At 40.3% G+C, this 56,419-nt stretch carries 61 protein-coding genes, 1 tRNA gene and 3 pseudogenes (2 of these 65 only partly in view); 41 read left to right on the top strand and 24 right to left on the bottom strand.

The annotated features are described in order from the left end of the window. The 3 genes from nifD to I8751_RS07635 form a co-directional block, all read left to right on the top strand. Positions 1–1,366, top strand: partial view of a nitrogenase molybdenum-iron protein alpha chain gene (nifD, locus tag I8751_RS07645; RefSeq protein WP_214438568.1) — the 3' portion only. It extends 44 nt beyond the left edge of the window; the window shows 1,366 of its 1,410 coding nt (coding positions 45–1,410); the start codon falls outside the window, past its left edge; it ends in the stop codon at positions 1,364–1,366. 322 nt (positions 1,367–1,688) lie between these two features. After that, a complete protein-coding gene (locus I8751_RS07640; RefSeq protein ID WP_214438567.1) occupies positions 1,689–1,928 on the top strand; it encodes a DUF2281 domain-containing protein in 240 nt (79 codons plus the stop codon). Beyond that, the gene (locus tag I8751_RS07635; RefSeq protein ID WP_214438566.1) at positions 1,925–2,347 is read left to right on the top strand and encodes a type II toxin-antitoxin system VapC family toxin; all 423 of its coding nucleotides are present in this window, start codon (positions 1,925–1,927) and stop codon (positions 2,345–2,347) included. Before I8751_RS07640 ends, I8751_RS07635 begins: the two co-directional genes overlap by 4 nt. Before the next feature lie 302 nt (positions 2,348–2,649). Here the strand turns inward: I8751_RS07635 and I8751_RS07630 are convergent, their stop codons facing one another. Beyond that, positions 2,650–3,234, bottom strand: a complete 585-nt coding sequence (locus I8751_RS07630) for a protein-S-isoprenylcysteine O-methyltransferase (RefSeq protein ID WP_225894016.1) — start codon at positions 3,232–3,234, stop codon at positions 2,650–2,652. A gap of 182 nt (positions 3,235–3,416) precedes the next feature. On the opposite strand from I8751_RS07630, the gene I8751_RS07625 reads away from it, so the two are divergent. Next, on the top strand, positions 3,417–3,668 hold the full coding sequence (locus tag I8751_RS07625) for a DUF433 domain-containing protein (protein WP_194041277.1): 252 nt from the start codon (positions 3,417–3,419) through the stop codon (positions 3,666–3,668). Then, entirely contained in the window at positions 3,665–3,997 is a 333-nt protein-coding gene (locus I8751_RS07620) for a DUF5615 family PIN-like protein (RefSeq protein ID WP_214438565.1), read from the top strand. Before I8751_RS07625 ends, I8751_RS07620 begins: the two co-directional genes overlap by 4 nt. A gap of 440 nt (positions 3,998–4,437) precedes the next feature. Here the strand turns inward: I8751_RS07620 and I8751_RS07615 are convergent, their stop codons facing one another. Next, positions 4,438–4,686 (bottom strand): type II toxin-antitoxin system HigB family toxin, encoded by a 249-nt coding sequence (locus I8751_RS07615; protein WP_214438564.1) that lies wholly within the window; start codon positions 4,684–4,686, stop codon positions 4,438–4,440. A 504-nt stretch (positions 4,687–5,190) separates the two neighbouring features. Here I8751_RS07615 and I8751_RS07610 point away from each other — a divergent pair. Next, entirely contained in the window at positions 5,191–6,462 is a 1,272-nt protein-coding gene (locus tag I8751_RS07610) for an EndoU domain-containing protein (RefSeq protein ID WP_214438563.1), read from the top strand. A 312-nt stretch (positions 6,463–6,774) separates the two neighbouring features. Here the strand turns inward: I8751_RS07610 and I8751_RS07605 are convergent, their stop codons facing one another. Together I8751_RS07605 and I8751_RS07600 are read right to left on the bottom strand one after the other, a co-directional pair. Next, the gene (locus I8751_RS07605; RefSeq protein ID WP_214438562.1) at positions 6,775–7,221 is read right to left on the bottom strand and encodes a hypothetical protein; all 447 of its coding nucleotides are present in this window, start codon (positions 7,219–7,221) and stop codon (positions 6,775–6,777) included. Between the two features lie 318 nt (positions 7,222–7,539). Next, positions 7,540–8,118 carry a hypothetical protein gene (locus tag I8751_RS07600; protein WP_214438561.1) on the bottom strand — a complete coding sequence of 193 codons (579 nt, stop codon included), beginning with the start codon at positions 8,116–8,118 and terminating at the stop codon, positions 7,540–7,542. Between the two features lie 556 nt (positions 8,119–8,674). Between I8751_RS07600 and I8751_RS07595 the strand changes: the two genes are divergently transcribed. Further along, positions 8,675–9,109: a hypothetical protein gene (locus I8751_RS07595; protein WP_214438560.1), complete on the top strand. Its 435-nt coding sequence runs from the start codon at positions 8,675–8,677 to the stop codon at positions 9,107–9,109. A 168-nt stretch (positions 9,110–9,277) separates the two neighbouring features. Here the strand turns inward: I8751_RS07595 and I8751_RS30355 are convergent. After that, positions 9,278–9,355, bottom strand: a pseudogene (locus I8751_RS30355) (dienelactone hydrolase family protein); the annotation flags it as partial. 349 nt (positions 9,356–9,704) lie between these two features. Here I8751_RS30355 and I8751_RS07585 point away from each other — a divergent pair. From I8751_RS07585 to I8751_RS07575, 3 genes are all read left to right on the top strand, one after another. Next, on the top strand, positions 9,705–10,274 hold the full coding sequence (locus I8751_RS07585; protein ID WP_214438559.1) for a Uma2 family endonuclease: 570 nt from the start codon (positions 9,705–9,707) through the stop codon (positions 10,272–10,274). 419 nt (positions 10,275–10,693) lie between these two features. Beyond that, entirely contained in the window at positions 10,694–11,233 is a 540-nt protein-coding gene (locus I8751_RS07580) for a DUF2267 domain-containing protein (RefSeq protein ID WP_214438558.1), read from the top strand. A gap of 162 nt (positions 11,234–11,395) precedes the next feature. Then, positions 11,396–11,965 (top strand): Uma2 family endonuclease, encoded by a 570-nt coding sequence (locus tag I8751_RS07575; RefSeq protein ID WP_214438586.1) that lies wholly within the window; start codon positions 11,396–11,398, stop codon positions 11,963–11,965. A 52-nt stretch (positions 11,966–12,017) separates the two neighbouring features. On the opposite strand, the gene I8751_RS07570 is transcribed toward I8751_RS07575, so the two are convergent. The 3 genes from I8751_RS07570 to I8751_RS07560 all read right to left on the bottom strand — a co-directional run bounded on the left by I8751_RS07570 (position 12,018) and on the right by I8751_RS07560 (position 14,288). Next, complete coding sequence (locus I8751_RS07570; RefSeq protein WP_214438557.1) at positions 12,018–12,434, bottom strand: retroviral-like aspartic protease family protein; 417 nt, start codon at positions 12,432–12,434, stop codon at positions 12,018–12,020. 7 nt (positions 12,435–12,441) lie between these two features. After that, complete coding sequence (locus I8751_RS07565; RefSeq protein ID WP_214438556.1) at positions 12,442–12,642, bottom strand: hypothetical protein; 201 nt, start codon at positions 12,640–12,642, stop codon at positions 12,442–12,444. Positions 12,643–12,869: 227 nt separating this feature from the next. Then, positions 12,870–14,288 (bottom strand): site-specific integrase, encoded by a 1,419-nt coding sequence (locus I8751_RS07560; protein WP_214438555.1) that lies wholly within the window; start codon positions 14,286–14,288, stop codon positions 12,870–12,872. Between the two features lie 109 nt (positions 14,289–14,397). On the opposite strand from I8751_RS07560, the pseudogene I8751_RS30350 reads away from it, so the two are divergent. The 13 genes and pseudogenes from I8751_RS30350 to I8751_RS07500 form a co-directional block, all read left to right on the top strand. Beyond that, positions 14,398–14,556, top strand: a pseudogene (locus I8751_RS30350) (nitrogenase molybdenum-iron protein alpha chain); the annotation flags it as partial. A gap of 212 nt (positions 14,557–14,768) precedes the next feature. Continuing rightward, the gene (gene nifK, locus I8751_RS07555) at positions 14,769–16,304 is read left to right on the top strand and encodes a nitrogenase molybdenum-iron protein subunit beta (RefSeq protein WP_214438554.1); all 1,536 of its coding nucleotides are present in this window, start codon (positions 14,769–14,771) and stop codon (positions 16,302–16,304) included. A 141-nt stretch (positions 16,305–16,445) separates the two neighbouring features. Next, positions 16,446–16,793: a Mo-dependent nitrogenase C-terminal domain-containing protein gene (locus tag I8751_RS07550; RefSeq protein ID WP_214438553.1), complete on the top strand. Its 348-nt coding sequence runs from the start codon at positions 16,446–16,448 to the stop codon at positions 16,791–16,793. Between the two features lie 245 nt (positions 16,794–17,038). Then, the gene (nifE, locus tag I8751_RS07545; RefSeq protein WP_214438552.1) at positions 17,039–18,475 is read left to right on the top strand and encodes a nitrogenase iron-molybdenum cofactor biosynthesis protein NifE; all 1,437 of its coding nucleotides are present in this window, start codon (positions 17,039–17,041) and stop codon (positions 18,473–18,475) included. Further along, a complete protein-coding gene (gene nifN / locus I8751_RS07540; protein WP_214438551.1) occupies positions 18,475–19,809 on the top strand; it encodes a nitrogenase iron-molybdenum cofactor biosynthesis protein NifN in 1,335 nt (444 codons plus the stop codon). Before nifE ends, nifN begins: the two co-directional genes overlap by 1 nt. A gap of 90 nt (positions 19,810–19,899) precedes the next feature. Then, positions 19,900–20,313 carry a nitrogen fixation protein NifX gene (gene nifX, locus I8751_RS07535; protein ID WP_214438550.1) on the top strand — a complete coding sequence of 138 codons (414 nt, stop codon included), beginning with the start codon at positions 19,900–19,902 and terminating at the stop codon, positions 20,311–20,313. Then, positions 20,310–20,786 carry a NifX-associated nitrogen fixation protein gene (locus tag I8751_RS07530; protein WP_214438549.1) on the top strand — a complete coding sequence of 159 codons (477 nt, stop codon included), beginning with the start codon at positions 20,310–20,312 and terminating at the stop codon, positions 20,784–20,786. Before nifX ends, I8751_RS07530 begins: the two co-directional genes overlap by 4 nt. 104 nt (positions 20,787–20,890) lie before the next feature. Further along, positions 20,891–21,109, top strand: a complete 219-nt coding sequence (locus tag I8751_RS07525) for a CCE_0567 family metalloprotein (protein WP_214438548.1) — start codon at positions 20,891–20,893, stop codon at positions 21,107–21,109. Then, positions 21,106–21,423: a nitrogenase-stabilizing/protective protein NifW gene (gene nifW / locus I8751_RS07520; RefSeq protein ID WP_214438547.1), complete on the top strand. Its 318-nt coding sequence runs from the start codon at positions 21,106–21,108 to the stop codon at positions 21,421–21,423. The genes I8751_RS07525 and nifW overlap by 4 nt, the downstream gene beginning before the upstream one ends. A gap of 10 nt (positions 21,424–21,433) precedes the next feature. Continuing rightward, positions 21,434–22,234 (top strand): HesA/MoeB/ThiF family protein, encoded by an 801-nt coding sequence (locus tag I8751_RS07515; RefSeq protein WP_214438546.1) that lies wholly within the window; start codon positions 21,434–21,436, stop codon positions 22,232–22,234. Positions 22,235–22,367: 133 nt separating this feature from the next. Further along, on the top strand, positions 22,368–22,739 hold the full coding sequence (locus I8751_RS07510) for a HesB/IscA family protein (RefSeq protein WP_214438544.1): 372 nt from the start codon (positions 22,368–22,370) through the stop codon (positions 22,737–22,739). A 196-nt stretch (positions 22,740–22,935) separates the two neighbouring features. Then, positions 22,936–23,235 (top strand): 2Fe-2S iron-sulfur cluster-binding protein, encoded by a 300-nt coding sequence (locus I8751_RS07505; protein ID WP_214438543.1) that lies wholly within the window; start codon positions 22,936–22,938, stop codon positions 23,233–23,235. A gap of 37 nt (positions 23,236–23,272) precedes the next feature. Continuing rightward, positions 23,273–23,596 (top strand): FeoA family protein, encoded by a 324-nt coding sequence (locus tag I8751_RS07500; protein WP_318780301.1) that lies wholly within the window; start codon positions 23,273–23,275, stop codon positions 23,594–23,596. Positions 23,597–23,834: 238 nt separating this feature from the next. On the opposite strand, the gene I8751_RS07495 is transcribed toward I8751_RS07500, so the two are convergent. After that, positions 23,835–24,044: a TOBE domain-containing protein gene (locus I8751_RS07495; protein ID WP_214438542.1), complete on the bottom strand. Its 210-nt coding sequence runs from the start codon at positions 24,042–24,044 to the stop codon at positions 23,835–23,837. A 753-nt stretch (positions 24,045–24,797) separates the two neighbouring features. Here I8751_RS07495 and I8751_RS07490 point away from each other — a divergent pair. Genes I8751_RS07490 through I8751_RS07480 form a run of 3 tightly spaced genes read left to right on the top strand, consistent with a single transcriptional unit; the run spans position 24,798 to position 26,949 of the window. Continuing rightward, complete coding sequence (locus I8751_RS07490) at positions 24,798–25,307, top strand: ankyrin repeat domain-containing protein (RefSeq protein ID WP_214438541.1); 510 nt, start codon at positions 24,798–24,800, stop codon at positions 25,305–25,307. Beyond that, entirely contained in the window at positions 25,270–26,556 is a 1,287-nt protein-coding gene (locus tag I8751_RS07485) for a SagB family peptide dehydrogenase (RefSeq protein ID WP_214438540.1), read from the top strand. Before I8751_RS07490 ends, I8751_RS07485 begins: the two co-directional genes overlap by 38 nt. 18 nt (positions 26,557–26,574) lie before the next feature. Continuing rightward, on the top strand, positions 26,575–26,949 hold the full coding sequence (locus tag I8751_RS07480; RefSeq protein ID WP_214438539.1) for a hypothetical protein: 375 nt from the start codon (positions 26,575–26,577) through the stop codon (positions 26,947–26,949). Between the two features lie 27 nt (positions 26,950–26,976). On the opposite strand, the gene I8751_RS07475 is transcribed toward I8751_RS07480, so the two are convergent. Then, complete coding sequence (locus tag I8751_RS07475) at positions 26,977–27,450, bottom strand: hydrogenase maturation protease (protein ID WP_214438538.1); 474 nt, start codon at positions 27,448–27,450, stop codon at positions 26,977–26,979. 236 nt (positions 27,451–27,686) lie between these two features. Here I8751_RS07475 and I8751_RS07470 point away from each other — a divergent pair, with 236 nt between their 5' ends. The 3 genes from I8751_RS07470 (at position 27,687) to I8751_RS07460 (ending at position 30,634) form a co-directional block, all read left to right on the top strand. Next, on the top strand, positions 27,687–27,938 hold the full coding sequence (locus I8751_RS07470) for a hypothetical protein (RefSeq protein ID WP_225894015.1): 252 nt from the start codon (positions 27,687–27,689) through the stop codon (positions 27,936–27,938). Between the two features lie 304 nt (positions 27,939–28,242). Next, positions 28,243–29,271: a metallophosphoesterase gene (locus I8751_RS07465; RefSeq protein WP_214438537.1), complete on the top strand. Its 1,029-nt coding sequence runs from the start codon at positions 28,243–28,245 to the stop codon at positions 29,269–29,271. A gap of 418 nt (positions 29,272–29,689) precedes the next feature. Beyond that, positions 29,690–30,634 carry a hypothetical protein gene (locus I8751_RS07460; protein WP_214438536.1) on the top strand — a complete coding sequence of 315 codons (945 nt, stop codon included), beginning with the start codon at positions 29,690–29,692 and terminating at the stop codon, positions 30,632–30,634. Between the two features lie 308 nt (positions 30,635–30,942). Here I8751_RS07460 and I8751_RS07455 read toward each other — a convergent pair. The 4 genes and pseudogenes from I8751_RS07455 to nadA all read right to left on the bottom strand — a co-directional run. Then, a pseudogene (locus I8751_RS07455) lies at positions 30,943–31,155 on the bottom strand (IS4 family transposase); the annotation flags it as partial. A gap of 243 nt (positions 31,156–31,398) precedes the next feature. Continuing rightward, entirely contained in the window at positions 31,399–31,734 is a 336-nt protein-coding gene (locus I8751_RS07450) for a XisI protein (RefSeq protein ID WP_214438535.1), read from the bottom strand. Then, a complete protein-coding gene (locus tag I8751_RS07445) occupies positions 31,722–32,138 on the bottom strand; it encodes a XisH family protein (protein WP_214438534.1) in 417 nt (138 codons plus the stop codon). Before I8751_RS07445 ends, I8751_RS07450 begins: the two co-directional genes overlap by 13 nt. 105 nt (positions 32,139–32,243) lie before the next feature. Next, the gene (gene nadA / locus I8751_RS07440; RefSeq protein WP_214438533.1) at positions 32,244–33,218 is read right to left on the bottom strand and encodes a quinolinate synthase NadA; all 975 of its coding nucleotides are present in this window, start codon (positions 33,216–33,218) and stop codon (positions 32,244–32,246) included. Positions 33,219–33,367: 149 nt separating this feature from the next. On the opposite strand from nadA, the gene I8751_RS07435 reads away from it, so the two are divergent. Next, complete coding sequence (locus tag I8751_RS07435) at positions 33,368–34,297, top strand: TIGR04168 family protein (RefSeq protein WP_214438532.1); 930 nt, start codon at positions 33,368–33,370, stop codon at positions 34,295–34,297. 78 nt (positions 34,298–34,375) lie between these two features. Then, positions 34,376–34,460, top strand: a tRNA-Ser gene (locus I8751_RS07430). 126 nt (positions 34,461–34,586) lie between these two features. On the opposite strand, the gene I8751_RS07425 is transcribed toward I8751_RS07430, so the two are convergent. Together I8751_RS07425 and I8751_RS07420 are read right to left on the bottom strand one after the other, a co-directional pair. Further along, positions 34,587–36,029, bottom strand: coding sequence for a tetratricopeptide repeat protein (locus I8751_RS07425; RefSeq protein ID WP_214438531.1), 1,443 nt, complete (start codon positions 36,027–36,029; stop codon positions 34,587–34,589). Between the two features lie 388 nt (positions 36,030–36,417). Beyond that, on the bottom strand, positions 36,418–36,627 hold the full coding sequence (locus I8751_RS07420) for a ribbon-helix-helix domain-containing protein (protein WP_214438530.1): 210 nt from the start codon (positions 36,625–36,627) through the stop codon (positions 36,418–36,420). 117 nt (positions 36,628–36,744) lie between these two features. Between I8751_RS07420 and I8751_RS07415 the strand changes: the two genes are divergently transcribed. From I8751_RS07415 to I8751_RS07405, 3 genes are all read left to right on the top strand, one after another. Beyond that, entirely contained in the window at positions 36,745–37,125 is a 381-nt protein-coding gene (locus tag I8751_RS07415; protein ID WP_214438529.1) for a hypothetical protein, read from the top strand. A 112-nt stretch (positions 37,126–37,237) separates the two neighbouring features. Next, entirely contained in the window at positions 37,238–37,504 is a 267-nt protein-coding gene (locus I8751_RS07410; protein WP_214438528.1) for a FitA-like ribbon-helix-helix domain-containing protein, read from the top strand. Further along, positions 37,501–37,962 (top strand): type II toxin-antitoxin system VapC family toxin, encoded by a 462-nt coding sequence (locus I8751_RS07405; protein ID WP_214438527.1) that lies wholly within the window; start codon positions 37,501–37,503, stop codon positions 37,960–37,962. Before I8751_RS07410 ends, I8751_RS07405 begins: the two co-directional genes overlap by 4 nt. 64 nt (positions 37,963–38,026) lie before the next feature. Here the strand turns inward: I8751_RS07405 and I8751_RS07400 are convergent, their stop codons facing one another. Further along, a complete protein-coding gene (locus I8751_RS07400; protein WP_162394360.1) occupies positions 38,027–38,239 on the bottom strand; it encodes a helix-turn-helix domain-containing protein in 213 nt (70 codons plus the stop codon). Positions 38,240–38,404: 165 nt separating this feature from the next. On the opposite strand from I8751_RS07400, the gene I8751_RS07395 reads away from it, so the two are divergent. After that, on the top strand, positions 38,405–38,893 hold the full coding sequence (locus tag I8751_RS07395) for a hypothetical protein (protein WP_214438583.1): 489 nt from the start codon (positions 38,405–38,407) through the stop codon (positions 38,891–38,893). A 3-nt stretch (positions 38,894–38,896) separates the two neighbouring features. On the opposite strand, the gene I8751_RS07390 is transcribed toward I8751_RS07395, so the two are convergent. Next, a complete protein-coding gene (locus tag I8751_RS07390) occupies positions 38,897–39,799 on the bottom strand; it encodes a S1 RNA-binding domain-containing protein (protein WP_214438526.1) in 903 nt (300 codons plus the stop codon). A gap of 173 nt (positions 39,800–39,972) precedes the next feature. Next, positions 39,973–40,728, bottom strand: coding sequence for a dienelactone hydrolase family protein (locus I8751_RS07385; RefSeq protein WP_214438525.1), 756 nt, complete (start codon positions 40,726–40,728; stop codon positions 39,973–39,975). Between the two features lie 322 nt (positions 40,729–41,050). Here I8751_RS07385 and I8751_RS07380 point away from each other — a divergent pair, with 322 nt between their 5' ends. The 3 genes from I8751_RS07380 to I8751_RS07370 all read left to right on the top strand — a co-directional run bounded on the left by I8751_RS07380 (position 41,051) and on the right by I8751_RS07370 (position 44,019). Next, entirely contained in the window at positions 41,051–42,037 is a 987-nt protein-coding gene (locus tag I8751_RS07380) for a GntR family transcriptional regulator (protein WP_214438524.1), read from the top strand. 121 nt (positions 42,038–42,158) lie between these two features. After that, on the top strand, positions 42,159–43,265 hold the full coding sequence (locus tag I8751_RS07375) for a glycosyltransferase family 4 protein (RefSeq protein ID WP_214438523.1): 1,107 nt from the start codon (positions 42,159–42,161) through the stop codon (positions 43,263–43,265). An 82-nt stretch (positions 43,266–43,347) separates the two neighbouring features. After that, positions 43,348–44,019, top strand: a complete 672-nt coding sequence (locus tag I8751_RS07370) for a nitroreductase family protein (protein ID WP_214438522.1) — start codon at positions 43,348–43,350, stop codon at positions 44,017–44,019. On the opposite strand, the gene I8751_RS07365 is transcribed toward I8751_RS07370, so the two are convergent. The 4 genes from I8751_RS07365 to tig form a co-directional block, all read right to left on the bottom strand. Next, positions 44,016–44,936 carry an alpha/beta fold hydrolase gene (locus tag I8751_RS07365; RefSeq protein WP_214438521.1) on the bottom strand — a complete coding sequence of 307 codons (921 nt, stop codon included), beginning with the start codon at positions 44,934–44,936 and terminating at the stop codon, positions 44,016–44,018. The two genes, I8751_RS07370 and I8751_RS07365, sit on opposite strands and share 4 nt — an antisense overlap. A gap of 83 nt (positions 44,937–45,019) precedes the next feature. Further along, entirely contained in the window at positions 45,020–46,360 is a 1,341-nt protein-coding gene (clpX, locus tag I8751_RS07360) for an ATP-dependent protease ATP-binding subunit ClpX (protein ID WP_214438520.1), read from the bottom strand. A gap of 9 nt (positions 46,361–46,369) precedes the next feature. Further along, complete coding sequence (clpP, locus tag I8751_RS07355; protein WP_214438519.1) at positions 46,370–47,068, bottom strand: ATP-dependent Clp endopeptidase proteolytic subunit ClpP; 699 nt, start codon at positions 47,066–47,068, stop codon at positions 46,370–46,372. A gap of 285 nt (positions 47,069–47,353) precedes the next feature. Beyond that, complete coding sequence (gene tig, locus I8751_RS07350) at positions 47,354–48,793, bottom strand: trigger factor (protein WP_214438518.1); 1,440 nt, start codon at positions 48,791–48,793, stop codon at positions 47,354–47,356. Between the two features lie 840 nt (positions 48,794–49,633). On the opposite strand from tig, the gene I8751_RS07345 reads away from it, so the two are divergent. From I8751_RS07345 to I8751_RS07335, 3 genes are all read left to right on the top strand, one after another. Then, on the top strand, positions 49,634–50,677 hold the full coding sequence (locus tag I8751_RS07345) for an aspartate-semialdehyde dehydrogenase (RefSeq protein WP_214438517.1): 1,044 nt from the start codon (positions 49,634–49,636) through the stop codon (positions 50,675–50,677). A 165-nt stretch (positions 50,678–50,842) separates the two neighbouring features. Further along, a complete protein-coding gene (gene dapA, locus I8751_RS07340) occupies positions 50,843–51,727 on the top strand; it encodes a 4-hydroxy-tetrahydrodipicolinate synthase (protein WP_214438516.1) in 885 nt (294 codons plus the stop codon). Positions 51,728–52,006: 279 nt separating this feature from the next. Next, positions 52,007–53,779, top strand: coding sequence for a ribonuclease J (locus I8751_RS07335; protein ID WP_214438515.1), 1,773 nt, complete (start codon positions 52,007–52,009; stop codon positions 53,777–53,779). 300 nt (positions 53,780–54,079) lie between these two features. On the opposite strand, the gene I8751_RS07330 is transcribed toward I8751_RS07335, so the two are convergent. Further along, a protein-coding gene (locus I8751_RS07330) for a glycoside hydrolase family 15 protein (RefSeq protein WP_214438514.1) crosses the window boundary here: on the bottom strand, positions 54,080–56,419 show its 3' portion. Its footprint extends 873 nt past the window's final position; only the last 2,340 of its 3,213 coding nucleotides appear in the window; its start codon lies off the right edge, out of view; it ends in the stop codon at positions 54,080–54,082.

Raw genomic sequence — 56,419 nt, 5'->3', positions numbered from 1 at the left:
ACTAATTAAAGAAGTTCTAGACGCTTACCCCGATAAAGCTAAGAAAAAACGGGAAAAGCACTTAAGTGTATACGAAGAAGGTAAGAGTGATTGCGGCGTTAAGTCCAACATCAAATCTCTTCCTGGTGTCATGACTGCTCGTGGTTGTGCTTACGCAGGTTCCAAGGGTGTGGTTTGGGGCCCTATTAAGGACATGATCCACATCAGCCACGGGCCTGTAGGTTGCGGTTACTGGTCTTGGTCTGGTCGTCGTAACTACTACATTGGTACCACAGGTGTTGATACCTTTGGTACAATGCACTTCACCTCTGATTTCCAAGAAAGAGATATCGTTTTTGGTGGTGACAAGAAACTTGTCAAGCTCATCCAAGAACTAGATGTACTTTTCCCCCTCAACCGTGGTGTTTCCATTCAATCTGAATGCCCCATCGGTCTAATTGGGGATGACATCGAAGCTGTTGCTCGTAAGACATCCAAAGAAATTGGCAAGCCAGTTGTTCCTGTACGTTGCGAAGGCTTCCGGGGTGTTTCTCAATCTTTGGGACACCACATTGCTAACGACATGGTTCGTGACTGGGTATTCACCAGAGCAGACCAAGCCAAGAAAGACGGTACACTTCAGTTTGAAGGTACTCCTTATGATGTAGCCATCATTGGTGACTACAACATCGGTGGAGATGCTTGGGCTAGCCGCATCCTGTTAGAAGAAATCGGCTTGCGCGTAGTCGCTCAGTGGTCAGGTGATGGCACCATCAACGAAATGTTGATGACCCCCAATGTGAAGATGAACCTCATACACTGCTATCGGTCGATGAACTACATCAGCCGTCACATGGAAGAAGCTTACGGTATACCCTGGTTGGAATACAACTTCTTCGGCCCCACCAAGATTGCTGAATCTTTACGGGAAATCGCTTCCAAGTTTGACGAAACAATCCAAGCAAACGCTGAGAAAGTAATCGCCAAGTATCAGCCCACAATGGATGCGGTAGTTGCTAAGTACCGCCCCCGCTTGGAAGGTAAGACTGTTGCCATCATGGTTGGTGGTCTACGTCCTCGCCACGTTGTCCCAGCTTTCCAAGACTTGGGAATGAAGATGATTGGTACAGGTTATGAGTTCGCTCATAACGATGACTACAAACGTACCACTCACTACATCGAAAACGGCACCATCGTTTATGACGACGTTACCGCTTACGAATTCGAGGAATTTATCAAAGCGCTGAAGCCTGACCTAGTAGCTTCTGGTGTGAAAGAGAAGTATGTCTTCCAAAAGATGGGTCTTCCTTTCCGTCAAATGCACTCTTGGGATTACTCCGAACCTAGCGATCGCTCTTACAAGTCAATTAAATCAAGCTTTTTTTAGCCGCAAGATAAAAAAGAGTCTATTTCTAGCCTAAATGCCAGTTGCAGGATTATTTAAGAATAATCTGTTTTGATGCTTCAAATAATATAACTCTTATTCTGTCTGGTTTTGAGATTTTACCTGCATTTTGCTTTAAGAAAAACTGTAAAATAAAAAACTTTTTGAACTGACATTTAATTAGACTAAATATAGCATTGAGCAGTAGCAGATAAAATTTGCATCTAACCCAGATATTTTGTCCGTTTGCTCCATAAAGTGCTAGCCTGCTAAACTGAAGTAATTGGATGCAGAAAATACAAATAAATAACGTCTGGAGGTTCTCTTGAGTATTATACAAACTGCTACTGAAAAAATGCGATCGCTCCCGCCAGAGAAGCAACAAGAGGTCTTAGATTTTATTGAGTTTCTGCAAAGTCAGCTAGCACAAAAAAATACAAACATTGAACAAATTGAGCCTATTTCATTTCTGGCAGCAGCTCAGCAATTTGCTGGTTGTGTTGATGGTGGCCCTGGTGATTTGGCAACGAACAAACAATATTTTGAAGGTTTAGGAACTGAGTGAAGCAGCGAGTCATCATCGATACGGGGCCATTAGTAGCTTTTATTAATCGCAGAGAGCATCTTCATACCTGGGTAATTAATACCTTAGCTACAATTGAACAGCCTTTACTTACTTGTGAGGCTGTGATTGTAGAGACTTGTTTTTTATTGCGAAATATCTACAGTGGTCAGGATACGGTAATGTCTTTACTGGACGAGGGAAAGATATTAATTCCGATGTACTTGAGTGAAGAAGCGGCAATAATTAAAGAATTGCTAAGACAATATCAGTCAGTTCCAATGTCATTAGCAGATGCGTGTTTGGTGAGAATGACACAATTGTATCCTGAAAGTGAGTTGCTAACATTTGATAGCGATTTTAGAATTTATCGGAAGAATCGCAATCAATTAATTTCTGTGATTATGCCAGAGGATTTGTAAGAATAGGGTTAAGAGTGATCGCTCCTCAACATCATAATAATGCAAGGTTTTTTAGCGGCAAAATAAAAAAGAGCCTATTTCTAGCCTAAATGCAAGTTGCAGGGTTATTTAGGAACAATCTGTTTTGATGCTTTAGATAGTATAACTCTTATCCATTCTGGTTTTTAGATTTTGCTTACATTTTGCTTTAAGAAAAACTGTAAAAAAAAAGACTATTTTAAATGACGATTTTTTAGATTAAATGGTGCGATCGCTTTTGCTGGATAAGAAGGTAAGCTCAACATTTCAACCAGTAATACAATTTAGAACAGGTAGGGAATCAATCGCTTTGTGCGTTGCCTGTAAGCTTCATACTCATCACCGAAGCTGTTAAGCAGCATTTGTTCTTCTTGGCTAACTCGTGTTGCATACGCAATAATAAAACTAATTAATCCAGATAGACCTGCAATCCAGTTTGAAAGCAATAGTACTTGTGCAACGGACGTTAGCAGGACAGAGGCATACATTGGATGACGAATGTTTTGATAAACACCATTGGTTGTCAATGTGTGTCCTTCTCGAATTTGCAGCGTTGATGACCAGTTTTGCCCTAAATCGTGATGGCTACGCCAAAATAACCAAAGTGAGAGCGCAAAAATAGCAATACCTAATCCATTTGCCCAGATTGGTAGATGATAGTTTGCAAAATTTAACCAAGGAGATAGAACATAAATGAAAGGGAGAAATATTATCCCAGTCCATACTAAAATGCGTAATATTTTTTCTTGCAAACTTTTTCGCTCGTCAATAATTATGTTCTGTCTTTGTATTTGTTGATAAGGAATTCTAATGAGCAACCATAATATTATCCCAAGAATGAAAACGATGTTTGAAATCGATAGATTCATCTTGTTTGTCTCCTATGTAAATTCAAAAGTGTCAGTGATCGCAGTTCGCTTAAAATAATAGACGAGTCATGTCTCTACCGCAGTTTAAGAAAATTGTAGTAGACTGTTGTTGCGATCGCCTCGTTGCAGCACGATGTAAAGCTGTTCTAGACTTAGAAAGATGCTATGCAGTTATAATCACCATGAGCTATCACGATATTATTACAATTGAGCCGGACAAGCGAGGTGGTAAGCCTTGTATTAGACGGATGCGAATCACCGTGTACGATGTTCTAGGCTGGTTGGCAGCTGGTATGTCTCATGGAGAGATATTAGACGATTTCCCTGAATTAACAGAAGAAGATATTAGGGCAAGTCTAGAGTTTGCTGCTGATCGTGAACATCGTTTAGTTGCCTCTCTACCAAACGTTACGCGGACGGCAGGTGGTCTTTGAAGCTGCTTTTTGATCAAAATTTGAGTCGAAAGCTGGTAACTCAATTAGCAAACGTTTTCCCTGATTCCAGTCATGTTCAGTTTCATGGACTGGAAGTGAAGACTGATACTGAAATATGGGAATTTGCTAAAACCAATGATTTTTGCATCGTAACTCAAGATGTAGACTTTGCCGAAAGAAGCCGTTTGTACGGTTCTCCACCTAAAGTTGTATGGCTACGCTGCGGAAATGCACCAACAAAACAAGTTGAATCTCTACTTCGTTCTGGGATAGAGGTAATTCAAGAGCTACTCAATAATCCAAGTCTGCATTGTCTAGAATTGTACTAAGGCTTTCCTTTTGAGGGATTGTGTGTGAGATTTCTTAAGAAGTAGGCCGTTGGCGCAATAACTGTGGTATCTCGAATCGTAAAAAGCACTCGATGGTTCTGATCATAAGTTGCATCTAGGTTGGTATTTCCTTAATTCTACCAACTAGCGTCAGAGAACTGTTACAACTGAAATTGTAAATTAGAGTGGGGGATGGCAACTCCCTCAAACCTAATTAAAAATGATTTAATTGCTTTTATGAGCGATCGCCTTTAAAGATTGTCTGTAAGATGCACAAAAAGTAAACTGTTGTAGCGATCGCTAGTTAAATAACATTTAGGTTACTTGCAACACTCAATCAGACAACACAATTGCAAAGCCTTCTTGGGTGAAGTGTTTATCGTGTGTCAGTACCTCTATGAGCTCCAGTTGGCGCATGGTGTGCATAGAAATTCAATCTGTCAAGCTGCCCGGATGTAAACTTTCTGGCGGTTGTAGTGAATTGCGGCAATGAGTCGAACTTTGTTACCACCAATGTTAAACACTGTCAATTTACCGACTTGATCTGCTGATGGAAACATTTCACGGAGTTCCATAAATGAGGTATACTCATTTGCCTTGACCAATTGATACCATTGAGCTAAGGCGTTGTTTGTATCTGGATGAAGTTTAGCAAATTCATTCAGCCGTTTACGAGTAATAACATGCATCTCAAAACCCCTGATGTTTTAATAATTCTGTCATCCATATAACTAACCTGCGATCGCTAATCTTATATTTTAATCATCGCCTTAACTCGACAACAAGCCACTGCATATTTAAAAATTGTGTGGAAGATGCATAAGAATTATATGGTTGGTGCGATCATCTTGAAAGATTGTATGTGAGATTCATAAGAAGTAAACTGTTGTAGCGATCGCCTAACTTCTCTTTCAATTTTTTTAGTCCCACTTCTTGATATGATCGTTGGTTTGAATAACTATTGTATTTAAAAAAATACATAATATTAAGGAATTTTCTATCAATAAATTCAAAGTTAATACTCAGGCGATCGCCACACTACACAGTAATACGTTGTGATGCGAGCGCCTGCAATATAACGGAAATTGTCGCATTATTTTTTTATCCTTAAAAAGCTTAAAAAGAAGTTAATCGTTAAATAACCTATCGATTTTAGATTTAATAGGTTAGTTAAATATCTAATTCTGATTAGTATGCCTAAATTTACCTTACCTTTGAAGATAGCAGGAGGAGCCGTTTTTCTGCTTTCCTTTTTTGCTTTTCGAGCAATTAGCGCCACAATTTCTGAAGGATTTGAGTCTGGTCAAAAAGGTGCTTATGCTGCGGCTGATATTAATTTGAGTACAGGTACTTGGAATTTAAATGATGCTTTAATTGGTAACTTATCAAGCGATGTCAAAAACGGGTCACAATCTGTCCGCATTCGCAATAGCGGCAAAGTGACAATGAAATTTGATCGGACTACAGGTGCTGGGACTGTTACTATCAAACACGCCAAGTATGGTAATGATGCTAGTACAACTTGGGGATTGTGGTGTTCGACTAATAGCGGTAGTTCATGGACACCTGTAGGTTCAATCGTAACTACAAGCTCACAATCACTGCAAACCGCAACTTTTACCCCTAATATCTCTGGCTTGGTTCGCTGTGAAGTCCGCAAAACTGATGGAACTTCCAACAGAACTAACATTGATGATTTTGTAATTACAGATTATGGTTCTTCCAGTTCTCCTTCTCTACCCGCTGGTTCTGTGCCATTCTTTGACAATATCAACAATCCTGTATCTGGATTAGCATACGGTAGCCCAGCGGATGTTACTCCCACTGTACCAACTTTGAATAATTTTGATAGGGCGGTAACTGATCTCTGCGGACAACCTGGTACAGCTGTCAGTCCGTCTAACTTTCAGGCGATGATGAATAGCAATTCTACTGTTTTGGCAAATATCAAACAATATGTAGGAGGATATCTAATTCCGGGGCGCACTTCCAATGCAGACTTCTTGGTTGACTTGACTAACGTCTGGTTTAACGTTGATGGTTTTGACCATATTTTCTGCGGAGAACCAGTCGCCGGAGGTTCGATAGGTGGGTTGCATTTTGTTGGTCGTTATGTAGAACTTCAAGAAAAAGGTTTGGCTGGACGGCTAAATAATAATATATCTATGGAGGAAGTAGTTCCCAACACCATTTACACGATGGGTGTGGTGATGAAAGTAGGCAACAGTACTTCTCAATCTCCTATTAAAGGTTATGGTTATACTCTAAGTGCTGAAGAAATTCTAGCGATCGCAACTTTAGCCTACAAAAATAATCCTAACACTAGTTCCACTAACACTGCTTGTCATTGGAGTGTAACTGATGACGGTAGAACTTTTAAAGCAGTGTTTGTCAGAAGAAGTGGCGGTGTCCGCACTTTTTACCCTGATGCTACTCCTGGTAGCAATCCCAACTGTGTGCAATAAAGTTCTACATTTTATTTACGCTGCGCGGGTCAGTGGTCAGTGGTCAGTGGTCAGTTGTCAGTTGTCAGTGGTCAGTGGTCAGTGGTCAGTGGTCAGTGGTCAGTTGTTATTACCTACACTCTTAGGTCACTGACAGCTATGCACTGACTTGTACTGAGTTTAGCCTGAGCGCAGCCGAAGTGTCGAACTGCTGCTCCTCTGCTCACCTTGTGAGTGGTCTTAAAAACATCCTTATGGCTGACTACTAACCACTGACTACTGACAAAACTCTATCCCGCAATTGGGGTAGAGTTTTTATGGTTAATCTATTTTCTAGTTACCAAAAGCATCTTTGATGTTATCTACAGCGCGTTCAACAACATTCTTTGTATTGTCTACTGCTTCTTGAGTTCGAGCTGCATCTTCTTCTGCTCTTTTCTCAATTCGAGCCGCATCTCTTTTTGCTTTGCGCTCTACAAAGCTACCATTATCTGTTGCTCGATCAACTTTACTAGCATTTTTGTTTGCAGTTTGCTCAACTTTATCTGCGGTGTCTCGGATAAAGTTCTTGGCTCGTCCAGCATCATTACTGACTTTGTCTTGAACTTTATCGCCCATGTCTGCTGATGCAATTAAGTTGACAGCAGGACTAGCCATTGCTGTGGTGTTAGAGAAAAATGCACCTTGCCAAACAAACGCGATCGCTGACACACACAACACAGTTGTAGCTATCCAACGTCCTACAGTTGAAAGCCGTTTCGTAAAATAATTCAGTTTCATAGGATACAAACTTTTGGAATTTAGTATACTATTTCTACTTCATTTGAATCATCGGCCAAATCGTTCCCTAGACAGAGGTTCTGTTATCATTAGTTGCTAGAAGGATTAACTCTTTCGTTCAATAGTTAAATGAATAAACATCGTGTATATGGTAAGTGCATTGTTGCAACAGTGCAACTCCCTACATAAATCATGAGTGTTCTTAAAACTATCGTAGATTCCATATTCATCAAGCAAACTTAGCAACGCCGATTGTTTCTATCCCAATACGCCTAGGATAGATAAATTTTCTTTGTTTTCTCCCCCTGCTTCTTCTATTCAGTCTGGAAAAGCCAAACCAGTCATTGGGTCACGAATATACAGTCCCAAAGTGAGGCTACGCAACACTTCATCCCAAATAGGTGTTAGTTGTTCTGCTTGATCTGCCCAATAATCAAAGGTAATCAAACACTGAACATTTGACCCTAAACCGATGCAAATTCGTGAAAAAGCTTCCCGTGGTTCTTCTTGAGTGTCGATAAATTTAATCTCTGTCCACACAATCTTGGCGGTTTGACGCTTTAGGGTAATTATTTCTCCCTTAGCAATGACGTTGCGGCTGTCATCTTCTATGACTTTCTTCAAGGTAGATTTTAGCGGAAATAAGCTCCAGTCGCGTGGTGGCAGACGATTGAAAGATACTTCTAGAGCGCAATCATCGTTGGGCGGTTTTTTGTCCATGAACTTGAACGATTTCTCTTGTAGCTCAAAAACCCAATTTTGGGGAACATTTAAGCGAACAGCTCCCCGATCTGCGACAAAAATCTTGTAACCTGATGGAGATTCCCAGCGATGGTCAGGTTTTAGTTCAAGCGTTTCTTTAATCCACTGGAGATTGCTTTTTTTACGCTTTGCCATAGTATTTTTGCAAATCTGCTGAAGAAAGCGATCGCTAACTTTAGTTAATGATATCAAATTGCTAGTGTGGCGCGTAGGCGTAGCTAGTCGCTAATATCCAAGCCCCAAAGCTTAAATAATATGGTAGTTCCTGTAAGCTTGTAGTACCTCAACCTCAGGTTATTGCAACGCCAAAATATAAATAAAGTCGAATTTAGTTAGCAAAAAGGCATATTGCTTTCTTCAAACGCCATTTCACTTACTCATTTTGGTGTTTTCCGCAAGTAAAATGAACTTTTACTTTCTCAAAATGCCTTTTGATTTATTCATTTTGGTATTTTCCGCAAGCAAAATAAGCTTTTACTTATTCATTTTGGTGTTTTCCGCAAGCAAAATAAGCTTTTACTTTCTCAAAATGCCTTTTGACTTTCTTATTTCAGTAATTAGCGCATTCATGACAAATATCGCGCTTGTAACAAAAGCGATTGCAGATTTGCCGAAATTCTCCCAGGCTAATCTATAGGTCAGTTATTTAAGGTAAAGAATATTAACCCTACTGTATTACAAGGTGGATGTCATGGCTCGTAGAAAAAGAACCTCCCTAGTATTAGAAAGAGCAGTGCGTCGTGCGGCTAGCATCAACTCAATTGATCCGAAGTTAGATTTAGGCAATGGACTCACCTTACCTGCTTTCTCAACTCTGATTGAGACTATGCGGACTAGAGAAAATGCCTACAACAGTGCCCTTTCCAGCTTGGATAAATTGTACCGTGAGATGCTGCAAACAGAGAGCGAGTTAGGAGATATGACAGAACACATGTTAATGGCAGTTGCTACTCGATATGGCAAAAGCAGTGTAGAGTACGGTATGGCGGGAGGAGTTCCTAAGAACCAGCGCCGCAAGGGACTGCGAGGCGAGTCCGAGTCACCAACTCCCAGTTCTGAGCAATTGTCATTTGTTGCCAATGTGGACAGTAACGGGAATGGAAAGAAACCAGTGGCGACAAGCTAGGACAAGTAAGGTGTGTTGCTTATACCAATTCACAAAAATCTTGATACATATAGATTTCTCGTAAGGAACATTGTTCCCTACCAACGTATCTGTATCATTTTTAAAGTTAAATAGTATGACTACGTAACGCAACACACCCCACACATCATGGGTATTATTAAAACAAATTTATAAGTTATTTTGAAACAGTTCTAAAACATGTTGCCAAGCGTCAGGAGCCGCTTCTGGGTTATAACTTTCTGTCTGGAGGTTTTTCCGTTTGGTTGGCCTCACAGAAAGCTCTTTCTCCTGAACAAACTCGTGTGTTCGAGACATGTAACACTACCTGGAATATGGGCATCAGTGCCATTTTTGGATTGTTAGGCAGTAAAGCAACTGGCTTGTTTCAATCAGAGCAAGAAAAGGACGAAAAATAAAGCAAAAAAAAGAAACTTATGACAACGCCATTTCTGAAAGTATCTTATTCGATATGAAGTAGCTGGTAGGGTGCGTTATCATGCAGCACAACGCACCACATCAATCATCGCAGCATGATATCACTTCACAATGAAATCTGTGACAAAATAGTTTTGTTATCCTACATCGGCTACGACCTATGGTTTCTACCATCAAGCGCCGCTACAGTTTGGATGAATATCGCGCCATTGAAGAAAAAGCGGAAGGACGCAGTGAATATCGAGATGGAGAAATTGTACCCATGGCCGGAGGAACGCTCAAACACAGCCGCATCGGTCGAAACATTTTGACCTATCTTACTTCTGTACTGCGTGATACTCACTTCGAGCCAATTAATAGCGATTTACGGTTGTGGATTCCTGAACATCGACGCGGAGTATATCCAGACGTAATGGTTTTTGACGGTGAACCACAACTAAATGGTGAACGTTTAGATGAAGTCTTGAATCCTATTTTGATTATTGAAGTTTTATCTGCTTCCACCGCAGATTACGATCAACAAAGTAAATTTCGTATGTATCGATCAATTGAGAGCTTTAGCGAATACTTGTTAGTCGAGCAGGATGAACCCTTTGTGGAACGCTATAGTAAGAAAGACAAAGGTTGGTTGCTCAGTGATTTTAGTGGTTTGAAGCTATCTATTTCTTTGGATTCAGTTAGTATTGAATTGCCAATCGCGGAAATTTATCGCGGCGTTGTTTTTGAGTAAATCAGCCTCGATTAAATGTGTTGTACTTTGTGACGATGTATGATTTGCCTTTTCTAAAAACTTAATCGCAGTTTTACGGAATTCTATTGCCATATTTAACCCACTTTCAAAATCTCTCTTTAGTTCTCGAAAGAATAATTCTCATTACTTCTTAACAATTTACAAATAAGCAAATATGCTCATCACGCTATGAAGCCAGTAGGGCGATCGCATCCTTAATGTAGTAGCGCCGCGAGCGCGATCGCTACAGAGTTAACTTGCGGGTATTGATGCAAGGTATCAGAGTTGATTCACTCCATTTCTAACTTTTGAATAGATGGGATATCGAACTTCTGGAAGATTCCAAGCGTTTTTGATTTGTGCGACCTTACTACATAGGTAAGCATAAAGACTCAATATTAAAAAGTACAAGGAAAACAATGCCCGATCAAGCATTCAGAAAAAACATTCCAGAAGTTGACCCAACGGAGATTGAAGATACTCGAACTGCGATCGCTGACGAACATCGCTCGTTTCTTGAAAAGGTGATGGTCAGAAGCGGATTTGCAGATTTGTATGACGCAAGAGACTTTACCGAAGTTGTGTTTCGTGTTATGCGCGACTTAATGACCACAGAAGCTAGCGATCGCGTCGAAGCAGAATTGCATACAGAGGCTGTGCCTACCGATGAAAAAGCGCTTCAGATGGAAGTAGCTGAACTCTGGAAAGACACCAATCCAATTGTGGGATTTTTAAGCCGAGTTCGTCCACCCTGGCAAGGCCCAGGTATCTTTAAGATTGATTCTGATCGCTTCTTATTCCGAGTTGCTAATGAAAGCGGAAAGCCAGGAACAGTAGACCGAGAACAGGCGGTTAAAGCAGTGTTTTCTGCCACTAAAGACGAACTTTCTGAAGAACGGATTCAGGAAATTGCTAGCTGGCTACCTGATTATATACGCGAGCTTTGGGAGCAAGCTTAATTAGAAGTATAAAAAAGTCAAGTCTGTTTGCGGATAATATTCACAAACAGGCTTTTTACTATTAATTTAAAGGAGAGTGATCGCATTGCAGAATCGTTTCACAAGTGAATCTGTGACAAAATAGTTTTGTTGTCTTATAGCCAATGCGATCGCCTACGACCTATGATTTCTACCATCTCGCGCCGCTACAGCTTGGATGAATATCGTGCGATCGAAGAAAAAGCCGAAGGACGCAGCGAATATCGAGACGGAGAAATCGTACCCATGCCTGGAGGAACGCTCAAACACAGCCGCATTAGTGGCAATATTTTTGCCTTTCTCAAATTTTTGCTGCGCGATACTCAATTCGAGCCAATTAACAGCGATTTACGGTTGTGGATTCCTGAACATCGACGCGGAGTGTATCCAGACGTAATGATTTTTGACGGTGAACCGCAACTGAATGGCAAACGTTTAGATGAAGTCTTGAATCCCACCCTGATTGTTGAAGTGCTATCTCCTTCCACCGCAGATTACGATCAACAAAGTAAATTTCGCATGTATCGATCAATTGCAAGTTTTAGCGAATATTTATTAGTCGAGCAGGATGAACCCTTTGTAGAACGCTACAGTAAAAAAGCAGAAGGTTGGTTGCTTAGTGATTTTAGCGGCTTAGAGCAATCTATTTATTTAGAGTCAATTGGGGTCGAATTAGCGATCGCGGAAATTTATCGCGGCGTTGTTTTTGAGTAAAATAGCTTTAGCTTTTTGTGGCAACGCACGCCAAATTAGGAATGCGATCGCATTACGACTGTAGACACACATCAAATACCAGTTGTGAACGATAGAAACACACATTAAACTCCAAAAATAAGTTCATACGTCTTAGCAATAAAGGTACATCATCAGATAAATTCCACGCAAAAACTAAGCGAACAGGCTCAAACGATCCAATCTGAGCAGATACAAGCAAACCTCTTGCTTCAACGGGAGCCAAATTACCAGCCAACATTACAGAAATCGTCTGTTCTTCCCAAACTGCGCCTAGTTGAATACCAATACTATATGGCAGAACGCTGACGCTTGCTCCAGTATCTAACAAGTCTGAAACGTCTACTGATGAGTTACGATAGGTTAATATTAATGGTAGCTTTGGTACTGCATCGGCAACACCAAAAGTATTGTATCCCTCTGCAAAAGGAAATCTTTGAGGATTAACCATCGTACATTTACTCGTCCGACTCTAGCAGTTGAGCAAGTTGATATGCAGCTGCGTGAGAATTAAGTGGCGACCAAATAGGATAGGTTGCACCTTGCTCTAATGATGGCTCTTCATCCCTAGATAACTCTGAAACTAGAAACTGCATAACTTTTAGCTTCTCTGCACGAGTTAAATTTCGCAGGGTAGGAAATAGCTCTACGGCGTTCATAATTATCATGCTGGAGATTAATCAACATTTCTATCTTTCCACAAATTTTTAGTTGTTGACCAAGTTTATGTGCAACTACGCAGAACCAAAAATTTACGGCAATACACCATACATTAAAAATGCGATCGCACTATTTCCTTAGCAGTTTCTCTCATAAATCAAACTAAATTAATGCTAAAATGTATTGTCGCAAAGCGCAGCCTACCACATCAATTTTATCAACAAATTTAACTTTGCTTATAAACTAATTCCATTTTCAATTTATCAATCTCCATTTTCAACCTTTCATTTTCCATCCTTAACTTTATGTTCTCTTCCTTAATAACCTCAACCTCATTCCTCTTATTCACAGCCTGATTCATAGCCAACTTCCGCATATCTAGCGAAAACCAACGCTGATAAGTTTGTGTGTGAACCTGCACACTATGCCCTAAATTATCTGCTGCTGCTTTAATTGGTATGCCTAAAATATGCGCTCTAATTGCCCAAGCATGACGTAAATCGTAGGGCTTAAAATCTAAACCGATTTTACGAAACCACCAACTAACTCGTTGTGTTAACGCTGTGATTTCGGCATGATTGGTGTTATCTTTTTTTGCGATCGCAGTTGTCAACATCTCTAAATATTGAGGATTTCTCAAATCAAAATCCTCAATCCATTGCCGATGTAATGGTAATGCTTGTCTCTCCCCAGTCTTACAATCTTTATGGACTTTCCATGTCAAATCTGTGTTCTCTTCACTTAACCACCAATTAATATCAGGATTAATAAAAAGTTCCCGTGGTCTTAAACCAAAAACTGATAACATTCCATACGTCCATCGCCAAAGTTGCCAGCTATTTTGAACATTTTGATTAACTTGATTGCCTCTGCTATTTCGATAATTTTCAAACTTGATAATTCCTGCGGCTATTTCAGCATCTGTCGGTATATTTCGGGTATTATTTTCAGGGGATTTGGAATATTTAGACAAATCTATTGCAATTTTAAATGTCATGCAAAATGCAGATATAGCTCTAGCTGCATTATATTTAGCCCATTCTTTATCAATTTTTTCAATTGAACTAATCAAGTTTTCCGCAGTTGCTAAATCTTTGGAGTTAGTAAATCGCTTGGTTCGGGAAAAGTAATAAAAGAAAGTATGTTCGCTTTTGGTTGTACGTTTATGAGTTTTAAAATATTCCTCTTCAAATTGTTCGAGTAATTCTCCTATTGTTTTAAAGTCTTTTTTAATTGCCTCATTACCTAAATATTTATCATTCCATTCAAAGGTATGCCGTGCGATTAACTTCCCTAATTCGTAAGCTTCTTCTTCAGCCGTTTTTAACCCGTCTAAGTTTGCAGGAATATTCAAACTGAGATTATATTGCTTTCTCCCTGTGCCATTGGTGTCCTTGTCTGTTGGTTTAATTGGTAAGGTAGCGCGTAATTGCAGACTTCCATTTGATTCTCTAATTGTCACTTTTGTCTTTGCAGACTTCAAACGCAGATTAACTTTCTCTAATTCTTGTAGTACTTTCGTTCTCATGTGTTCTCTTTGCTGCTGTGCTTGTTGGCTTGAGCCAAAAAAACTGCCATCGGTAGATGAAACTGGCTCTAAGTCTGCAAAAGCTTGCTGATACTTGTCTTTGCCCTGGTTAATCATGACTATGTTTTAGCCTATATTTAGCCTAAAAATAAATGTGTTCTCAGTGAACAATGCTTATGACAGACATTGCTTACAGCAAACATTAGGCTATTGAAAGTCATTTAACCATAAAAAGGATTACTCCGGCCCTTATCACGGTTATGATGGCTTCGCTATTTTCGCTCGTGATATGGATTTGGCACTCAACAGCCCAACCTGGGGCTTAATTGGCGCTCCTTGGAGCAAGAAGGCTGAAGCTAAAGCTACAGCTAAAGCTACCGCCTAGATGGGAAAGGGATAAGTAGGGATAGCCTGGGGTTTTAGCCCCAGGGGGGAGTCGGGAATTCAAAGTTCAAAATTCAAAAGTTAAAAGTTTATTTTGATTTTTGCATTCTGAATTTTGAGTTACATTCTCACTCCCACCTTGCTTGTACAGACGCAATTAACCGCACAATTCCTCGATTAGTAACGACTTCAGTAAGCTTGGAGATCCACCAAATGCCTCAGAATCCAGAAAAAATTCAAGACCACGTAGAGTTATTTCACCAACCGGAATATCAACAGCTATTTGAAAACAAAAAGCAGTTTGAAAACGGTCACACCCCTGAAGAAGTTGCGCGAGTTGCAGAATGGACAAAGGGTTGGGAATATCGTGAAAAGAACTTCGCTCGTGAAGCTTTAACCGTTAACCCTGCTAAAGGTTGCCAACCTTTAGGAGCAATCTTTGCTGCTGTTGGTTTTGAAGGTACACTACCCTTCGTACAAGGTTCTCAAGGTTGCGTAGCTTACTTCCGCACCCACTTAACCCGCCACTACAAAGAACCATTCTCTGGTGTATCTTCTTCAATGACCGAAGATGCAGCGGTATTCGGCGGTATGCAAAACATGATCGACGGCTTGTCGAACTCTTACCAACTTTACAAGCCTAAGATGATTGCTGTTTGCACCACCTGTATGGCAGAAGTAATTGGTGATGACTTACAGGCTTTCATCAACAACGCTAAACAAGCTGGTGCAGTTCCTCAAGAATTCCCAGTACCTTACGCCCACACACCTAGCTTTGTCGGTTCCCACATCACTGGCTACGACAACATGATGAAGGGAATTCTTTCTAACCTGACCGCAGGTAAGAAGAAAGAAACCAGCAACGGCAAGATCAACTTTATCCCAGGTTTTGACACCTACGTGGGCAACAACCGCGAAATCAAGCGGATTGCTTCTCTGTTCGGCTTTGATTACACCATTTTGGCTGACAACAGCGATTACCTGGATTCACCAAACACAGGTGAATTTGATATGTATCCAGGTGGAACAAAGCTAGAAGATGCAGCAGATTCAATCAATGCGAAAGCTACGATCGCTCTGCAAGCACACTCTACACCCAAAACCCGCGAGTACATCGAAAAAGAATGGAAGCAACCAACTTCAGTTTCCCGTCCTTGGGGCATTAAAGGTACTGATGAGTTCTTGATGAAACTCAGCGAACTGAGTGGTATTCCCATTCCTCAAGAATTGGAAATTGAACGCGGTCGTGCAGTTGATGCCATGACTGACTCCCACTCATGGATTCACGGCAAGCGCTTCGCTATCTACGGCGAACCAGATTTAGTATACAGCGTAGTTGGCTTTATGCTAGAAATGGGTGCTGAACCTGTGCATATCTTGGTTCACAACAGCAACGAAGTATTTGAAGCAGAAATCAAAGAATTGCTTGCTTCTAGCCCCTTCGGTCAACATGCAACTGTTTGGCCTGGTAAAGACTTGTGGCACATGCGTTCACTGTTGTTCACCGAACCAGTAGACTTCTTAGTTGGTAACACATACGGTAAGTATCTGTGGCGCGACACCAAGATTCCCCTCGTGAGAATCGGTTATCCCATCATGGATCGTCACCACTTACACCGCTACAGCACCATTGGTTATCAAGGTGTGATCAACCTCCTCAACTGGACTGTAAATACCCTGTTTGAAGAAATCGATCGCAACACCAATATTCCTTCTAAGACCGATATTTCTTACGACTTAATTCGTTAGAAATTGCGGAAAAATCTAGCTTACTAGGGACTAGGTAACAGGGACTGGGGACTAGGGATTGGGAAAGATTTTCCTCAATACCCACTCCCCAGTACCCATTATCCACTCCCGAATTTAGCATTTTCCTGAGATATCTGTAATATGGAAACCATCAATCACACTCATTCTCATTCCCATACTCATCCTCATCCTAATTACCATCCACCTAACTATAAAAAGCCAGGTTGGTTTCACAAACTGATGAATCCTGCACGTAATTTTGTGGATGGAATTCCGGTTAAAAATTATCGCCTTGCTCACATAATTTGCCAAGTAATTCCTTGCTGTTGCCCTTTTGAGCGCAGCCTTAAGTTATTTGGGCGAACTTTGAATATTCCACCTCTGTGTAAACTTAATCCCTTATACAACGAGTTTGTCGGAATGCGTTTTCGTGCCTTATCTTATCTTGCTGATGAATGTGGAGAGGATGTCACGAAATATATTTGTTAGTTATTTGTCAGTTGTCAGTTGTCAGTAGTTAGTTATTTGTCAGTTGTTAAAACTAATAACTAACTACTGACAAAAAATAATTCACACAATTCTCCAGCATTTCTTAATTACGAATTACGAATTACCCTTCGGGCTCAGCAGTTACTCCACTTGGGGAGACCCCATCGCGTAGCGTTTCCCCTTGGGAGAAGACCGTACTGCTTCACGAATTCGTATAACACCTGCCATCCAGTAAGAGAAGAGAGATGAAAATTACCCAAGGCAAAATCAACGAGCTGCTCAATGAGCCAGGATGCGAACATAATCAGCAGAAACAGGGAGAAAAGAAAAACAAGTCTTGTACCCAACAAGCACAACCAGGAGCTGCTCAAGGAGGCTGTGCTTTTGATGGTGCAATGATTGCCCTAGTGCCGATCGCAGATGCTGCTCATCTAGTCCACGGCCCGATCGCCTGTGCTGGTAACTCTTGGGGTAGTCGTGGTAGTCTCTCTTCTGGCCCTATGCTTTACAAGACGGGTTTCACCACTGACTTAACCGAAAATGATGTGATTTTCGGTGGTGAAAAGAAACTCTATAAAGCGATTTTGGAAGTTCAAGAACGTTACAATCCAGCAGCGGTGTTTGTTTACGCTACTTGTGTTACCGCTTTAATTGGCGATGATATCGATGCTGTTTGTAAGGCTGCGGCACAAAAAATCGGTACTCCTGTAATTCCTGTGATTGCTCCAGGATTCATTGGCAGTAAAAATTTGGGCAACCGCTTTGGTGGTGAATCTTTGTTGGAATATGTTGTCGGCACAGCAGAACCAGAACATACAACGCCCTATGATATTAACTTAATCGGTGAATACAACATCGCCGGGGAGATGTGGGGAGTAACACCACTGTTAGAAAAATTAGGCATTCGTGTTCTATCTAAAATTACGGGCGATGCTCGCTACAACGAAATTCGCTACGCCCACCGTGCCAAGCTCAATGTAATGATTTGCTCGCGAGCGCTGCTCAACATGGCCAGAAAAATGGAGGAGCGCTACAACATTCCTTACATTGAAGAGTCTTTTTACGGCATTGATGATATGAACCGCTGTTTGCGGAACATTGCCGCTAAATTGGGTGATCCTGATTTGCAAGAGCGCACAGAAAAGCTGATCGCCGAAGAAACTGCGGCTCTAGATTTGGCTCTAGCTCCTTATCGTGCCCGACTCAAAGGTAAACGAGTCGTTCTGTATACTGGCGGTGTTAAGAGTTGGTCGATTATCTCAGCAGCTAAGGACTTAGGCATAGAAGTTGTTGCTACCAGCACCAGAAAAAGCACCGAGGAAGATAAAGCCAAGATTAAGAATTTAATCGGCAACGATGGCATCATGCTGGAAAAAGGCAACGCCCAAGAACTGTTGCAACTGGTTAAAGACACTCGCGCCGATATGCTGATTGCTGGTGGTCGTAACCAATACACTGCCTTGAAAGCGCGGATTCCTTTCTTAGATATCAACCAAGAACGCCACCATCCTTATGCAGGTTATGTAGGAATGATTGAGATGGCAAGGGAATTATACGAAGCCCTTTACAGCCCCATCTGGGAACAAATACGTAAACCTGCCCCTTGGGATGAAGACGAAGGAACACTAGGAGCGAGGGATACAGAGCATTCTCTGTTTGCGTCGATGGAGGAGATTATCTAATGGCGATCGTTACCGTTCCTAACAAAGCAGTTACAGTTAATCCCCTCAAGCAAAGCCAAGCCTTGGGTGCATCTTTAGCCTTTTTGGGATTGAAAGGGATGATACCCTTATTCCACGGTTCCCAAGGTTGTACTGCCTTCGCCAAAGTTGTGCTTGTACGGCATTTTCGGGAAGCCATTCCCCTTGCTACTACAGCCATGACGGAAGTCACTACGATCTTGGGTGGCGAAGAGAATGTGGAGCAGGCAATTCTCACCCTAGTAGAAAAGGTCAACCCAGAAATTATTGGTTTATGTAGCACAGGGCTGACAGAAACCAGAGGCGATGACATCGAGCGTTTTCTTAAAGATATCCGCGATCGCCACCCAGAACTAAATCATCTGCCGGTTGTTTTTGCACCCACACCAGATTTTAAAGGTGCATTGCAAGATGGTTTTGCTGCTGCTGTGGAAAGCATAGTTAAGGAAATTCCTAAACAAGGTGGAATTAGAACCGAGCAAGTGACGATTTTGGCGGGTTCTGCTTTTACACCAGGGGATGTCCAAGAAATCAAAGAGATGGTTACGGCTTTTGGTTTAGTACCCATCTTTGTACCTGATTTGGGCGCTTCATTGGATGGTCATTTAGAAGATGGCTACAGCGCTGTCACAGCCAGTGGTACTACCTTAAAACAGTTACGAGAAGTAGGTAGTTCTGCCTTTACGATCGCCTTGGGCGAAAGTATGCGGGGTGCAGCCAAAATCCTCGAAGAACGGTTTGGCATTCCCTACGAGGTGTTTGGTGAACTCACAGGATTAGAAGCTGTAGACGAGTTTCTCCAAGCATTGGCGATTTTGAGCAGCAACAGCGTACCCGAAAAATACCGCCGCCAGCGCCGCCAGTTACAAGATGCCATGTTGGACACTCATTTTTACTTCGGTGCTAAACGAGTTTCTTTGGCGCTAGAACCTGACTTATTGTGGTCAACAGTGTGTTTTCTGCAATCGATGGGAACCCAAGTTCACGCAGCGGTGACAACGACGCGATCGCCGCTACTAGAACAACTCCCTGTCAAAAATGTCACCATCGGTGACTTAGAAGACTTCGAGCAACTAGCAGTAGGGTCTGATTTATTGATTGGCAACTCTAACGTAGGTGCGATCGCCAAACGTCTGTCGATTCCTCTTTATCGTTTGGGCATTCCCATTTATGACCGCTTGGGTAATGGTCAGTTCACCAAAGTTGGCTACCGAGGCACAATGGAGCTTTTGTTTGGCATCGGCAATCTATTTTTAGAAGCCGAAGAAGAGAGAGTTAAGCATTTATGGGGATTAGGTAATACAGAAAGTCAGTAGTCAGTAGTTAGTAGTCAGTAGCGATTAAAAAAGCAACTGACAACTGACAACTGACAACTGACAAAGAACAACTGACAAAGGACAAATTAGATGAAAATTGCCTTCACCACAAGTGACCACGTTCATATTAATGCTCACTTCGGATGGGCAAGAGAAATTGACGTTTATGAGATCTCAGATAAGGGATATGAGTTCTTAGAAACTCTAAAGTTTGAGGGTGATCTTAAAGAAGATGGAAATGAGGATAAAATCACACCCAAACTTGATGCTTTGGTTGATTGCACAATTGTTTATGTGACAGCAATTGGTGGTAGCGCCGCAGCGCGTTTAATCAAAAAAGGTGTTACCCCAGTCAAGGCGAAATCAGAAGAGGAAGAAATTAATGAAGTGCTAACTAAGTTAGTACAAACTCTCAAGGGTAATCCTCCTCCTTGGTTGCGTAAGGCTTTACAACCAAAAACTTCAAATTTTGCAGACGACATTGAAAATGAAGCAGCCGTATGAGCGAAAATAATAGTGTTAACGGAACAGCCACAGCCGAAGTCTTGAGTTCCCCTTTTTTGAAGATATTGATACAACAAATTCGAGGTCAAGATACTTACGGAACTTATCGCAAGTGGTCAGATGAATTAATTCTGAAGCCCTTTGTTGTCACCAAACAAAAGAAGCGTGAAATTTCTCTTGAGGGTGAAGTTGATCCGATAACTCAAGCACGAATTATGGCATTTTTCCGCGCTGTAGCCGCAGGTATTGAACAGGAAACAGGACTGATATCCCAAGTCGTAATTGATTTGAGTCACGAAGGGTTTGGCTGGGCATTGGTCTTTTCTGGTCGTCTTTTGTTAGCTGTCAAAACCTTGCGGGATGCCCATCGTTTTGGTTTTGATTCCCTAGAAAAATTGGCAGAAGAAGGAGAAAATTTCGTCCAAAAAGGCATTGATTTGGCGAAGCGTTTCCCTGAAGTAGGCAATCTTTAAATACTGCCTTAAAAGTTAATTGTTCTTAGTGTCTTTGTGCCTTGATGGTTGATTACCACAAAGACACTAAGACACCAAGATAATTTAATAACTAGGAGTAATCAATGGTGCAGGCAGGAGAAACAAAAATTGAGGAACTGAAAACTAAAATCAGAAAGCTCAATAGTAAAGCAGGGCAAATGAAGATGGATCTGCATGATTTAGCAGAAGGTTTGCCCACAGATTACAAACAACTTATGGATGTGGCGGCTGCAACTTATGAAATCTATAGACAGTTAGATGAACTTAAGCAACAGCTAAAACAATTGGAGAATGCTAAATGAGTGGAACTATTGATGAATTCAAAAAGCTCGTAGATGCAGAAGAATTTTTGCAGTTTTTTAATCTGCCCTACGACCAAACATTTGTGAATGTAAATCGTCTACATATTTTGAAGAAATTCTCTCAATATATGGGAGAAGTTGATGAGAAGTTTCCTGACTTAAGTTCTGAAGAAAAGCTAACTCAATATTCTTTGGCTTTACAAAAAGCTTATGAGTTATTTATCGAATCATCACCCCATGAACAAAAGCTGTTCAAAGTGTTTAACGATAAGCCGAAGAATGTAGTCACGCTAGCAGAAATCACTTCTGATTAGGAGGTACAAAGTGATAAACCTAACGCCTACCGAGTTAGAAAGATATAGTCGCCAAATGATGCTTCCGAATTTTGGCGAAACAGCTCAGAAGCGCCTGAAGTCAGCAACGGTTTTGGTTACGGGTGTGGGCGGATTGGGCGGTACGGCGGCGCTTTACTTAGCAGTAGCGGGCGTTGGGCGGCTAATCCTAGTCCGGGGTGGTGACTTGCGCTTGGATGATATGAATCGTCAGATTCTGATGACGGATGATTGGGTAGGCAAACCAAGAGTTTTCAAAGCTAAAGAAACTCTAGAGGCAATCAATCCTGATATTCAAATAGAAGCAATTCACGATTACGTCACCCCAGAAAATGTTGATTCTTTAGTACAATCCGCTGATATGACGCTGGATTGCGCCCACAATTTTACAGAGCGCAATTTGCTGAATGAAGCTTGTGTCCGCTGGCGCAAACCAATGGTGGAAGCCGCAATGGACGGGATGGAGGCTTACTTAACAACGATTATTCCTGGTGTGACTCCTTGTTTATCTTGTCTGTTTCCAGAGAAGCCTGATTGGGATCGGCGTGGCTTTTCAGTTCTAGGCGCTGTTTCTGGAACACTAGCTTGTCTCACAGCATTAGAAGCAATCAAGTTGATCACTGGGTTTAGTCAACCTCTATTATCGCAATTACTGACGATTGACTTAAATCGGATGGAATTTGCCAAGCGCCGTTCTCATCGCGATCGCTCTTGTCCAGTTTGTGGTAACACTGCACCTTGGAGATATGCTCAAGGTAAATCGATGGAACCCACAAGCAATCTTACAACATAGGCGATCGCCACAGTGCAAATATCACGGAAGCTTAACTGCTGATTGGGCAAAAACACAGCAATTTGGCTGAATCACCACAAAAAAACTCACATTCCGCATCAGAACTAATAATCGCTACAGATCAGGAGACTTGATGAGTGTTACTTTGACAGAAAAGGCAGAATTTCGTTTACGGGCATTCCTACGAGGTTCCTCTCCCAACGCTAACGACGCAACTAAAGGTATCCGCGTCTCTGTAAAAGATGGTGGTTGCAATGGTTATGAATATGCGATCGACATTACCAGCAAACCACAACCAGATGACTTGGTAATTGAGCAAGGTAAGGTACTCGTTTACGTTGATCCTAAAAGTGCGCCGTTATTAGAAGGGGTAGTAATCGATTTTGTCGAAGGAGTGATGGAAAGTGGCTTTAAGTTCACTAACCCCAATGCCAGCGATACCTGCGGTTGTGGAAAATCCTTCAAAGCAGGTGATTGCACACCTACTGGTATACCTTGCAGCTAAATAATTCGTAACTGAATCATACGTAATTTGTAATTTTGATTGAGCAGTAATAATTACGAATTACGAATTACGAATTACGAATTACGAATTATTTAAGATTTCCCGTAGACGTACTCTGCACCGTTTCTCGAAGGTGGGAGCTACACGAACTTCGAGAATCTAAGCTCATCCTATAAATTTTGAGGAGAATCGACAAATGGCTACCTACCAAGTTAGATTAATCAGCAAAAAAGAAGACCTCGATACCACAATTGAAGTGGACGAAGAGACTACCATTTTAGAAGCAGCAGAAGAAAATGGTATTGAGTTACCCTTCTCTTGTCATGCAGGTTCTTGCTCTAGTTGTGTAGGTAAAGTAGTTGAAGGTGAAGTTGATCAATCTGATCAAATCTTTTTAGATGACGAACAAATGTCAAAAGGATTCGCCCTACTTTGTGTTACTTACCCCCGTTCTAATTGCACAATCAAAACACATCAAGAGCCATACCTCGTCTAAATTATTGCTGTGGTTGCTAAAATTAGCAACTCAATAAATGATGAAGGATGAAACTTTGATAATCATCCTTCATCTTTCATATCTTATTTATCTTTCTTTAATCTTGACAATGTTTACTCCTTTTAGTGTATATGGCTGCTCTTTAGAATTGCTTCAAATAGGAGAAAAAGGCATTATCATTTATTGTAAAATCAAAGATGATATAGTCCTCAAAAAATTAAAATCATTGGGTGTAGCGACAGGCACTATCATTACTTTAGAACAGCAGTTCCCCTCATTAATAGTCAAAGTTGGCAAGATATTATTAGATGTAGAAAAAGAAGTTGCGCGTGCTATCTATGTGCGCATTCTTAAAAATTAATATAATATAGGAAAAATCAGGTTATAAAAATTTTACTGTTTCTAATATTAACGCTTCCAAAATATCCTGATCTATACGCTCTTTAGTAGAATTATTTGCAATTAACTATAAATATTTATGCTATTTATAATAAATTAAAAACTACTAGTAACTGTAAACATTTGATTTAATCATCAAGCAAGTATAAATGTAATTCTCCTTCTAGGCGACTTGCAATAAAAAGCAAGTCGCCTGCTTTTTAATCAACAGCAACTATTACATCAGATGACTTGATCACAGCGTAAGCTTGTTTACCTTCTGCAAGTCCCAGTTTTTCGGCTGAAGATTTTGTGATGATGGATACTAGTTCTATTCCAGATGCTAACTCTAAAGTTACCTCTGTATTAACTGAACCAGTTACAATCTTTTTGACAGTAGCTTTAAGAGAATTACGAGCGCTAATTTCCATGTTTTAGTTTTCCTTTTCCTTGTTTATACTGAATAAACTAGCAAGTTTATATATTGGAAGTAAAGTTATTTAAATTTTCTTAATAACTCTAATCAAGGCATAAAATATACAATAAATGACACTCTATTTAATAGATACTCAAGAAATATTTTTTGCAATAATTAGTGAAGTGAGGAAAAAATAACTATCAATATTTTTTGATATAAACTGTAAAATCAGCTGCTTTTTCAACATTTTTAAATAATTTATTCTCATGCATATAGCGATCTTTAGGAATGATTCATAATTCAAACTTATCAAAGTGATAATATATAAATAAGTTAAATTGTTGGCAATGAACCTAAGCTTCAACAAAAAGTGATTATGAGGTTATCCAAGACATCCTTACTTCAATTTTGATCAAGTTTACAGGTTGGGCAAATGGTTATACCAATTCGCAAGTCGCAATTTGCAATTAAAAAACCTAGATACAGTAAACCTTTCAATGGTTAAATCTGTATCAAATTTTTCGTGAAATGGTATTAGATATCTGCAATAAAAAGAGTGTATGACGTGTGCTAGTTATTCAAGGTGAAATACAAAGCATTATTTCTGTAACTGATATTTTCGTTACAAGATAGCTATTTTCGGAAAAAGAAGAAACTATAGGAATTAATTAATAGGTTTATTAGAAGTTTTACGCAACTATAATCATGGTGGGCAAATGCTCACCATTTAATTTACCGAGCAAATTTGTAGGAATTAAGAAATACAATGAATCAAGTCAATAAACAAGATTTAAGCCAAGTAACTCAGCAATGGTTAATAGCAAACAGATATAACCCGGAAGATTTAAATCAGCCAGGTGAAAATGGCGATACGGCTTTAATGAAAGCTACAAGAGAAGGAGTTTATTCTGTTGTTAAAGAATTGATTGATATCGGTGTGAATATTAATGCCACAAACAGCGATGCCTCCGGCGGGCTACGCCTACGCAATAACGCTTTGTGGTTTGCTTGTTTTGGTAATCACTACGAATTAATTAAATTGTTGCTTGCTGCCAATATTAATATTGACAATCAAAATGATAATGGCGCAACTGTTTTAATGTATGTAGCATCAGCGGGAAAAACTGAAGTCGTCAAGTTACTTTTGCAACATCATCCTAATTTAGATTTGAAAAACTTAGACTACTATCAAGCGATAGATTTCGCCAGTAATATAGAAGTTTTAATGTTACTAAAAAATGCCACAAAATCAAAATCAAGGAAAAACTTATCATGACGCTACCAAGCATTCTTACTTATCGGTGCAGCTTGATCCAAATTATGTAGATGCATCAACTCAACCAATTGCATTTAAAGTTTACCCAAAATTTTATCGGCGGGTGAAATTAAATCTCAATAATCCTGTTCATGCTTTTATCTGGTTAACTAGTGCTGTTACTTCAGAAAAATTATATAAGAATACACCTGATAAACTGCGGGTAAATCCATCAGCAGGCGCTCTTTATCCTACAGAAGTGTATATCCAAATTCGCGGGATAGAGGGAATGATAGATGGAATATATCATTTAGAAGTTGAGAATAATTGTCTAACATTAATCTATGAATTAATTGATGATGGTTTAGAGAGCTATATTATACCGAGCAAAAGTATCAGCGGATTCATTTTTTTAATTAGTTGTGTTTATTATAGGTCTAGTTGGAAATATCAAAATAGGAGTTTGAGATATTGCTTTTTAGATAGCGGACACCATTTAGGTGCAATCGCTGCATCAGCTTATCTCCACGACCAAGATATACAATTAATTTTTGACTTTGATAAACTCGCTCTCAATACAGATTTAGGATTTGAGAATAAAGAGTTTATTACCGCTTGTGCGATCGCAGGAAAAGTGCAAGATCAGCAAGTTAGAAGCTTAAGGTTGAAAGTTCCTTTTGTTTGCGGCACAGATTATTTTGAAGCGAATCAATTTATTGAAGATAGCTATCAAGTAACAGCTTTACAAAAGAGCAAACAACAGAAACTAAAGCAGCCTCAGTTTAACTTTGAACAGGAGAAATTTCAACAAACTGTTTGGAATAGACGTTCTATGAGACGTTTCCGGAAACAGTTTATTTCTCAAGAAAACTATTTATATATCTTGCAACAGCTTGATCAACCAATACCAACTGAAAATGGTGAGGATATAGAAATTTATTCCGTCTTGCATAGAGTAGAAGGAATGTCACCTGGGTTATATGAAGGTACTCTTCTGCTTCAGGCTGGTGATTTCAGCGAACAGACAGGATACTTATGCATTAATCAAGTGATCGCAAGAGATTGTGCTGTAACTTTCTTTTTTGTGTCCGACTATACAAGCTATCAAACTGCAATGCAATTGGCTGGTTTTTTAGGACAAAGGATATATCTGGGTAGCAACTATTTAGGGATTCAATGTAGTGGAATTGGTGCTTATTATGATGACGAAACTCGAAGATTCTTAGAAACAACCAAAGATATTCTCTATGCAATGGCGATTGGAATTTAAGTAGGAACATCAAGAGCAATGGCTAACAAGAAGTTTTATTTCAATGGTGATGACTCTCATCCCATACAGCCGACATCGGCAGATATTATACTGCGTCAGCAACTAGAGTATTCTATTAGTAAATACTTTTATGAAGGTTGCGATCGCACAATTCAAAATCTTCTATCTAACTGTCGTTGGTATGTGACAACTCAAGCCAATGCTATGACATTGGTAATTGAATGTCCCGATCAAGTAACTAACTGGCGTATTTTACAACAAATCGTGCCAATGGGGACATTACTCAACTCAATTATCAGCAGTGCTAAAATCCGCGTCTGTCCTCCAGAAAGTCAAGGTATACCTTTTGAAATGAGGGTAGATGAACTTTCTGTTTATCGTGATTGGGCTTAATGGCAATAAACGCCAAACAAAAGAATATCACACTTCAACATTCTGTCTGATTATTGCAGCTACCTCTTCAAAAACTAAATCGGCAGAATGTTTAATAATAGGACTTAACTCTAGTCCCAAATCAAGATTCGCCGCCTCAATTAAATAAACTGTTATCTCTTGAGGAAAGTCATTGTGAAAAATTTTCCGTCCGGCGGCTAAAGCATTATCCCAACGAAAATCATGCAAATTATAACTAGGTTCTGGGAGTGCTTCTAGTTCTTCACCAGGGACTTTAAATACTGCACCCGGTTCTGAATTTGTTGAACTAGCATCAATAATTACTAACTTTTTGCTACCTCTAGCTTGAAACATCACTTCCATCCCTGCGGTTCCACAATCATAAACTCGCACATCAGGATGAGGATGTTCGGCGAGATATTTTTGTAAGCGTTGGGCGATGATTACGCCTACTGCGTCGTCACTGCGGTTGAGATTACCGCAACCAATAATAGTTAGCATAGAATGATTGCGATCGCCTCATATAATATATCTAAATAATTTATGATATTCTTATTTTATGATATTCGTCAGAATTGACGCATGAATAAAGAAAAAAAACGAACCGCAGAGGACGCAGAGAACTAAGAGTTTAAAATTTTTTGGCGTAAGTCTTAATTAGTTTTTATAAACCTATAAATATTGTTTATTTTTCTCGGCAAAAATCTATAATAATTTTCGCATTGCAGTTTATATAAATGCTACAGCCAGCCATAATCCAACTCATGCAGCGTCATATTTGCGAATTAAAGGCTACTAAAGAATGGTTAATGCTGGACTCAATAGATTATATTACAGAATGTTTAGAAGCTTGTCGCTCTGCTGAAATGCTTGCTGATCTGCGGGAAATTTTTCCACGGGATACATTAAAAGGTGCAAGTATCAAACTCGGCAAAACCCAAAGAGAAATAATACAGAAATGGTTGCAACATTTGAATACAATACATTAGTAGATAAAAACTCTACGCCACTTGGGGGATGGAGTTTTGTCAGTGGTCAGTGGTTAGTGGTCAGTGGTTAGTGGTCAGTGGTCAGTGGTCAGTAGTGAAAATTTTTTAAGACTAACCGCAAAGGGATGAGGTATTAAACTAGATAAAAAACAACTAACAACTGACAACTAACAACTGACAACTAACAACTGACAACTACCCGCGTAGTAAATCAAATTTACCTTTTATCGAACAGTTCTTAATTTACTCTTAATCCCTTAATATTACGCTTTGAGCGATTTGTTATTAACACAGTTCGCAAAATATGAAATTTAAAAAACTGCTGGGAGCCTTGGTTCTATTTTGCTTGTTTGCTCTCTCTGCAACATTTTTTTCTTCAACAAGCGCCCAGCCACCATTTCAGAATAATCGTGATTCAAGAAGTTTCGATTTTGCTCTCATTGGCGATTTACCTTATGATGCTCGACAAGAAGAGGAGTATCAAAACTTAATTAAAGATATCAATCAATCTTGGGTTCGCTTTATCATTCACGATGGGGACTTTAAAAGCGGCTCAAGCCTTTGCTCAAACGAATTTTTTCTACAGCGATCGCAACTATTCCAACAATTCAGATATCCTGTGGTTTATGTGTTTGGTGATAACGAGTGGACAGATTGCCATCGCCCTGCTGCTGGTGAATATGATCCGATTGAGCGTTTAGCAAAATTACGCGAACTGTTTACACAAGGAGACAGAAGTCTTGGACAAAGGACAATTGAACTAGAACGTCAAAGTGATAATCCAGAGTTCAGTAAGTTTCGGGAAAATGTTTACTGGACTGCGGGTAATGTTTTATTTGTTGGCATCCATGTTGTTGGTAGTAACAATAACTTGGGACGGAATGCAGAAAATGATGCTGAGTACGCTGAACGTAATGCTGCTAACCTTGTCTGGTTAAAGAAAGCATTTGCCCTTGCTAAAGCCAACAAAAACCTTGGTTTGGTAATTACTATCCATGCCAACCCAGATGATTTTGATGTACCACCAACTAATGCAGAACAGAATGGTTTCCGTGATTTTGTTAATGCATTGCAAGCCGAATTACAAGATTATAGTAAGCCAGTCATGCTCGTTCATGGAGATAGCCATTACTTCCGCATTGATAAGCCTTTAAATAATCCATCTGGTACGGTAGTTACTAACTTTACACGGGTGGAGACATTTGGCTCTCCCAATGTACATTGGTTAAGAGTTACGGTTGATCCTAGCAATCCAAATTTGTTTGAAGTAAATCAAGAAATTCTGCCGCCGTCTCCTCAAAGTGGTGGTAGATCTTACAATTACAAACGTTAAAATCCAGCATGTAATGCCCGCAGGCTCAAAGCCTGGGGCTAAAAAAACAAAGCCTGCTTTACGCAGGCTAATTATAGGCATTAGAGAGTTTGTGAGTGTTTATACTATTGATTTTTACCTGTAAAGGAGATAGTTATACCAATTGTACTTAGTTTAAATGTGCAATGTTTAATGATAAGCAAACTTTTGGGCATTGCTAAAATATCAAAGATTGGTTAGACAGCAAGCTAGACAAGCTGATTCGCAGCTAGGAAGGAAGTTTCACCTCATACTGATACTATTTAGTTTTGTTTAAATCAAATTTTCTGAATACAGACAAAGGCAGGTTTGATTTTTATAATTTTATTTGGCAACCTGATCTTTTTACTCGTAAAATCGAAGACAAAGCAAAGGTCAGTAGAATAGAGTCTCTAAATTAATGAGTCAATTAATAAGTCAGGGTGCAGGAGCTATCATCAAGTCTCCAGTGGTAGATCGGATCAACGATATTGCATGGCAAGCTCACCAAGGCAGCGTTGCGGCAATTATCCAATTATTGAACGAAAAGTTAGCTAACTCTGGTGTCAGAACTAGAGCCATTTTTTCTGATGGTGTCTTGCAACTTCTGTGTGAGGCAGCCAAATTAGAGCAGCTTGAGCAAGCTACCACAGTAGAAAGAATCCAGCAAATCCTAGAAGCGATCGCACCACGTAATATTCGTAAAGTCAATATCAACAGCCGAATTGTCCGAGAACAACAATTACTGTGGTTGAAGGAAATTTGTAGCGATCGCGAAAATCAAGTACTGTGGTCACAGGAAATTACATTAATTCAGCCAAATGCTTTAAAGCAGCTAATTACAGATTTGACTGAAGTCCAACCTGAATTAGTAAAAGTCAGTTTACCAAAAAGTCACTTTTCTCGGACTTCAGTATTTATTAACAAAAAAAAGCATAAAAATTTCTCAAAAACAGCGGCACTAGCAACTACTGGCTTATGTTCTATATTGTTACTTGGTTGGGTTGTTTATGCTCAATTGGGTGATAAATTAACACAGCTAACCCAACCAGAAACTACTAAATCTGTAACTGCGTCTAATCCTAACAAAAATAAAACAGCAGCCTCTAAAGATAGTCTTTCTGAATCATCCGATGAGCCATTTATCGCAGCTGTGCGAATTGCTAACCAAGCCTCAGCATCTGGGAAAATAGCCACAACCTCAACTCAGTGGCTAGAGCTAGCTGCTAAATGGCAACAGGCTTCGGATTTAATGGCAACTGTGCCTTCAAATTACAACCGCTATCAAGAAGCTAAAATTCGGACTCAACTATATAAGAAATATAGTGAAGCGGCGCAAAAAGAAGCTGCAAAGAGTAAATCTTAGTTTCTGGAGTGGAATATATTTTTAGTAAGGCAACAATTACTAGTAAAAATGAAGGAGCTATGATTGCAGCAAAATGAATTAAGTGGTGTGTAAGTTAAACATGTTGCTTAGTTGGGTTTCGCTTTGTCAATCTGATAAAGTTAAAATTTAAGGATGGTAGTGAAAAATCTTGCATTTATGCATAGCTACTACACAAATTAAAAGCTTATGACAGCAAGCAATATTAGGCAGCAAATTTTAGAGCATCTTGAGGCATTACCCCCAGAACAGGTAAAAAGTCTCCTATTCGCATGGTTGAGTGGTTCAGAATGAGAACTTGCCTTAGAAAACGTAGAAATATCTACTTCAAATCCTGTGTTGTTTAATCTAGTAAATAAATCTCGCATACTTGTTAAGCTATTATCCAATACATAAGATAGCCAGCACTCAACAAACAGACGACTGTTCAATACTGGATAATCGTTTTTTGGCAGTTCTTTCAGGATATCTTTGACAATTTTGGGAAATGAATTTATAATCACTGTTAAACTAAGATATTTTAATCCTTCGCCCAAAATTTAACATGTTTTGGGCTGTTTTTATCGGCTTTTTCTTAACATTCAACACTTCTGTTGTAATTCATTACTTTTTTCAGAGAAAATGTAAATAACTATTTACCAATTACAGCATTCTCAAACATCCAGATCTTGGAAAGTTTTGCAAGAAAATCCGCGATTGTTTCTTGTAGAATAATTTATTGAATGCCAAATTTATGAATCATTATTTTAATTAACAGCATAATCTGTAAACTTGCGCTTGAAAGGAGAGTGGAATCCAATCACAATATCCTGTTTAGGAATTCCTAAATTTGCCAGTTCTTCTGCTACCTCGGATTCTGTACCATTGTGTTGCAACCAGACTTTACCGTCTTTAATATCAATATGTAAAAAACAACCATAAACGCGGCGTTGATTTTTCCATCCCACATTCATCAATTGATAATGATCTCGTTCAGTATCGAATACTATTTGCGTTTCTATATCTGAGTCATGATTACCAATTTCTGCATATTCACGTAGCAGTTTTTGCACGATTTCTCGGTACTGTATTAGTTTATCCATTCCAAAATCTCCTCTGTTTCTGGGTTATAAACTATTAATTTAAGTTGATAAATGCGGATAATATTTTGTATGAATTTAGTTGTAAAAAACGAACTATAAGCATCAATTGGTACTGCTAAATAAAGCGTGCGTTCTGGTTCAATTTCAGATAATGCCAGTCGATAGTTAATAAATTGTCCTAATGCTGTGTGAAATTCAGAAATTGCTGAAGTTCTTACAAAACTTTTAATCTCTACTGCAATCTTCACCTCATCTCTTTGGGCGGCAAGAAGCTTTTCTGCACCCAAATCGATATACATATCCCCCAATTCCCAACTAACTGGCAACGGGTCATGGGTAATTTGCCATCCATCGGTAATTAGTCCATGCTTGACTGCATCATGAAAAACATCTCTTGCTGGCATATTCTGAAGTAGGAAGTCAGAGATCGAATAGTGTTTTTAGGTTAGGTCAAGCAAAAAAATCAACTTTGGTTTGATATTTCTTCATACAACCTAACCCAAATTTAACTACAAACTCATCTTTAGCATTTTTTGAATTGGTCGCAGTGCCGCAATTCTTATTTCCTCTGACATAGTAATTTCAGGGGTGCGGTTTTTCATTGCTAAATACAACTTTTCTAAAGTATTTAACCGCATAAATGGACATTCATTGCAGTTGCAGTTATTCAATGGCGGCGCAGGAATAAAGCGTTTATTAGGAGCTAGTTTTTGCATTTGGTGAATGATGCCCGGTTCAGTAGCCACAATAAATTCTTGTGTTGGGCTTTCTTGACAATATTTAAGTAAAGCTGCTGTAGAACCGATAAAACTAGCATGGCGCAACACACTACTTTCACATTCTGGATGAGCGATCGCCTCTGCCTCTGGGTAAGCAATTTTCAACTGGACAATTTTCTTTTCCGAAAATGTTTCATGAACAATACAACTACCTTGCCACAGCAGTAAATCTCTTCCAGTCTGTTCCATGACATACCGCCCTAAATTGCGGTCTGGAGCAAAAATAATCGGCTGTGACTGGGGTATCTGCTGCACAATTTTGACGGCGTTGGAACTGGTGCAAATAATATCGCTCATCGCTTTAATTTCAGCGGAGCAGTTGATGTAAGAAACCACCAAATGATCGGGATGAGCTGCTTTAAAAGCTGCAAACGCTTCTGGTGGACAACTGTCTGCTAAAGAACAACCAGCATCCAAGTCTGGTAACAGCACCAATTTATCGGGATTAAGTATCTTTGCTGTCTCTGCCATAAAGTGAACACCAGCAAAGACGATCACGTCAGCATTGGTTTTTTCTGCTGCTTTTGCCAGTTGTAATGAATCCCCAATAAAATCTGCAATATCTTGAATATCTGGCTCTTGATAGTAATGCGCCAGAATCACCGCATTGAGTTCTTTTTTGAGACTTTCAATAGCGGCAAACAAATCTAATGGTAGTCCACCCGGTTGGGTTTTTTCTCGTTGAGCTAGTGCAGTGGTAAACACAGTTAGGGGTTGCTCTTAGTTGCAAGTATTTGTCCTGTGGATTCAATTATAGTAGTTTTTACCAAAAATAGTAGACGGTTGGTTTTATAGGGTTGTGTCCAAATCCGTCTGAGTTTCATATCCTGGAGATAGACGGCAAGGAAAGTGGCATGACCAGTCAGAAAACTCAATCAACAACCCTCAAAATTGCTGTAATTGGAGATGTTCATGACCAATGGGAAGTAGAAGATGGTATTGCACTCAAGCATTTGGGTGTTGACTTAGTGCTGTTTGTAGGAGATTTTGGCAATGAGTCGGTGGAAGTAGTAAAAGCGATCGCCTCCCTCGATATTCCCAAAGCAGCAGTAATGGGCAACCACGATGCTTGGTACACCGCCACCGAATGGGGACGGAGAAAGTGTCCCTATGATCGCTCTAAGGAAGATTGGGTACAAGAACAACTCGATTTATTAGGCATAGCCCATGTCGGTTACGGCAAGCTGGATTTCCCGGCATGGAATTTAACTGTAGTGGGGGGTCGTCCTTTTAGTTGGGGTGGCCCAGAGTGGAGATTTGCGGAAATTGTTCAAGAAAGATATGGTGTGGCGAGTTTAGAAGAATCCGCCGATCGCATCGTCAAAGCAGTCAAAAGCGCTGCTTACGAAACGATTATTTTTCTGGGACATAACGGGCCTAGTGGGTTAGGCGATCGCCCAGAAGATCCTTGCGGGAAAGACTGGCATCCTATCGGCGGTGACTTTGGCGACCCAGACTTTGGTGAAGCGATTTCTCAGGCTCTCACGGCTGGTAAAACCATTCCTCTGGTGACATTTGGTCACATGCACCATACTCTGCGACATACCAAGAAAGTGCTACGCAAGCCCGTTTTTAGAAGTCCAGAGGGAACAATTTACTTGAATGCGGCAAGCGTACCCAGGATTGTGGAAAATGGGGGCGAGAAACTGCGTAATTTTTCCCTTGTTTCCCTAGAGGCTGGCGTGGTTTCGCAAGTTTCCCTAGTTTGGGTGGGGAATGACTTTCAGGTGGCATCTGAAGAAATTTTTTACGAGCGATCGGCTTCAGTAGTGCAACCTGCGTAGATGATGAGATATAGTATTATCTGTCAGCTTTGGTGTTAACCAACAAATGTTGGTCAGCAGCAGCTAGACAGATTTACTGGAGAGGTGGCAGAGTGGTCGATTGCGTCCGACTTGAAATCGGATGAGGCTAAAACCTCCGGGAGTTCGAATCTCCCCCTCTCCGTTCGAGAATTAAAAATTAAAAATTGAAAATTAAAAATTGAGGAGGATGAGGTTAGGTAGGGCTTTTGGTGGAGACGATGATTGCACCAAGAATTTTGGTTAGTTCTTCGGCTTCGATTTGGTGATTTTAAAAAATCCGTGTTTTCCACCAAGGAGTATTTTTAATTTCATTTTCCAAAGTTCTAATTTTTTGTTGAAGATTTCTAACTTCATTGAGCATAGACTTCTTATAAAAAATAGTGATTGCCAGCTTCAAATCTTCTATTGCTTCTTTATTTTTACCTTGTTCTTTCTGAATAGAAGCACGTTTTATATATGCAAAAGCATAATTTGGGTCAATTTGTATAACTTTATTATAGTCTTTAATTGCTCCTCTAAAGTCTCTTTGTAGACTGCGAATATTACCTCTATAAAAGTAGACATCAACAGATTCAGATTGATTTTGAATCACTAAAGTATAATCTGCAATAGCACCATTGTAATCTTTAATAGTAGCACGAGCGCCAGCCCGGTCTAACAAACAATTAACATCATCAGGACGAATATTGATAATTTCAGTAAAATCGGCAATTGCTTTATGATAGTTTTCATTTGCTAAATAAGCATTAGCTCTATACAAGTATGCGTCGGCTAAATTATAGTTATTTTCTATAATGTAAGTAAAATCTTTTATTGCTTCTTTATAGTCTTTTAAATCAATAAGAATGCAACCTCTGATAAAGTAAACATCAAATTTACGTTTATCCAAATTAATTACTTGGGTGTAGTCTGCTAGAGCAAGTTTATAGTCTTTAATCTCAACATATATCCTCCCTCTTCTTTCATAAATCTCTACTTCATTTGGATTGAGTGTAATACTCTGTGTATAATCAAAAATCGCACCATCGTAATTTTTTTGTGCAGCTAAAAGATGCCCTCTATTACAATAAGCCTCACAATGTTCAGGATTAATTATGATTGTCTGTGTGTAATCAGCAATAGCTCCTCGATAGTCATGAACGTCAGAACGAGTACAGCCCCTTAAAAAATATGCTTCATCCCATTCAGGGTTGATTTCTATTGCTTGAGAAAAATCTTTAATGGCTTCTTGATGTTCACCAGCATCAGAATAAATACAACCTCTCAAAAAATATGCTTCGGAATATTGAGGGTTAATTTTTATTGCTTGAGAAAAATCTTCAACTGCTTCTGCATACTGTTCATTTTCAAGCCTCTCAACCCCTCTTTTAAAAAAATCTTCATCGCTTTTGAATATATCAATAAATCCTACAAATCCCCCTGCTATTCCTTTAGTTGCATTATCAACTACGGAACCAACTCCAAATGCTACACTTTCAACTATAGAACCTATACCTCTTGCTGCATTTTTAACTGAAGACTCTCCTTTTGCACCAGCTAAAACTCCTCCAGCTATAGCTAAAGGTATTGCAATTGGGCCAGTAAGACCTAAAGCGCCTATTGCACATAATGCTCCTACACCACCTGCTACTGAACCTACTTTGTTGCTACCAGTAAATTCATTTAATATACATTCTTCGGCAACATCAATAACAAATTCTTCTATGCTCATTTATCCTCCAATTTTATCCAAAAAAATATTTAAATTATAAATATTCTAGTATTTTTGTACTTTTTAAATATTAAGTATATTTTGGTAAATTGACATTTGTGAAAACTCTGATGCTTTCTCAAAATTTACTAAATTAAAAGTAATGATATGAGAATTAACTAAGTATAAATTCGGTTACGAAAATTCAAAGCAATAAACCCCGATCTTAATATTTTCCTATCTGCATACCAAAGTAACCATTAACCGTACTCTCTCCCCTTGCTATAACTTCTGCTGGGAAGTCAAGCGATCACCTCGCTACCCGTTAGTTGGATATACCTGATGCTTATATCCAAGACTTAAAGCTTTAGTCAAAGCTAATAACCTTTCTATAAATTACGAATTATTATCAATATTCTGTAGCGTCATCTGAATTTTCAAGCTTATTTAATGCATCCCAAATTGCCTGCCTGACAAATTCTGGATAGTTATCTAGACTTTTTAATTTTTCCAGCATTGATGGGGGAAGTCTGAGAGTTATTTTTGCCGTTAATGGTTCTTCCCTATTAGTGGTAAATTGATGCTTCTTTAAATAAGGTTTTTCTTCGTAATTAGGCATAAAAATATTTTTTGATTGATGTTATCGCGTGAAGTCGTGCGATAATTTAATTGGCAGCTAGCCAGCCCTAGCAAGTTGGGGTAGCTGCCAAACCCAATTAGAAAATTAGGCACTTCTATGTTTACACGTTCTGAACTTGAAAGCAAAACGCTTAAAGAATTGAAAGACTTAGCTGCACGGTACGGACTCAAGCCAGTAGGAAATCCTGGGTATAAAACAAGTTGGATTACTCCGTTATTGGCTTTCCCCATGCGAGCTATTCAGCAATTCAAAGATCACAAAAGAGGATTAAGGGATCTTAGTTGGAGAAGTTCTGAAGCGCTTGGCACAATGCTTTATGAAATAGGAGAACCTACTGATGAACAAGCCGCGCTGATTCGCGCAACACTAGAAGGTAAGTTACTTCCACTACCAGAACGCTATGACCAAACTAGACTGCTAAATCTTCACAAGACTAAGCAGTTGATAAAAGAAGTAATTGAAACGCTAAACAAATAGCGCTTAAACCATAAAAACCTACCGTACTCCTCTCAAATGAGAGGAGTTATCAAAATAATTTTTTGCTTGCATTATGCTATCATAGTGTTGAATCCTACTTTGAGGTAAAGCGATGGCTACCCTTTATGTAAGAAATTTACCCGATGATTTGTATGCCAAGCTGCAAGAGTTAGCTGCATCTCAGCATCGTTCAATTAACGCCCAAGTGATAACTTTGTTAGAACAAGTTTTGGAAACTGAACCACAGCCAACAGAAGAGGAAAGACGAAAAAATGTCCCAAAACTTCTAGAGGAAATTCGTGTTCGCCGTGAAAGTCGTCGAACTGATGTCGAATGGCCTGACAGCACTGCGATGATTAGAGAAGACCGCGACAGATGACTATTCCTCTTAGGTGTGTTGTGGATGCCAGTGTAGGTATCAAACAATTTATACCCGATGATCCATTAATGGCGAAAGTTGATCAACTCTTTGCTCATCTTGCCAATCCTCAAACAGCAATCTTTGTTCCTGACCTGTTTTACATTGAGTGTGGCAATATTATTTGGAAGTATGTCCGCGCGAGGCTTTATGCTGTTGCTGATGTACCAGCAGATTTAGCCACTCTCAAAAGTTTCCCTTTGCGTGTCGTTTCTAATGCTGACTTGATGGCGGATGCAGTAATGATCGCATTAAATTACAATATCTCCGCTTATGATGCTTCTTATGTTGCGCTTTCACAGCAGGTTGGAGCTACTTTGCTGACTCTCGATGGTAAGCTAATGAAAGCTTTAAGCACTTCTTCTTATGACGTTTGCTCTTTTAATGACTTTGAAATTCCACCATTGCCATCAATATAAGAGCGATCGCAAACTTACTATTTAGTATAAAATTATAAATCCACGCCAGAAAATCAACTTTCGCCTATTCTTGTACCACCTCAACCAATTCTTCAATCATCACATCAAAAGTTCTAGCCAACTTCTGAATGGCAGTAAAGTCAACAGTTGCTAGCCCAGGCGATCGCGCGTAAGTTCTGAGAGTGCTGTAAACTACACCAGAACGATCAGATACCTCTTTTAGTGTCCAACCCTTCTCATCAGCAAACTCTCGAATCTTCAGCCGGATCATTCCCATAATACACTTGACAACTGACTTATATAAGTCGTTTAATGTCTCCTATCTGATAAAACGATCGCCCCCCGGCCTGCAAAACTGAAAGGCGATCGCAATACCTATCCCGTAAAACGGATGACATATTTACCTACAGGGCAAAAATCTACCCGCTTTACAGACATTTTTATGGTATCATCACTCAAGCTAAAAGCGCTGAATATCCGCGAATCAAAAATTGTCCACAAATCGTTCACTCTCCACCAATTAGGACGATTTGTTACAGAAGAGGCAGTTTGCTTAATGTTCCAAATTGGTCGTACAGATATATATACAGTTGAATGTTGGCGATATGTGGTTTATGTCCACGCAAAAGGTATCAGCAAATTTGTCAGCTACGCTGATTTTCCGCCAATTATCGGAGTGCAACGGCCCAGACAATCAGACTTAATCAAATGGCGTAGGCGCTGGCGTAAGCAACATGACTATGCCTCCAAAAAACAAGCGCCCAGCTGGTGGGCGCAATTCTTCACTCAGGAATTTTTGCAAGTGACTTCTGAGTCTGAGTTGTACAGTTGGGGCGAATTAGTTGAGTTAATTCCTTATGCCTTTCATGAAGAGACTTTACAAGAACTCCGCCAGAGCTATCGCCAAGAAAAATTACTGCTATGTGTTTAACAGCTATTCAGCAGTTTTGTTACTGGCTCGGTTAGCACGCGCCTCGGCGGTCGCCATCACCTCATCCATATTTTCTAACAGTTCGCCAGGGAAGTTTTCCAAAACCCTGGTAGAAAGAGCCACTCGACCTTTACCTTCATCCAAGTCAATAATAATCGCTTTAATGATTTGACCGACTTGAAAGACTTTATCTAGAGATTCGATGAATTTTTGGCTCACTTGCTTGATGTGCAGCAAAGCACTCATGCCATCTAAATCTACAAACACCCCAAATGGTTTAATCCCAGTCACTTTACCTTCGACTAATTGACCTGGTTCTAACAAACTGAAGTTAGCTGAACGAGCCGCTAAACGTTGGGAAAGGATGAGTTTATTGGTGTTACGATTAATTTCTAAAAAACCCACAGTCAAACTTTGACCTTTGAGTGCTTCTAAATTATCACGCTCAGCCAAATGCGATCGCGGAATAAATCCTCGCAAAGAATTAATATCGACGGTGACACCACCTTTATTTACACCCGTGACTCGTACTTGCACTGTCTGAGAATTTTCTTGCATTTGCAAAAGTTTTTCCCAAACGTGCTGAATTTCTAACTGCTTACGAGAAAGGGTAACTTGACCTTCAGCATCCTGATCTCGGATCACCAAAAATTCTAAATCTTCTTGCAAAGGCAGTACCTCCGATAAATCAGTAACTGCTCTCAAAGAAGCCTCATCGCGGGGAAGAAAAGCTGACGACTTGCCACCAATATCAACATAAGCTCCATCATGGTCAAGTTGAAACACTTTACCATGTACAACCTGTCCCTTTTGAAACTGGTAGTCGTGTTTTTCTAGGGCTTTGGCAAAATCATCCATCGTGAAAGACGAATTGGCTGTTTGAGAAAGTTTCGATTCGGAGTTCATGACAATTGAAGATAAATTGTTATTTGAGCTGATGCAACTATTGTTAGTTGTTAGTTGTCAGCGATGCACTGAGCTTGTCGAAGTGTTGTCAGTTGTTAGTTGTTTTGCTACTGACCACTGACAACTGACCACTGACGATCTAAACGATAAGTATGCAACAGCTACGTGAGTTTTTAGATCAGTTGACCAAAAAGTTGTTTCACCTGCTCCCAAGCATCGGCTGCCGCTTTAGGATTATAGCTGGCACGATGGTCACAAAAAAATCCGTGGTCAGCTCCATCGTAGCGAAACACCCGATGAGGAATTTGGTATTTTTCTAACTCTGCGGCAATTTCATCTACCTGTTCACTAGGAATACTGGCATCTTCCATACCAAAAAATGCATAAACTGTACCTTTAATTTCTGGGGTACGAGTCACCGTAGGAGCGCCACCTCCGAATGTCCTAGTAGCAATACCAGCACCGTAGAATGAAGCAGTAGCTTTGACATCTGGGAGAGTAGCCGCCAAATATGCTACATGACCACCAAAACAGAAACCAATACAGCCGAAGCCATCTTTCTTGACTTCGGGAAGACTTTTAAGGTAGTCAATGGCAGCTTGGATATCGCTCAATAATTCTGATGCTTGAGTTTGCATCGCATAGCCCCTACTGATTTCAACATCTTCTGGGGTATAGCCAGTTTCAAAACCAGGAGCTTGACGTTGGAAAAGTGCAGGAGCGATCGCCACGTAGCCTTGTTTGGCAATTCGTTCTGTAACTTCCCGAATATGGACGTTAACACCAAAAATCTCCTGTAAAACCACAACCCCTGGATAAGAACCAGATTCTTTCGGCTGTGCCAAATAAGCTGCTATTTGCAACCCATCGAGCGATCCGTCTCGTAGAGAAAGATTAACCGTTGTGGTATTTATTGCTTGCTCTGTCATAATAATTTTTACTAGTGCTGTAAATTAGCCGTGTAATGATTTGATATAACTATGCCAGTATGTACAGTTATGCCAGTATGTACAGTCGATTGCCATTTAAATTATTAACTACCGCCAGTGAATAAATGAGTACCAAAAAAATTTCCTGTCAAAAGAAAACATTTAACACTTAGCAAATGCAGCTAGTCAATTGCCTTTATTAGTACAGGATAGTGTAAATAAATCACCCATTCCAAATCAATGAAAAGCTTACGCCGTATTCTTTGTTTAATTTTTAATTTTTAATTCCGCCTTGCGGTACTAGTATCTCAGAGGTTTGGTGATGATTCAATTCCGTATTCAGCCAGACAGCGAAATTCCTGCATCAGCCCAGCTGTTTAATCAAATCCGGTTTGCGATCGCTTCCCGGCAATATCCACCTGGATACAAATTACCCAGCACACGGGCACTGGCAATGCAAACTGGGCTACACCGAAATACCATTAGCAAAGTTTACCGCCAGCTAGAGGATGACGGGTTAGTTGAAAGTCTTGCTGGTTCAGGCATTTATGTCCGCGCTCAAGGTCATGAGGGTGGTAGCAAGTTACCATCACCAATCCTCAGACAACATCCCGATGAAGCATATACACTTGTACAGCAAGCACTTGACGAATTGCTCTCTCACGGATGCTCACTCAATCAAGCCAGAGAGTTATTTTTAGCGGAAATCGACTGGCGCTTGCGTTGTAGCGCCCAAGTACTGGTTGCAGTTCCATCCCATGACATGGGTGCTGGTGAATTGATGGTGTATGAATTAGAAGCAGCTTTAAAAATACCAGTGCAGTTGGTAGCAATGGAAGAATTAGCCGTTGTGCTAGATAAAACTAACTCGGCAACGGTGGTTACTAGCCGATATTTCATTGGAAGCGTAGAAGAAATTGCTGCTCCCAAAGCTGTACGTGTGATTCCTTTGGATATCTACGATTACACTAAAGAACTCAATCTACTGAAAACCTTACCCAAAGAAAACTGTGTGGGGATAGTTAGCCTAAGTTCGGGAATTGCCAGAGCCGCAGAAGTGATTCTCCACGGTTTACGGGGAGATGAATTACTAGTGATGACTTCTCAACCCAAAGATGCTTACAAACTTCATGCGATCGTCAAGCGGGCTGAGGTAATTATCAGCGATCAAGCCTGCTTTGCGACGGTACAGGCGGCAGTGCAAACATTTGCTGAAGATATTATTCGTCCACCCAAGTTGATTAAGGTTGAAAACTATATCGGGACAAATTCAATTAATTTGTTGAAACGAGAATTGGGTTTGAGTTAATCCATAAGTGAAGAGGATAGAAAAGAAAAAGTCTGTTAAATGTCAAAAATTATGACAGAGTTTTAGGATGTGTACACACGCTTTCATGTAGTACTAGATTCTGTAAAACATACAAAAAATTGTGAAGATTCTGCATATAGGAGCTTCCGTATCCCCTGAAGCGGTAAACGGTATCAATTATGTTGTCTGGTCAGTTGCACGAAGTCAAGTTATTCTGGGTCATAATGTCAGTATTCTGCTTAATGGTAAACCCATAAACTCTACTATAGATTTTGCCGAAAAAACGGGTATAAATTTGCTGTATATTCCTTCTAAGAACGGAATGTACAACAAAAAAGCATTAGATAATTTACTAAAATCTGATACAGCAGAAATTTTTCACTTTCATTCAATATTTTTATTTAGACAAGCTAGCTTATCAGCACACTTGGTTCGACAAAAAATTCCTTACATTGTTACACCACATGCAATCACTCCAGAATTTCTGAGGCGGGGATGGTTGAAAAAGTGGCTTTATGGTTGGTTAATAGAAAAACCTCGGTTGTTAAAAGCATCGGCAATAACAGCAGTTACGCCAGGAGAACAAAGAACTATACAAGATTACGTTCCTAATTACAAAGGAGTGATTTATTGCATAACTAATCCTGTGAAAATTGAGGATTTTTCAGATACAACATGGAGTGGAAATATAAATAGTAAAAAACTTGTTTATTTAGGTAGATTCGATGTTTTTCATAAGGGTATTGATATTTTAGTAGAACTTGCTAGTTTATTAACGCCAGATATTGAAGTGCATCTATATGGAAGAACAGACACCAAAACTAGCAATTGGTTAAAGCGCATTCAGGCTAATCTTCCTGCAAATATATATTTTCATCCACCAGTCTTTAAGGCAGAAAAAAACAAAGTGTTGACCCAAGCAAGCATGTATATCCAAACTTCTCGGTGGGAGGTATTTGGAGTATCAATTGCAGAGGCAATGTATCTAGGATTACCTTGTGCGATCATGCCAACAATGAACTTAGCTGAAATATTCCAAGAACATGATTTGGGTTTGGTTCTGCCCACAAAACTAGAAGAAGCAGCTAAATTGCTAATACATACTTTAAATCAACCAGATGTCTTGCATCATTGGTCAAAAAAAGCTCATCTGTATGCCAAAGAAAATTTTCAACCCCAAAAAATAGCGATTGAATACTTAAGAGTGTATGAAGAAGTCTTACATTGATTAACCCATAGGTAGAAGCAAGAGCAACACAGATACGAAGAAAATTACATAGGTCAATACACATGACAAACAACTCAGAATTATGTTTGTAGAAATGAAACCCTATGTCGGTCTGATAGAAGCAATCAAACAACGTCGTGCTGCTAGAACTTTTAAGAGCGATCGCATTACCGAAGCGATTTTGCAAGAAATCCTCGAACTCTCATTACAAGCACCATCGGGCTTTAATCTCCAGCCTTGGCGATTTATTGTTGTCACCGAGCAAGAAAATAAAGATCAACTCCAAGCCTGTGCTTTTAATCAGCGCCAAGTGGGCGAAGCACCAGTAGTCTTAATTTGTTGTGGTGACAGACAAGCAAAGCAAATTGAAAATATTACTTCTGTCATCCATCTAGGGGAAGAAGCTGAAAGTATGACCGATAGCTACGCAAATTATATGCGTTCTAGTATTCCTGAATTCTTTACCAATCATCCTAGCTTTGAGACAATGGAAGCCTGGACTAACCGCCACACAATGTTAGCAGTAGCCTACATGATGCTGGTGGCAAAAAGCTTTGGTGTCGATAGCTGTCCAATGGAAGGATTTGTCAGCGCTCAAGTAAAGGAAGCATTTGACATTCCCGAAGAAGTAGACATTTGTTGTTTACTAGCACTCGGCTATGCCAATGAACCCTTCAAGCAATATGGTGGACGCTTCCCTCTCAATCAAGTTTGCTTCCATGAAAGCTATGGCGAACCTTTTGGGATACATTAAACTGTTTGTGCTTCTGGTACGGGAATTTGCAAAAACTCTCGCACTCGCTGCATATAAGTTGGTGCATCCTCCAACATGGGGAAATGTGCTGTATTGGGAATCATCGCAAACTCAACTTTGTCATTCAGTGCGGCTGCTTGACGACCCATCTGGGCTGGAATAATCTTGTCATACTCCCCCGCCACTAACAAAGTCGGCACTGTTAATTTAGCAAATTCGTCTGGCATTAATTCAGACTGCGCCTTACTCACTGAAGTAAAAATTGTGCCTAGGGCTGCATCATAATCTGCTTCCAGAAAATCTTGTAAAAAAGCTTGGCGTTCAGCAGCTGGGATGGGGCTATACAAAAATCTAGCCATAAACATCCGGTCAACAAATGGTATTTTTTCCAACCACTTGGGGCGGAATTTGACTACATAGCCACCAAATTTATGAAAGGCAGTAAAAGCTTTTTCGTCATACTCAAAAATACCACTACAAGTCAAAATTCCTCGTTCCACTTTTTGGGGGTAGCGGTTAAAGAATAAAGTGGCAATAGACGCGCCCATTGAGTGGGCATTAATATAAACACGTTGGAGATGCAACTCATCTAGCAAAGCTACCAAATCCTCAGCGTATTCTTCTAATTCGTAGGTTAATTCTGCGATTGCCTCTGACTGTTCTTGAGGAGACTGGGAATCAACAACAGCTTCACTTGCTTGGACTATGGTTGGCTTTCCGCGGGAACGTCCAAATCCCCGTAAATCGTAAAGTAAACAGTCAAATTGTTCTACTAAAGCTTCAGCCGTGGTTCTCCAATACCTAGCTGAACCAGCCCAACCGTGGATAAAAACCATAACTGGCTTTTCCGAGGAAGTGGATGATTTTTTTACCCACTCGTAGTAATGCTCAACTCCACGAACTTTAATATAAGGCATTTATCTTTTATACTTTGTTAATTGTCAGTGGTCGGTTGTAATTTATTTTTTGCTATTGACCACTGACTAATGACAAATGAAAATTATGCTGATTCTGGCTTAGGTAAGGAAGAGGGATGTACAAGTAGTTCGGCTGTCGAACGTTTCTCAACCATCTCCCGCGTGACTGTGCAACGAGTTACATCCTTGCGGGATGGTAACTCATACATGACATCCAGCATTAATTCTTCCACAATACCTCGCAATGCTCTAGCGCCAGTTTTACGGCGGTATGCTTCTTGAGCGATCGCCCGCAAGGCATCTGCTTTAAAGTCTAATTGGACGTTATCCATCTTCAGCAGTTTTTGGTACTGTTTTACCAAGGCACTGCGTGGTTCGGTGAGAATTGCCATCAGCGCTTCTTCATCCAGCGGATCTACTACTGCTACCATTGGCACCCGCCCAATAAATTCGGGAATCATCCCAAATTTCACCAAGTCATCAGGTTCCAGATAACGGAGAGTATCTGCGTTTCGCTTTTCTTTAGATTGACCTTCTCCAGGTTGGACAAAACCTATTGACTTTTTGCCTGCTCTTTGCTCCACGACCTTTTCTAAACCGACAAAGGCACCGCCGCAGACAAATAGAATATTGCTGGTATCAATCTGGATGCAATCTTGATAAGGATGCTTACGTCCTCCCTGGGGTGGGACATTGGCAACTGTTCCTTCTAGCATTTTCAGCAAAGCTTGCTGTACACCTTCGCCGGAAACATCGCGTGTAATTGAGGGATTCTCGCTTTTGCGAGCAACTTTGTCAATTTCGTCAATGTAGATAATGCCTCGCTGTGCTTCCTCTACGTCTAAATCTGCTACTTGCAACAGTCGCAGCAAGATATTCTCGACATCTTCTCCTACATACCCGGCTTCTGTTAGTGTTGTGGCATCGGCAACCGCAAAGGGGACATCGAGGATTTTTGCCAGGGTTTGTGCCAAGAGAGTTTTGCCACAGCCTGTCGGCCCAATTAACAAAATATTGGACTTTTGCAGTTCTACTGCATCATCAGTTCCACCTTTGCCACTACTTTTAGACTGAAGAACTGCTAGCCGTTTGTAGTGATTGTAGACTGCTACTGACAATACTTTTTTGGCTTCGTCTTGACCAATAACATGTTCGTCTAGATAATTCTTAATCTCTCTTGGTTTAGGTATTTGATTAAATGAGAGATTGGAAGAGCGGGCACGGCGTTTTTGAGGCGGTTCTGACTTAGGTGCTGGTTGCGACGCGGCACCATTAGTATCAAGTAACTCCTCATCTAGTATTTCATTGCACAAGTCAACGCATTCATCGCAGATATAGACTCCCGGCCCTGCGATCAATTTACGCACCTGCTCTTGAGACTTGCCACAAAACGAACATTTTAAATGGGAGTCGTACTTAGACATACCAGCCTCTTATTTCAGAATGGTGACGTTTTCCCCTGCTGTGGGAAGATTTTGTCTGGAGATGACTTGATCTATCAAACCGTAGTTTTTAGCTTCTTCTGCCGACATAAAAAAGTCGCGCTCAGTGTCCGCTTCAAGTCTTTCTAGGGGTTGACCAGTATGATGAGCCATTAACTGATTCAACTTACCTTTAATGTAAAGAATTTCTCTGGCTTGAATTTCTATATCAATGGCTTGACCTTGAGCGCCTCCCAGTGGTTGGTGAATCATAATACGAGAGTCAGGTAAAGACATACGCTTACCAGAAGTTCCTGCTGTTAACAAGAATGCCCCCATACTAGCGGCTAATCCAAAACAGATGGTAACAACATCAGGACGGATTTGCTGAATTGTATCATAAATTGCCATGCCTGCGTAGACAGAGCCACCAGGAGAATTGATGTACAGTTGAATGTCCTTTTCTGAGTCTTCAGCGTCTAGAAATAGCAACTGAGCAACAATTGAATTAGCAATAGTATCGTCTATGGGTGTTCCCAAAAAGATAATCCGCTCTCGCAGTAGGCGTGAGTAGATGTCGAAAGCTCTTTCTCCCATACCAGACTGTTCTACCACCATCGGTACGATGTTGCTAGGACTGCTTAAGTGGGAGTAGATGTCTACTCGACTTGAACTGCTAATGGGGTAATTTCCCGACTGCGATGTAAGCATAAAAACACATTTGAGAATAAATGAGGACAGATTTTACAGCGGCGAGAGCCGCTTGTTTCACGAATGCAATTTCTATTTGAGGTATGTGTTAACCATTATGCCTCATCCATATTCTTCTCGTGTAACACCGTATCAAGGTAAGGCGGTAATAAATGCCCCAGTTTATTGAAGATTCCGTAAATATTTAGCCCAAATCAGCGCTAAGTACTGAAATCTTGAGTAAAAATTTTTAATACTCAAGACTCAACACTTATAATTTACAATTTTTGCCTGGGGGAATTTTCATTATCCTTCTGTTGATTCTGTGGTTTCTGATGTGCTTTGTTCATCAGTCTGAGGTTCTGTTGCTGTCTCTGATTCTAGCGGTTCAGTTTCTGTTTCCGGAGCAACGCTCAAAGAACCTTCAGGTACAAGCTCAATTGATGAGTGTTCTAACAGCCAATCAATGATTTTTTCTGTTAATAGCTCGTTTTCTACCACTGATTGCAGTTTCTCTTCATCAATGTCTTGGTCTGAGTACTGCTCTAACAATTCTGTAACTCTAGTTTGAACTTCTTCAGGTGTCACCTCAATCGACTCACGCTTACTGACTTCCCGCAATCCTACAGATCGCTTCAGGCGTTCAATGGCCTCATCGCGCGATCGCTCCCGTAATTGAGGAATGATATCTTGGGTAAATAGTTTCCTGACATCCAATCCTTGCTGAGACAGCCGGACTGCTGTTTGTGTCAGCATTGTATCTATTTCCTGCTCAATTAGTGTTGTAGGCAAGTCAACTTCCACATACTTCAGCAGTTCTGCTAATAAAGCTTCCTGCTTATTAGTTTTAGTTTTTTCCTCAGCCTCTTTTTGATATCGCTCTTCTAAAGAAGCCCGTAGTTCATCCAAGGTGTTAAAGTCACTGACTTCCTGAGCGAAGTCATCGTTCAATTCTGGTAGCTCTTTTTCTTTGAGTTCTTTGAGTGTCACTGTGAAAATTGCCGCTTTGCCAGCTAATTCTTCATTGACATAAGGATCTGGAAATTGAGCCGAAATTTCTCTGGTTTCTCCAGGATTTAACCCCACCATGCCAGAGACAAAACCTGGAATAAATTTATCTTCTTGTAACTCTATTTGAAAGTCGGTTGCTTCGCCTCCAGGAATTGGAGTTGGTTCGACTGTTTCATCTTCACCTTCAGCTTTGGAGAGCAAACCTTTAAAATCGACTACAGCAACATCACCAATTTGGGCTGCACGTCCTTCCACAGGAATCAATGTCGCTAATCCTTCACGTTCTTGGTTGAGGACGTTTTCTACCTGAGTAGAGTCGTACTTAATTTCCTCTGCCTGAGCTTGCAAACCTGTGTATTGCACTAAGTTAACTTCTGGCTCCACATCAATCGCAGCAGAGAAGATCAAAGGCTTCCCCGGTTCATAATTATTAATTAATTCCTCAAACGAAGTACGCAATTGCGGCTGACCAATTGCCTGGATGGCTTCTTGTTTGACTGCTTTTTCAATGCCATCTTGAACTAGTTCTTCCAGCGCTGCTGCCTTGATTCGAGTTGTGCCTAGGCGCTGTAGCAATATTTGCCGAGGCACCTTGCCTTTACGAAACCCAGGAATATTAGTGGTACTAGCTAAATTTCTAATTACCTGCTCGTAAGTTTGCTTGGTAATTTCTGGCGTAATTTCTATTTCCAGCCCAATTTGACTGGCGGGAAGTTTTTCCTGGGTAACTTTCATACTTCGTTTCTATTTTCTGGTATTTTTTACTCCAAGTACACACAAGATGCGATTTACCGCTTCTTAGGGTTGATGTCTCTTGGTTGATGATGGGAGATGCCCATAAGGCACGTTACAAAATCCAAAGATTATGGATGAGTGCCCTTCAGTAGAGATCCAGTTTACTGCCAATGGCAAAAGACTTGATACTTTACCGCAATAACTTAACCGATTGCACTTTCAAAGTCGAAGATAATTTTCGCGTTCTTTGTTGATGAAGACCAAAAAATCCCCTAGGTTGTGATTTTTGTGAAGATTTTTCATCCTCCAAACGGTACTGCTAAGTGGACTTGTTCCTCAGAAGACTAACACCGTGATATCCTGGTTATCAACCAACAGATTTTAATCCTATATACTGTACCGTTGGGCTTGTGTGGCCCAAGGTGGCTATTGAAGTAACGTATAGCCCACTTTTTTGATGTTTCGGCTTCACTCTATATTGGATCATAGTACAACCACTTATCTAACCGACCTGCTACCCAGATAAAATGTTTATTTACTTTGATCAAGCTGGAAACCTGTACAACTCACTAGTACAGACGCTTCCATTTTTTTCTGAAGCAGAAATTTGTTGTATAATAATATATGTTTTATTAAAAATGCCAAAGTGGCATTAATTTAATAATCGTTTGTTGTAAATTTCAATATCATTCAATTTATGTAATTTAAAAAGTAAATGTATATTATTAAGAATAAAATTGCTCTAAATATAAAAAACTTTATTTAAGGTTAGGCGTTGCTATTTATATAAGTAAAGTATGAATTTTTTCCAAAAACCGCCTCTTAAAGGAGGAAGCCAGTTTGTCTAAATCCTATCGTGTAGCTATTTTGGGAGCGACCGGTGCCGTTGGCACAGAGTTGCTAGAATTGTTAGATTGCCGTAATTTTCCAGTTGCGGATTTAAAACTATTAGCATCTGAGCGAAGTGTCGGGCGATCGCTGTGTTTTAAAGGAGAAAACTTATTAGTAGAATCAGTCAATGTTCGCGCCTTTGAAAATGTGGATTTGGTGCTAGCTAGTGCAGGTGGTTCCACATCCCAAGAATGGGCATCAGTTGCGGTTGAAAAAGGTGCGGTAGTCATAGATAACTCCAGTGCCTTTCGGATGAACCCTGAAGTTCCCTTAGTTGTACCTGAGGTAAACCCATTAGCAGCAGCTAACCACAAAGGTATTATCGCCAATCCCAACTGCACAACAATTTTGATGACGGTGGCAGTTTGGCCATTGCACAAACTCAGACCAATACAACGTATTGTAGCCTCAACTTATCAATCTGCTAGTGGCGCTGGTGCCAAAGCAATGGCAGAAGTCAAAACCCAAGCCGCTGCTATATTACAAGGACAATCACCAGTTGCTGAAGTATTGCCTTACCCGTTAGCATTTAATTTATTTCCTCACAACTCTCCATTGAATGATGCAGGGTATTGTGAAGAAGAAATGAAAATGGTCAACGAAACTCGAAAAATCTTCGGAACCCAACAAATTAGAATTACTGCTACATGTGTACGGGTTCCCGTACTGCGCGCTCATTCAGAAGCAATTAATCTAGAATTTGAGGAACCTTTTGACCCAGATGAAGCCAGAGAAATTTTAAGTCACTCCCCAGGAGTAAAATTGTTAGAAGATTGGGGAACAAATCACTTTCCTATGCCAATTGAAGCAACTGGCAGGGATGAAGTTTTAGTAGGTAGGATTCGTCAAGATATTTCTCATCCTTGTGGTTTAGAACTTTGGCTTTGTGGTGATCAAATCCGCAAAGGCGCAGCATTAAATGCAGTACAAATTGCCGAGTTATTGGTAGAACAAAATCTACTTCAACCTGCAACTGCGTGTGTGTTTAGTTAGCAATCAATTAAAAACCATATTGCTAGCATTTTACATTCATATAAGATACAGAAACATTAGCTCAATTGTGCGAACTACGCTTGAAAGAAATTGATGAATAGGTTATTACAATAAGAAACCACCAAGATATTAAACACAGTTTGGGTAATCAGGAGTGAAAAAAGGGTGGGAGAATTTGGCAGAGTTTTAACCGCTATGATTACACCGTTCCAAGTAGACGGTAGTGTCAATTATGATGTAGCGGCAGAACTAGCAGCGCATCTAGCTAGCAACGGTACAGATACATTGGTGGTGTGTGGTACTACAGGGGAATCCCCCACCCTGACTTGGGAGGAGGAGTATCAGTTGTTTGTGGAAGTGTTGCAGTCTGTAGCAGGAAAAGCCAAGGTGATAGCAGGGTGTGGTTCTAATTCCACCAAAGAAGCGATCGCTGCTACCCAGAAGGCAGCTAAAATAGGAGTGCATGGTTCTTTACAAGTTGTACCCTATTACAATAAGCCGCCACAAGCAGGTCTTTACCAGCACTTTGCGGCGATCGCACAAGCCTGTCCCGATTTGCCGTTATTGTTATACAATGTTCCTGGACGTACTGGTCAAAACCTCATCCCTGAAACAGTTGCCCAGTTAGCTGAAATTAGCAATATTGTTGGTATCAAAGAAGCTAGTGGAAATTTAGATCAAGCCAGTGAAATACGCCGCTTGACACCAAAAGAATTTAAGATTTACTCTGGAGATGATTCCTTAACCTTGCCCTTGTTAGCGATTGGGGCAAAGGGTGTGGTGAGCGTAGCTTCTCATCTGGTAGGAAACCAACTACAGCAGATGATCCAAGCTTTTAGTGCGGGAAAAGTTGAAGTTGCCAGCGAAATTCATCTCCAGCTTTTTCCGTTGTTTAAAGCTTTATTCTTAACTACAAATCCCATTCCAGTTAAAAAAGCACTGAAACTTAAAGGTTGGGAGGTCGGTTCTACTCGTCTACCCCTATGCGAAGTTGATTCAGAAGTGAGTCAAAATTTAAAGGTGGTTCTAGAAAAACTCCATTTAATCTAAAGAGCAAGTTGTTAAGTGCTTACTGGTTACTCATCGCTAAAAATATATGTCAAAAATAGGCAAAATTTTTACCAGTTTGCATTTTAAAAACCCCCGCTGCAACTGTCATAGATATACTATGAATCCTTCAGTTTAAAGTCCATTTAATTGAACAAGTAACTGAAAATCTGATTAAAATTTAGCTGTTTCTAGCATAGACAGCAAAATGTTGCCTTTCATACAAGATCGCTAACTTTGAATTTATTAACACTAAAAAACAAGCAAAAATCTAAGGAGAAAATGGTAAAAAACGAAACTAGCTCCGCCCTAAAGATTATTCCCTTGGGTGGTCTGCATGAAATTGGGAAAAATACCTGCGTTTTTGAATACGATGACGAAATTATCCTGCTAGATGCAGGATTAGCATTTCCTACAGAGGCAATGCATGGAGTAAATATTGTCCTACCAGATACAACTTATTTACGGGAAAATCGCCACAAAATTAAAGGCATGATCGTTACTCACGGTCATGAAGATCATATTGGTGGTATTGCTTTTCACCTGAAGCAATTTGAAATACCTGTGATTTATGGGCCGAGACTAGCAATGGCAATGCTAGAGGGGAAATTAGAAGAAGCAGGAGTGCGCGATCGCACTGAATTAAGAACAGTCCGCCCCCGCGATGTCGTGCGGCTTGGTAAACATTTTGTTGTAGAATACATCCGCAACACCCATTCTATTGCCGATAGCTTTACTGTAGCGATTAACACTCCCCTTGGTGTAGTGATTCATACGGGAGACTTTAAAATAGACCACACTCCCGTCGATGGTGAAAACTTTGACCTGCAACGACTAGCAGAACACGGCGAAAAAGGTGTACTTTGCTTGTTGAGCGACTCAACTAATGCAGAAGTACCAGGATTTACACCTTCAGAACGTTCAGTTTACCCCAATCTTGATCGGGAATTTGGCAAGGCCACGGGACGATTGTTTGTCACTACCTTTGCATCTAGTGTGCATCGCATCAACATGATTTTGCAGTTGGCGCAGAAGCATAACCGGGCAGTGTCAGTTGTGGGTCGTTCCATGCTGAATTTGATCGCTCACGCCCGCAATCTGGGTTACATCAAGTGTGATGATAGCGTGTTTCATCCATTGCACGCAGTACGTAACATGCCTGATGAAAAGGTACTAATTTTAACTACTGGCTCTCAGGGTGAAACAATGGCAGCCATGACCCGGATTGCCAATAAAGAACACCCCCACATCAGAATCCGTCCAGGAGATACAGTTTTATTCTCTGCGAATCCGATTCCTGGTAATACTATCGCTGTGGTTAACACCATCGATAAGTTGATGATTCAGGGAGCAACAGTAGTTTATGGTCGGGACAAAGGTATTCACGTATCTGGTCACGGTTGTCAGGAAGAACAAAAACTGATGATTGCTTTGACTCGTCCTAAGTTCTTTGTGCCATTTCACGGCGAACATCGGATGTTGGTGAAGCACGCGCAAACTGCTCAGAGTATGGGCATCCCCGCCGAAAACATGATTATTATCCAGAATGGCGATGTTGTGGAACTGACAGAAAATGCCATCCGCGTTGGTGGTAAAGTACCATCTGGTATAGAACTGGTAGATACTACTAGTTCCGGCATGGTAAGCGCCAAAGTACTGCAAGAACGGCAACGCATGGCAGAAGAAGGTATTGTTACGATCGCGGCTGCCATTGACTGGAATGGCAAGCTGTTGGCTAAACCAGAAATTCATCTGCGGGGTGTAGTTACAAGTGTAGAGCGATCGCTAGTACAAAAATGGGTACAACAGCGGATTGAAGAAATCCTTACCGTTCGTTGGTCAGAATTTACCCAACCTGGTGAAGGTGAACAATTAGAAGTAGATTGGGGTGGATTACAAGGAACTTTAGAGAGGGAATTACAACGCTCTATTCGTCGAGAACTGCAATGTCAACCATCCGTAACTTTGTTGATGCAAATTCCTGATGAGCCACCTGTAAAAGTTGCCGATGGTAGAAGACGGCGGACTCGGACTGCTGCTCAAGTAGCATCATAGGGATTTAAATTAAAAATCCTTACCTTAATACCTTTCGGTTAAGGGAGAAAGGGGGAAAAGAAAAATCTTTAACCCTTACCCAATAACTTTTCCCAAACCCCAATTCTTATACCAATTCAAATAATGTTTGTGACACATCAATTATTCGTAAGGGCAAAACATTGTTGTGCCTCTACCTAATCTGTCGCATTTTTTTAAATTGGTATCACCTAGATTCGGTTTTAATACCGTTAGTTTTAAAGTTTTTTGATCAGATCACAAAGACGTGATTCATCGCGTCTTTAACTTTAATTCGTCGTATCACATTACACTATCTTTGACAAATTCAGTTAAGAACCTGAACGCCTTGAGAATATAACTGACACAATCTCTAGGAGATGTATTGTAAAACGATCGCCATGCACTGGCTTTATCTTCGTCATAGCGATCGCCTCTTTCTGGATGTCCATCTAACCACGCCAATCGCACTGCGTGACCAATTAACACATCCAAAACGATATATTCTTCGATTTGCAGTCTAGGGTTTTTAGCAGCGATGGCCGCTAATTCCATTAAGGCTTCAATATTAACTTGGCGGTACTCTGGAGCTTCGATTTTATTTAGTAAATGTTCGACTAATAAAGCGAAATTTCTTTCTCCGGCTGTCATCTCCGATAGCATCACCTCACTATCTAAACGATTGCGGCGCTCTAATTTATCGCCAATTACTATCCCTTTACAATGTTTCATCAATAGCCAAACCTGCTGAAAAAAGTTTTTCGGCACGCGGTTTAGCGCTCCTTCGGCTTGGCGAAACCTACGCCAACCTCCTGCGGGAACTTCTATTTCTTCCTCTATTGTGGGTAGCACTACCCAAGCAATGTCACTTTCTTTTTGCTTAACGTGGAGTGATTCTTGTTGGCGCAACAGGCTACTCATACCTGTATAACCAGTTAATACCTGACGCAAGCGCATTTTTACTTCAAATGGTGAAAGTTCCATCAAGCGTTCATAAGCTTCATCTTGGGTAACATCTAATTGCCGTGCAAGTTCGCTAGTAATCAGCAAAATTAGATAACCGACTCTCAGCGTCAACAGTCCTTGAAATAGTTCCGGTTCTGATCTGATCAGGATACCAAGATAAATGAGAATTTCCTGTGTTAAAACGCGATCGCGGATATCTTCACGACAAAAATTATTAATTTTCTCAGTAATTTCACTATAAGACATGGGTACGGCAATGACTGATGCTTCGCTGTAAGCTCTACCCACGGCAATTTGCTTACCTCGTACCAAAATACTCGTCACCGTATCCGACAAGCCAATATCAACCATTTGTCGCAACCCCGCAGCCCGTCGTACAACTGCCCAAAGGCCTAAATCTCCAGCTTTGGTATACACTTCATCAAGTAAATCGGCTGTGCTAACACGAGATAGTGGCCCGCCAAATCCTGTATCAAAATCTAGTCCCTGCAAACGAGTTAAAGCCTGCAACAATTCAATTTGCTCGTAGAGATTTTCCGATGAGCGCAGAGAAGAAAGCAGTAAACTCAAATTAGTTTCGCACTCCATCTGAAATTCTTGGGTATGTCCCAAACGCCAGCTTTTGCCAGGATGGTAAGCCAAGTAATAGCAATGTGGTGCAGCATCCTTGACAGGAGGCTGGAAAAAATCGTCATCTTGGAGAAAATCAATTCGTTGAATTTTGGCTGTGAGCATTAGTTGGTTAAGTCGGCCTAATTTCACCTGCACACCGTTACAAATACCATCTTTTAGTTCTTGCATTAGTTCAAGTAATGCCTCAGAGCCAATTTCTAAGATGGTGTGCGTCAACATTAAAGTTAGGGTCGGACGACCTAATTCACTCCAATATTTTTGAATGTAAGCAAGTTCACTTCTAATTTGATCTAGTAGAAAATGGTAATCGAGAGTTAAGTAAAACTGTTGGGGGTCTAAAAAAGACGGCAAAAATACAATTGTTTCACCATGAATGCGAAAAATTCTAGATGTTGTTAAACTCCGTAGCCGCCGTACTGGTCGTCCAGTTAAACCGAGTTTGTCGTTACGTCCAATTTGGGTATAAATCGCTGAAAGTTCCCCGGCTTTTCTGACTTGAATTGGTTCTAATTGCTTGGGCGTTTGGGTTTCAATGCCGTGTACTTCTAGTTTTGCTTGTAAATCTTCATCTTCTGCTAGTAAGGCAATTTGTACCATAGACTCACGGTTTTTGCCTACACACAAGTATCTTCCTAACGGGTCAATATCTCCTATTGCCAGTAAACTTTCACTTAACATTTGACCGAGAAAATATAAACTCTGCGCCCACACCAAGGGGACATTTTCGTTAGGCAAACGGAGTTGACTTTGGGGTGCTAATTTTTCTGCATCTATGTTTTCTGCTGGCACATAATAAAGTTCCGGCAATAAATGCAAACCATCACGTTCTACAAGTAATGATTCTAAAAGTTGTTGATATTTTTGCACTTGCTGATGATTGCCTCGACACAATCCATCAAGAACTAAATAAGTGAAAAATAAAGGCCACTCACATTCGATATGTTCAAACTGCTTGAGTTCCCACGGTTCATAATGTAAGCGGTGGCTGTCTTCTAGAACAGTTTGGTGTCCGTCGCGCAAAAAGCGTTTGCAGCCGTATTTTCC

This window comes from Atlanticothrix silvestris CENA357 (assembly GCF_016056295.1).
GTDB classification, from domain to species: Bacteria; Cyanobacteriota; Cyanobacteriia; order Cyanobacteriales; family Nostocaceae; genus Atlanticothrix; species Atlanticothrix silvestris.
Note: the sequence above shows the minus strand (reverse complement) of the source record. Positions and strands in the feature narration are given on the sequence as shown.

Coding starts and splice junctions, on each gene's coding strand:
- clpP (WP_214438519.1), bottom strand. CDS start 47,068: ATGCTTACATCGCAGTCGGGAAATTACCCCATTAGCAGTTCAAGTCGA.
- nifN (WP_214438551.1), top strand. CDS start 18,475: ATGGCGATCGTTACCGTTCCTAACAAAGCAGTTACAGTTAATCCCCTC.
- I8751_RS07580 (WP_214438558.1), top strand. CDS start 10,694: ATGCCCGATCAAGCATTCAGAAAAAACATTCCAGAAGTTGACCCAACG.
- I8751_RS07435 (WP_214438532.1), top strand. CDS start 33,368: ATGACCAGTCAGAAAACTCAATCAACAACCCTCAAAATTGCTGTAATT.
- nifK (WP_214438554.1), top strand. CDS start 14,769: ATGCCTCAGAATCCAGAAAAAATTCAAGACCACGTAGAGTTATTTCAC.
- I8751_RS07400 (WP_162394360.1), bottom strand. CDS start 38,239: ATGGGAATGATCCGGCTGAAGATTCGAGAGTTTGCTGATGAGAAGGGT.
- I8751_RS07475 (WP_214438538.1), bottom strand. CDS start 27,450: ATGCTAACTATTATTGGTTGCGGTAATCTCAACCGCAGTGACGACGCA.
- I8751_RS07510 (WP_214438544.1), top strand. CDS start 22,368: ATGAGTGTTACTTTGACAGAAAAGGCAGAATTTCGTTTACGGGCATTC.
- I8751_RS07390 (WP_214438526.1), bottom strand. CDS start 39,799: ATGAACTCCGAATCGAAACTTTCTCAAACAGCCAATTCGTCTTTCACG.
- I8751_RS07385 (WP_214438525.1), bottom strand. CDS start 40,728: ATGACAGAGCAAGCAATAAATACCACAACGGTTAATCTTTCTCTACGA.
- I8751_RS07560 (WP_214438555.1), bottom strand. CDS start 14,288: ATGATTAACCAGGGCAAAGACAAGTATCAGCAAGCTTTTGCAGACTTA.
- I8751_RS07615 (WP_214438564.1), bottom strand. CDS start 4,686: ATGCATGTTATTACTCGTAAACGGCTGAATGAATTTGCTAAACTTCAT.
- I8751_RS07380 (WP_214438524.1), top strand. CDS start 41,051: ATGATTCAATTCCGTATTCAGCCAGACAGCGAAATTCCTGCATCAGCC.
- I8751_RS07405 (WP_214438527.1), top strand. CDS start 37,501: ATGACTATTCCTCTTAGGTGTGTTGTGGATGCCAGTGTAGGTATCAAA.
- I8751_RS07530 (WP_214438549.1), top strand. CDS start 20,310: ATGAGCGAAAATAATAGTGTTAACGGAACAGCCACAGCCGAAGTCTTG.
- I8751_RS07610 (WP_214438563.1), top strand. CDS start 5,191: ATGCCTAAATTTACCTTACCTTTGAAGATAGCAGGAGGAGCCGTTTTT.
- I8751_RS07605 (WP_214438562.1), bottom strand. CDS start 7,221: ATGAAACTGAATTATTTTACGAAACGGCTTTCAACTGTAGGACGTTGG.
- I8751_RS07480 (WP_214438539.1), top strand. CDS start 26,575: ATGGCTAACAAGAAGTTTTATTTCAATGGTGATGACTCTCATCCCATA.
- I8751_RS07500 (WP_318780301.1), top strand. CDS start 23,273: ATGATGAAGGATGAAACTTTGATAATCATCCTTCATCTTTCATATCTT.
- I8751_RS07410 (WP_214438528.1), top strand. CDS start 37,238: ATGGCTACCCTTTATGTAAGAAATTTACCCGATGATTTGTATGCCAAG.
- I8751_RS07450 (WP_214438535.1), bottom strand. CDS start 31,734: ATGGATAAACTAATACAGTACCGAGAAATCGTGCAAAAACTGCTACGT.
- I8751_RS07365 (WP_214438521.1), bottom strand. CDS start 44,936: ATGCCTTATATTAAAGTTCGTGGAGTTGAGCATTACTACGAGTGGGTA.
- I8751_RS07395 (WP_214438583.1), top strand. CDS start 38,405: ATGGTATCATCACTCAAGCTAAAAGCGCTGAATATCCGCGAATCAAAA.
- nifX (WP_214438550.1), top strand. CDS start 19,900: ATGAAAATTGCCTTCACCACAAGTGACCACGTTCATATTAATGCTCAC.
- nifW (WP_214438547.1), top strand. CDS start 21,106: ATGAGTGGAACTATTGATGAATTCAAAAAGCTCGTAGATGCAGAAGAA.
- tig (WP_214438518.1), bottom strand. CDS start 48,793: ATGAAAGTTACCCAGGAAAAACTTCCCGCCAGTCAAATTGGGCTGGAA.
- nifE (WP_214438552.1), top strand. CDS start 17,039: ATGAAAATTACCCAAGGCAAAATCAACGAGCTGCTCAATGAGCCAGGA.
- I8751_RS07570 (WP_214438557.1), bottom strand. CDS start 12,434: ATGGTTAATCCTCAAAGATTTCCTTTTGCAGAGGGATACAATACTTTT.
- I8751_RS07625 (WP_194041277.1), top strand. CDS start 3,417: ATGAGCTATCACGATATTATTACAATTGAGCCGGACAAGCGAGGTGGT.
- I8751_RS07460 (WP_214438536.1), top strand. CDS start 29,690: ATGAGTCAATTAATAAGTCAGGGTGCAGGAGCTATCATCAAGTCTCCA.
- I8751_RS07525 (WP_214438548.1), top strand. CDS start 20,891: ATGGTGCAGGCAGGAGAAACAAAAATTGAGGAACTGAAAACTAAAATC.
- I8751_RS07465 (WP_214438537.1), top strand. CDS start 28,243: ATGAAATTTAAAAAACTGCTGGGAGCCTTGGTTCTATTTTGCTTGTTT.
- I8751_RS07495 (WP_214438542.1), bottom strand. CDS start 24,044: ATGGAAATTAGCGCTCGTAATTCTCTTAAAGCTACTGTCAAAAAGATT.
- I8751_RS07485 (WP_214438540.1), top strand. CDS start 25,270: ATGCCACAAAATCAAAATCAAGGAAAAACTTATCATGACGCTACCAAG.
- I8751_RS07490 (WP_214438541.1), top strand. CDS start 24,798: ATGAATCAAGTCAATAAACAAGATTTAAGCCAAGTAACTCAGCAATGG.
- I8751_RS07550 (WP_214438553.1), top strand. CDS start 16,446: ATGGAAACCATCAATCACACTCATTCTCATTCCCATACTCATCCTCAT.
- I8751_RS07565 (WP_214438556.1), bottom strand. CDS start 12,642: ATGAACGCCGTAGAGCTATTTCCTACCCTGCGAAATTTAACTCGTGCA.
- I8751_RS07445 (WP_214438534.1), bottom strand. CDS start 32,138: ATGCCAGCAAGAGATGTTTTTCATGATGCAGTCAAGCATGGACTAATT.
- I8751_RS07505 (WP_214438543.1), top strand. CDS start 22,936: ATGGCTACCTACCAAGTTAGATTAATCAGCAAAAAAGAAGACCTCGAT.
- I8751_RS07420 (WP_214438530.1), bottom strand. CDS start 36,627: ATGCCTAATTACGAAGAAAAACCTTATTTAAAGAAGCATCAATTTACC.
- I8751_RS07600 (WP_214438561.1), bottom strand. CDS start 8,118: ATGGCAAAGCGTAAAAAAAGCAATCTCCAGTGGATTAAAGAAACGCTT.
- I8751_RS07575 (WP_214438586.1), top strand. CDS start 11,396: ATGATTTCTACCATCTCGCGCCGCTACAGCTTGGATGAATATCGTGCG.
- I8751_RS07595 (WP_214438560.1), top strand. CDS start 8,675: ATGGCTCGTAGAAAAAGAACCTCCCTAGTATTAGAAAGAGCAGTGCGT.
- I8751_RS07370 (WP_214438522.1), top strand. CDS start 43,348: ATGTTTGTAGAAATGAAACCCTATGTCGGTCTGATAGAAGCAATCAAA.
- clpX (WP_214438520.1), bottom strand. CDS start 46,360: ATGTCTAAGTACGACTCCCATTTAAAATGTTCGTTTTGTGGCAAGTCT.
- I8751_RS07425 (WP_214438531.1), bottom strand. CDS start 36,029: ATGAGCATAGAAGAATTTGTTATTGATGTTGCCGAAGAATGTATATTA.
- I8751_RS07470 (WP_225894015.1), top strand. CDS start 27,687: ATGCTACAGCCAGCCATAATCCAACTCATGCAGCGTCATATTTGCGAA.
- I8751_RS07585 (WP_214438559.1), top strand. CDS start 9,705: ATGGTTTCTACCATCAAGCGCCGCTACAGTTTGGATGAATATCGCGCC.
- I8751_RS07630 (WP_225894016.1), bottom strand. CDS start 3,234: ATGAATCTATCGATTTCAAACATCGTTTTCATTCTTGGGATAATATTA.
- I8751_RS07335 (WP_214438515.1), top strand. CDS start 52,007: ATGGTAAAAAACGAAACTAGCTCCGCCCTAAAGATTATTCCCTTGGGT.
- I8751_RS07415 (WP_214438529.1), top strand. CDS start 36,745: ATGTTTACACGTTCTGAACTTGAAAGCAAAACGCTTAAAGAATTGAAA.